The sequence below is a fragment of the Nostoc sp. EspVER01 genome (genome assembly GCF_034530635.1).
GTDB lineage: Bacteria > Cyanobacteriota > Cyanobacteriia > Cyanobacteriales > Nostocaceae > Nostoc.
In genome coordinates, this window is record NZ_JAVRCS010000020.1 from 1 (window position 1) to 57,671 (window position 57,671).

Annotated in this window: 49 protein-coding genes and 2 pseudogenes (1 of these 51 running past the window's edge); 22 read left to right on the plus strand and 29 right to left on the minus strand. The window is 42.2% G+C overall.

Annotation, left to right across the window (positions count from 1 at the left end; genetic code table 11):
• Positions 1-178: 178 nt before the first annotated feature.
• From aepX to RMX69_RS17515, 5 genes are all read right to left on the minus strand, one after another.
• The gene (gene aepX / locus RMX69_RS17495; RefSeq protein ID WP_322638221.1) at positions 179-1,834 is read right to left on the minus strand and encodes a phosphoenolpyruvate mutase; all 1,656 of its coding nucleotides are present in this window, start codon (positions 1,832-1,834) and stop codon (positions 179-181) included.
• A 224-nt stretch (positions 1,835-2,058) separates the two neighbouring features.
• Positions 2,059-2,814 (minus strand): phosphocholine cytidylyltransferase family protein, encoded by a 756-nt coding sequence (locus RMX69_RS17500; protein WP_322638222.1) that lies wholly within the window; start codon positions 2,812-2,814, stop codon positions 2,059-2,061.
• Positions 2,815-2,906: 92 nt separating this feature from the next.
• The gene (locus RMX69_RS17505) at positions 2,907-3,050 is read right to left on the minus strand and encodes a hypothetical protein (protein ID WP_322638223.1); all 144 of its coding nucleotides are present in this window, start codon (positions 3,048-3,050) and stop codon (positions 2,907-2,909) included.
• A 47-nt stretch (positions 3,051-3,097) separates the two neighbouring features.
• Positions 3,098-3,703 carry a CDP-alcohol phosphatidyltransferase family protein gene (locus tag RMX69_RS17510; RefSeq protein ID WP_322638224.1) on the minus strand — a complete coding sequence of 202 codons (606 nt, stop codon included), beginning with the start codon at positions 3,701-3,703 and terminating at the stop codon, positions 3,098-3,100.
• Positions 3,704-3,789: 86 nt separating this feature from the next.
• Entirely contained in the window at positions 3,790-5,445 is a 1,656-nt protein-coding gene (locus tag RMX69_RS17515) for a B12-binding domain-containing radical SAM protein (RefSeq protein WP_322638225.1), read from the minus strand.
• Positions 5,446-5,784: 339 nt separating this feature from the next.
• Here RMX69_RS17515 and RMX69_RS17520 point away from each other — a divergent pair, with 339 nt between their 5' ends.
• The 3 genes from RMX69_RS17520 to RMX69_RS17530 all read left to right on the plus strand — a co-directional run bounded on the left by RMX69_RS17520 (position 5,785) and on the right by RMX69_RS17530 (position 9,289).
• A complete protein-coding gene (locus tag RMX69_RS17520) occupies positions 5,785-7,404 on the plus strand; it encodes a cyclic peptide export ABC transporter (RefSeq protein ID WP_322638226.1) in 1,620 nt (539 codons plus the stop codon).
• Positions 7,405-7,463: 59 nt separating this feature from the next.
• Positions 7,464-7,694, plus strand: a complete 231-nt coding sequence (locus RMX69_RS17525; RefSeq protein WP_289798810.1) for a DUF6737 family protein — start codon at positions 7,464-7,466, stop codon at positions 7,692-7,694.
• 677 nt (positions 7,695-8,371) lie between these two features.
• Positions 8,372-9,289 carry a M23 family metallopeptidase gene (locus tag RMX69_RS17530; RefSeq protein WP_322638227.1) on the plus strand — a complete coding sequence of 306 codons (918 nt, stop codon included), beginning with the start codon at positions 8,372-8,374 and terminating at the stop codon, positions 9,287-9,289.
• Positions 9,290-9,561: 272 nt separating this feature from the next.
• Here the strand turns inward: RMX69_RS17530 and RMX69_RS17535 are convergent, their stop codons facing one another.
• Together RMX69_RS17535 and RMX69_RS17540 are read right to left on the minus strand one after the other, a co-directional pair.
• The gene (locus tag RMX69_RS17535) at positions 9,562-10,416 is read right to left on the minus strand and encodes a cyanophycinase (RefSeq protein WP_289798812.1); all 855 of its coding nucleotides are present in this window, start codon (positions 10,414-10,416) and stop codon (positions 9,562-9,564) included.
• Between the two features lie 414 nt (positions 10,417-10,830).
• Positions 10,831-11,034 carry a hypothetical protein gene (locus tag RMX69_RS17540; RefSeq protein WP_094348985.1) on the minus strand — a complete coding sequence of 68 codons (204 nt, stop codon included), beginning with the start codon at positions 11,032-11,034 and terminating at the stop codon, positions 10,831-10,833.
• A gap of 335 nt (positions 11,035-11,369) precedes the next feature.
• On the opposite strand from RMX69_RS17540, the gene RMX69_RS17545 reads away from it, so the two are divergent.
• Together RMX69_RS17545 and RMX69_RS17550 are read left to right on the plus strand one after the other, a co-directional pair.
• Positions 11,370-13,289 (plus strand): acetate--CoA ligase family protein, encoded by a 1,920-nt coding sequence (locus RMX69_RS17545; protein ID WP_322638228.1) that lies wholly within the window; start codon positions 11,370-11,372, stop codon positions 13,287-13,289.
• Positions 13,290-13,479: 190 nt separating this feature from the next.
• The gene (locus RMX69_RS17550; protein WP_289798814.1) at positions 13,480-14,070 is read left to right on the plus strand and encodes a thioredoxin family protein; all 591 of its coding nucleotides are present in this window, start codon (positions 13,480-13,482) and stop codon (positions 14,068-14,070) included.
• A gap of 57 nt (positions 14,071-14,127) precedes the next feature.
• On the opposite strand, the gene RMX69_RS17555 is transcribed toward RMX69_RS17550, so the two are convergent.
• A complete protein-coding gene (locus tag RMX69_RS17555) occupies positions 14,128-15,468 on the minus strand; it encodes a cytochrome P450 (protein WP_322638229.1) in 1,341 nt (446 codons plus the stop codon).
• A gap of 82 nt (positions 15,469-15,550) precedes the next feature.
• Here RMX69_RS17555 and RMX69_RS17560 point away from each other — a divergent pair, with 82 nt between their 5' ends.
• Positions 15,551-16,144 carry a TetR/AcrR family transcriptional regulator gene (locus tag RMX69_RS17560; RefSeq protein ID WP_289798816.1) on the plus strand — a complete coding sequence of 198 codons (594 nt, stop codon included), beginning with the start codon at positions 15,551-15,553 and terminating at the stop codon, positions 16,142-16,144.
• Between the two features lie 34 nt (positions 16,145-16,178).
• On the opposite strand, the gene RMX69_RS17565 is transcribed toward RMX69_RS17560, so the two are convergent.
• From RMX69_RS17565 to RMX69_RS17600, 8 genes are all read right to left on the minus strand, one after another.
• Positions 16,179-17,390 carry a sensor domain-containing diguanylate cyclase gene (locus tag RMX69_RS17565; RefSeq protein ID WP_322638230.1) on the minus strand — a complete coding sequence of 404 codons (1,212 nt, stop codon included), beginning with the start codon at positions 17,388-17,390 and terminating at the stop codon, positions 16,179-16,181.
• 630 nt (positions 17,391-18,020) lie between these two features.
• Positions 18,021-19,028, minus strand: coding sequence for a phycobilisome rod-core linker polypeptide (locus tag RMX69_RS17570; protein ID WP_322638231.1), 1,008 nt, complete (start codon positions 19,026-19,028; stop codon positions 18,021-18,023).
• Between the two features lie 608 nt (positions 19,029-19,636).
• Complete coding sequence (locus tag RMX69_RS17575; RefSeq protein WP_289798821.1) at positions 19,637-19,975, minus strand: CpeR family transcriptional regulator; 339 nt, start codon at positions 19,973-19,975, stop codon at positions 19,637-19,639.
• The gene (locus RMX69_RS17580; protein ID WP_289798822.1) at positions 19,969-20,598 is read right to left on the minus strand and encodes a chromophore lyase CpcT/CpeT; all 630 of its coding nucleotides are present in this window, start codon (positions 20,596-20,598) and stop codon (positions 19,969-19,971) included. The genes RMX69_RS17575 and RMX69_RS17580 overlap by 7 nt, the downstream gene beginning before the upstream one ends.
• Before the next feature lie 91 nt (positions 20,599-20,689).
• Positions 20,690-21,226, minus strand: coding sequence for a phycobiliprotein lyase (locus RMX69_RS17585; RefSeq protein WP_289798823.1), 537 nt, complete (start codon positions 21,224-21,226; stop codon positions 20,690-20,692).
• A 220-nt stretch (positions 21,227-21,446) separates the two neighbouring features.
• Entirely contained in the window at positions 21,447-22,205 is a 759-nt protein-coding gene (locus tag RMX69_RS17590; protein WP_289798824.1) for a phycobilisome rod-core linker polypeptide, read from the minus strand.
• A gap of 430 nt (positions 22,206-22,635) precedes the next feature.
• Entirely contained in the window at positions 22,636-23,499 is an 864-nt protein-coding gene (locus RMX69_RS17595) for a phycobilisome linker polypeptide (RefSeq protein ID WP_289798825.1), read from the minus strand.
• 446 nt (positions 23,500-23,945) lie between these two features.
• A complete protein-coding gene (locus tag RMX69_RS17600) occupies positions 23,946-24,527 on the minus strand; it encodes a phycobilisome protein (protein WP_289798826.1) in 582 nt (193 codons plus the stop codon).
• A 186-nt stretch (positions 24,528-24,713) separates the two neighbouring features.
• On the opposite strand from RMX69_RS17600, the gene RMX69_RS17605 reads away from it, so the two are divergent.
• Both RMX69_RS17605 and RMX69_RS17610 read left to right on the plus strand, forming a co-directional pair.
• Positions 24,714-25,376 carry a HEAT repeat domain-containing protein gene (locus RMX69_RS17605; protein WP_289798827.1) on the plus strand — a complete coding sequence of 221 codons (663 nt, stop codon included), beginning with the start codon at positions 24,714-24,716 and terminating at the stop codon, positions 25,374-25,376.
• Between the two features lie 151 nt (positions 25,377-25,527).
• Positions 25,528-25,728, plus strand: coding sequence for a hypothetical protein (locus RMX69_RS17610; protein ID WP_289798828.1), 201 nt, complete (start codon positions 25,528-25,530; stop codon positions 25,726-25,728).
• A gap of 141 nt (positions 25,729-25,869) precedes the next feature.
• Here the strand turns inward: RMX69_RS17610 and RMX69_RS17615 are convergent, their stop codons facing one another.
• On the minus strand, positions 25,870-26,694 hold the full coding sequence (locus RMX69_RS17615) for a pentapeptide repeat-containing protein (protein WP_289798829.1): 825 nt from the start codon (positions 26,692-26,694) through the stop codon (positions 25,870-25,872).
• A gap of 114 nt (positions 26,695-26,808) precedes the next feature.
• Between RMX69_RS17615 and RMX69_RS17620 the strand changes: the two genes are divergently transcribed.
• The 4 genes from RMX69_RS17620 to RMX69_RS17635 all read left to right on the plus strand — a co-directional run bounded on the left by RMX69_RS17620 (position 26,809) and on the right by RMX69_RS17635 (position 30,730).
• Positions 26,809-27,387, plus strand: a complete 579-nt coding sequence (locus tag RMX69_RS17620) for a phycobiliprotein lyase (protein ID WP_289798830.1) — start codon at positions 26,809-26,811, stop codon at positions 27,385-27,387.
• A 222-nt stretch (positions 27,388-27,609) separates the two neighbouring features.
• Positions 27,610-28,344 carry a 15,16-dihydrobiliverdin:ferredoxin oxidoreductase gene (locus RMX69_RS17625; protein WP_322638232.1) on the plus strand — a complete coding sequence of 245 codons (735 nt, stop codon included), beginning with the start codon at positions 27,610-27,612 and terminating at the stop codon, positions 28,342-28,344.
• 164 nt (positions 28,345-28,508) lie between these two features.
• Positions 28,509-29,255: a phycoerythrobilin:ferredoxin oxidoreductase gene (locus RMX69_RS17630; protein WP_322638233.1), complete on the plus strand. Its 747-nt coding sequence runs from the start codon at positions 28,509-28,511 to the stop codon at positions 29,253-29,255.
• A gap of 233 nt (positions 29,256-29,488) precedes the next feature.
• Complete coding sequence (locus RMX69_RS17635) at positions 29,489-30,730, plus strand: M20 family metallopeptidase (RefSeq protein ID WP_322638234.1); 1,242 nt, start codon at positions 29,489-29,491, stop codon at positions 30,728-30,730.
• Between the two features lie 95 nt (positions 30,731-30,825).
• Here the strand turns inward: RMX69_RS17635 and RMX69_RS17640 are convergent, their stop codons facing one another.
• The gene (locus RMX69_RS17640; protein ID WP_289798834.1) at positions 30,826-32,424 is read right to left on the minus strand and encodes a sensor histidine kinase; all 1,599 of its coding nucleotides are present in this window, start codon (positions 32,422-32,424) and stop codon (positions 30,826-30,828) included.
• Positions 32,425-32,666: 242 nt separating this feature from the next.
• Positions 32,667-32,870 (minus strand): annotated as a pseudogene (locus RMX69_RS17645) (ATP-binding protein); the annotation flags it as partial.
• 455 nt (positions 32,871-33,325) lie between these two features.
• Between RMX69_RS17645 and RMX69_RS17650 the strand changes: the two are divergent.
• From RMX69_RS17650 to RMX69_RS17660, 3 genes are all read left to right on the plus strand, one after another.
• Positions 33,326-34,144, plus strand: a complete 819-nt coding sequence (locus tag RMX69_RS17650; protein ID WP_322638235.1) for an SDR family oxidoreductase — start codon at positions 33,326-33,328, stop codon at positions 34,142-34,144.
• A 426-nt stretch (positions 34,145-34,570) separates the two neighbouring features.
• Positions 34,571-36,496: a molecular chaperone DnaK gene (dnaK, locus tag RMX69_RS17655; RefSeq protein ID WP_289798837.1), complete on the plus strand. Its 1,926-nt coding sequence runs from the start codon at positions 34,571-34,573 to the stop codon at positions 36,494-36,496.
• Between the two features lie 295 nt (positions 36,497-36,791).
• Positions 36,792-36,950, plus strand: a complete 159-nt coding sequence (locus tag RMX69_RS17660; protein ID WP_322638236.1) for a hypothetical protein — start codon at positions 36,792-36,794, stop codon at positions 36,948-36,950.
• Here RMX69_RS17660 and RMX69_RS17665 read toward each other — a convergent pair.
• Positions 36,947-38,827 carry an ABC transporter ATP-binding protein gene (locus RMX69_RS17665; RefSeq protein ID WP_322638237.1) on the minus strand — a complete coding sequence of 627 codons (1,881 nt, stop codon included), beginning with the start codon at positions 38,825-38,827 and terminating at the stop codon, positions 36,947-36,949. The genes RMX69_RS17660 and RMX69_RS17665 overlap by 4 nt on opposite strands.
• A gap of 275 nt (positions 38,828-39,102) precedes the next feature.
• On the opposite strand from RMX69_RS17665, the pseudogene RMX69_RS17670 reads away from it, so the two are divergent.
• The 3 genes and pseudogenes from RMX69_RS17670 to RMX69_RS17680 form a co-directional block, all read left to right on the plus strand.
• Positions 39,103-39,237: pseudogene (locus RMX69_RS17670) on the plus strand (ATP-binding protein); the annotation flags it as partial.
• 254 nt (positions 39,238-39,491) lie between these two features.
• Positions 39,492-40,514 (plus strand): tetratricopeptide repeat protein, encoded by a 1,023-nt coding sequence (locus tag RMX69_RS17675; protein WP_322638238.1) that lies wholly within the window; start codon positions 39,492-39,494, stop codon positions 40,512-40,514.
• A 244-nt stretch (positions 40,515-40,758) separates the two neighbouring features.
• Entirely contained in the window at positions 40,759-41,772 is a 1,014-nt protein-coding gene (locus RMX69_RS17680; RefSeq protein ID WP_322638239.1) for an NAD(P)-dependent alcohol dehydrogenase, read from the plus strand.
• Positions 41,773-41,843: 71 nt separating this feature from the next.
• On the opposite strand, the gene RMX69_RS17685 is transcribed toward RMX69_RS17680, so the two are convergent.
• The 3 genes from RMX69_RS17685 to RMX69_RS17695 all read right to left on the minus strand — a co-directional run bounded on the left by RMX69_RS17685 (position 41,844) and on the right by RMX69_RS17695 (position 45,167).
• Positions 41,844-42,515, minus strand: coding sequence for a glutathione S-transferase family protein (locus RMX69_RS17685; RefSeq protein ID WP_289798844.1), 672 nt, complete (start codon positions 42,513-42,515; stop codon positions 41,844-41,846).
• Between the two features lie 383 nt (positions 42,516-42,898).
• A complete protein-coding gene (locus RMX69_RS17690) occupies positions 42,899-44,026 on the minus strand; it encodes an aryl-sulfate sulfotransferase (protein ID WP_322638240.1) in 1,128 nt (375 codons plus the stop codon).
• 103 nt (positions 44,027-44,129) lie between these two features.
• Positions 44,130-45,167 carry an NADP(H)-dependent aldo-keto reductase gene (locus tag RMX69_RS17695; RefSeq protein WP_322638241.1) on the minus strand — a complete coding sequence of 346 codons (1,038 nt, stop codon included), beginning with the start codon at positions 45,165-45,167 and terminating at the stop codon, positions 44,130-44,132.
• Positions 45,168-45,959: 792 nt separating this feature from the next.
• Between RMX69_RS17695 and RMX69_RS17700 the strand changes: the two genes are divergently transcribed.
• On the plus strand, positions 45,960-46,550 hold the full coding sequence (locus RMX69_RS17700; RefSeq protein WP_289798848.1) for a peptidoglycan-binding protein: 591 nt from the start codon (positions 45,960-45,962) through the stop codon (positions 46,548-46,550).
• Positions 46,551-46,671: 121 nt separating this feature from the next.
• Here RMX69_RS17700 and wecB read toward each other — a convergent pair whose 3' ends face one another.
• Complete coding sequence (gene wecB / locus RMX69_RS17705) at positions 46,672-47,784, minus strand: non-hydrolyzing UDP-N-acetylglucosamine 2-epimerase (RefSeq protein ID WP_289798849.1); 1,113 nt, start codon at positions 47,782-47,784, stop codon at positions 46,672-46,674.
• Between the two features lie 259 nt (positions 47,785-48,043).
• Positions 48,044-48,415 (minus strand): hypothetical protein, encoded by a 372-nt coding sequence (locus tag RMX69_RS17710; RefSeq protein ID WP_289798850.1) that lies wholly within the window; start codon positions 48,413-48,415, stop codon positions 48,044-48,046.
• A 731-nt stretch (positions 48,416-49,146) separates the two neighbouring features.
• Between RMX69_RS17710 and RMX69_RS17715 the strand changes: the two genes are divergently transcribed.
• Together RMX69_RS17715 and RMX69_RS17720 are read left to right on the plus strand one after the other, a co-directional pair.
• A complete protein-coding gene (locus tag RMX69_RS17715) occupies positions 49,147-50,430 on the plus strand; it encodes a type IV pilus twitching motility protein PilT (protein ID WP_289798851.1) in 1,284 nt (427 codons plus the stop codon).
• A gap of 170 nt (positions 50,431-50,600) precedes the next feature.
• On the plus strand, positions 50,601-51,368 hold the full coding sequence (locus tag RMX69_RS17720; RefSeq protein ID WP_322638242.1) for a circadian clock KaiB family protein: 768 nt from the start codon (positions 50,601-50,603) through the stop codon (positions 51,366-51,368).
• A gap of 420 nt (positions 51,369-51,788) precedes the next feature.
• Here RMX69_RS17720 and RMX69_RS17725 read toward each other — a convergent pair whose 3' ends face one another.
• Positions 51,789-53,123: a hypothetical protein gene (locus RMX69_RS17725; protein WP_322638243.1), complete on the minus strand. Its 1,335-nt coding sequence runs from the start codon at positions 53,121-53,123 to the stop codon at positions 51,789-51,791.
• Positions 53,124-53,273: 150 nt separating this feature from the next.
• On the opposite strand from RMX69_RS17725, the gene RMX69_RS17730 reads away from it, so the two are divergent.
• Positions 53,274-53,405: a hypothetical protein gene (locus RMX69_RS17730; protein ID WP_289798854.1), complete on the plus strand. Its 132-nt coding sequence runs from the start codon at positions 53,274-53,276 to the stop codon at positions 53,403-53,405.
• Positions 53,406-53,603: 198 nt separating this feature from the next.
• Here RMX69_RS17730 and RMX69_RS17735 read toward each other — a convergent pair whose 3' ends face one another.
• From RMX69_RS17735 to hetZ, 3 genes are all read right to left on the minus strand, one after another.
• Positions 53,604-55,907, minus strand: coding sequence for a DUF3488 and DUF4129 domain-containing transglutaminase family protein (locus tag RMX69_RS17735; protein ID WP_322638244.1), 2,304 nt, complete (start codon positions 55,905-55,907; stop codon positions 53,604-53,606).
• 352 nt (positions 55,908-56,259) lie between these two features.
• A complete protein-coding gene (locus tag RMX69_RS17740) occupies positions 56,260-57,237 on the minus strand; it encodes a PatU (RefSeq protein ID WP_322638245.1) in 978 nt (325 codons plus the stop codon).
• Positions 57,230-57,671: the end of a heterocyst differentiation protein HetZ gene (gene hetZ, locus RMX69_RS17745; protein ID WP_094352496.1), read on the minus strand. The gene runs 764 nt beyond the window's last position; 442 of the gene's 1,206 nt are visible here — the last part of the coding sequence; its start codon lies beyond the right edge, outside the window; the stop codon is at positions 57,230-57,232. The genes RMX69_RS17740 and hetZ overlap by 8 nt, the downstream gene beginning before the upstream one ends.

Below are 57,671 nucleotides of genomic sequence, written 5' to 3' on the forward strand. Positions count from 1 at the left end.
TCCAACTAAAAAAATATCCCATCGCTGTCTAGGCAGGGGAGCAGGGGGCAGGGGGCAGGGGGAGAAAGAAAAATATTATCTGAGTAAATTGGATAATTTATTTTCTGGAAGTCCCTAAATTGAATCTTTCCCCTTTTCCCCTTACCCTTTTCCCTTTCCCTTTCCCCATGCCCCACTCCTATTGTTTTAATTGAAAAGCAAGGTCAAGATCGTCCAAAGAATTAACATCTAACCAGTTACCGCGAATATAAAGCACCTTGATCGGTTTGCCTTGCTCGATTAAATAATTGCATAATTCTGGTAAACCCAGACTGTTAAATTCCGGTCGTTTTTGCAATTCATTGAGTGCTTCACTCACCCACTCTCTACCTTGACTCCGCAAGCGCAACATCCCAATCCAGCGGCCGCTAGACTTTCCTAATTGCGTTTGTGTGGTTTTAGAAACGTTCAACAGGTTGACATCCTGTCCAAACAGAGAAAGATCGTCTGGAATTGAACAATAGGCGTAGTCAGGTGAACCGCTAACAGACTTGTTGTTGGCTACAGAATCAACCACAGCCACAATTTCTCCGGGACATTCTAATAAATCCCGCAGGATGTAGCTTCTAAATAGTAAATCGCCGTAAAGCACCAGCATTTCTTCGCCAAAACTGGCTTGAGCTACGGCTAAGGATGCTAATTCTCCCGTTGTTTCATAATCTGGGTTGCGGATGACTTTAGTCCCCGGAACATTGATAGTTTCTGCTTTGTAACCGGCGACAACGGTAATATCATTGATAGCAAGTTTCTTGAATTTGTCTACCAATAACCTGAGTAAAGGTTTACCGCCAAGGGGTAACATCACCTTTGGTTTATCTTGCGTCAACCCTGCTAATTCTTGTCCTCTGCTAGCAGCCAGAACGATCGCTTGGGTATTTTGTCGTCCGTTGTTAAAGTAGCGTTTTTCAGCTTCTATGAGTTCATCCGCCCCTTGTAGCCGGAAAATTTCTTTTACGGGTGCAATATCATCTTCAATGTTGATTAAAGTTTCGCTGGCTTTCACTTCGCGCGCGATCGCTTGCATACTAGCAACAGCAGCTCGAATCAGATGGTTTGCCCAGATGACCAAATTAACTTTAGCTTTGCGAAAAACATCAGTAGGTGTGCTGTAATATTTGGTCGGTATAAACACTAACGGAGAACGACCCCCCCATTCTTTAGCAAAGGCTAGCACTTGATCGGGGCGCGATGATTTACTGTGAATCAAGATCGCGGTTGCTCCAGCGGCGTGGTAAGCTTCAGCTCGGCGCAAAGCCTCCGAAAGATCCCAGCCGGCGATCAAAGCTTCGAGTCGGGCGACGATGCAAAAATCTGGATCTGTCTGACTATCCTTACCCGCCTTAATTTTGCCGCAGAATTCATCAATTTCAGCCAAAGGTTGGCGACTACCGTTGATAAAGCTATTGGTTTTGGGAAAAAGCTTATCTTCAATACAGACTCCAGCGATTCCTCGCTGTTCTAACTTCTTAACTAGGCGACGCATATTATTAAAGTTGCCATAGCCTGTATCGCCGTCTAATAAAATCGGGATGCTGGTGACATCAGACATGAACTCTAGCATTTCTACAACTTGAGTCCAACTGGCTTCATTATTATCTCGAACGCCATATTGAGCCGAAAGGGCTAATCCACTCGCCCAAATTCCTTTAAATCCAGCCTCTTCCACAATCCGGGCGCTAATCCCATTGTGAGCTTCCATAATGAAGTCGAGTTGAGGCGATTCTAGTAATAACCTTAATTGGGCACATTTATTTAATTTTGCAGAGGTATCATTGGGTGCAAATATTGGATGCATTTATTCTGCTTTTTTCAACCTATAGTAATAATGAAAGAAGAATTCAGAATCAATTAGTGGGAGATTCAAAATCGTCACTATATTTTGAACCACTAAATCAGATATTTAATGGGTATTTTCAACCCCTTGATTCACCCACTAGTAGCAAATATTCATACTGACTCCTGACTCACCTCGACTGCGCTCGGCGACCACCTGACTCCTGAATTCTTTAAAAGATATTTTCAGACATTTTCTGCGACTTCTATCTGAGGTAAAATATCATTTTGGGCACGTTGAATATCCTGGGGAAAATCTATTTCCAGCCAAGGTAATCCAGTAATGTCTTCGTAGCCAAATGTTTCTGGAGTTTCTAATAATAGATCCCGAATTACTTCTTCATAAGGTTCATTATCCCGTCCGTCTGCAACATATTGTTCTGTACGAGTAGCAAGACGGTGGGCAACAGCACTTCCAAAACGAAAGAATCCCACTGACTCACCGGCAAAATCATAAGCTAAATCAGGAGCTACTTGTTTACGAAACTCCACTAGATAATTATCTCTAACACAAAGCTTCACGGGTTCATCTCCCGGTTCAAAATCTCGATCTAATAAGAAGCTGTTGGGGATATTTGTCTTTATCAATCGTTCGATGATACGGCGATCGCACAATACATCTGCATCCATTAATAATATGTCATCGCCAGCAACTAAATGCTGACGTACAGTCCAAAGGCTGATTGTACTGCCTTTGGTGTAGTCAGGATTGTAAATTGTACTGACCCAACTTTCGGCTCCTAATGCTTTGATTTCATCCTGAATTCTTTGTGCTTGATAACCCACAGCAATCACTACTTCATCAATTTGGTAATGACGGAGATAGTGAAAATGCCGCTCTAGCAGAGATTTGCCGTTAAATTTCAGTAAGCATTTGGGTTGGATTTGCCCGTCTTTACCTAAGCGTCGTCCAACGCCAGCAGCTAAGATAATTGCCTTCATCGTCAAATCACCAACAGTAGCTTAGACACCAGGAAATCTGGAAATTTTCCCAGTATTTTATAATGACTGTTTTTTGCTCAAGACAATATTTGTTAATTAATTCTTAACATTGAAGAAACAGTAACTCTGTGGTAACGTTTGTCACCATCAACCACCAACAATTCATTCTGTGCTTGAAACTCAGCTTGAAGTTTTTGGTAATCAATGGCTTTATCAATTTCAGTTTGAAGCTCCATTCATGTCTATTGATAATTATTTATTTATTCTCTCACTGCTTCCTGATCTAGTTTGATTCAGATTGCGGGAGTGCCAGAAATTGCCAAATTACCCATATAGCAAAGGTTGGTGCCCCAATTGTCGCTGCCATTAATAAAGGCTCTAGTCCATTTAGCAAGGGAACTATGGGAAACAAATACAGCACGTCTTCAATGTCAAACCCGGCGAAATTTGGTTGACGGCTGGCGTCTTTACCTAAACGTTGTTCCATTTGGTTTCGCAAATGAAAGATGCAAGCAACAGACACGCCAGATACTATCCCCATCACCAACGCCCACCAACCAAATTTTCCCTCTCTAAGACCATATCCAATACACACAAACAATAGAATATGGATGATGGCGTCACTAACAAGGTCATATTGATGCCCCCATTTGCTGCTTTTCCCACTCAAACGGGCTAATTCACCGTCTGTATGATCGAGAAAGTTAGATAAAGCAAATAGCCATGCCCCAATGTTAACCCAAATGGTATTACCAACTGCGAGGGCAACAGCCGCCGCCAACCCTGTCAAAAGTCGCACTGTAGTAAGATGATTGGGGTTTACCCAACTGTCTTTTAGAGGTCGAACTAGCCAGTAAGCAAGTTGAGCATCCCAAGGCTTTGTGGTCATAGATGAACTTGAATTTGATATGGTCTTTGAATATTCATAGCACTGTAAATTACCACAGCCTCTCAAAACCTATTTTACTTGTGACGTTAACTACGAACTTTGGTGAGAATTTTTTGGGAATAAAACGAAGCTGATTCTTCATTTTTGGCACAATCTTGGGCAAACTTAATCAAATGATGTCCGACAAGTCCAACGTGAATTAAGTTTTCGATATTACCTGCTTTCAATGCTGGCTTGGCCATTTTCCAGAAAGTCTGACGATAGTTACTAAATACGCCTATCCGCAGCAAAATATTAGCTAAATAAGTTAAACCCTTGCGAATATTAGCCCCAGAAGTGCGAGATGGGCTGTTAGGAACTTCGATGCGATTTGGATAGGTGTGTTCTATGTTGTAGGCGAATCGCTGATATAAAAATTCTGGCTCATAAGCAGTTGTAATGCAGCGCCGCCACATCTCAACAACTTGCTCGTAGGGCATTAAAAACTCAACATTTGATTCGCGGCTTTCATCATAGACAAGTCGTCCTTCTGCTTCTAACCTCCGCCATAATGGAGTTCTCGGCAACGCATGAAGCAGGTTAATTGTCAACATAGGAATTTGCGATGCCCGCATAAATTCGATTATTCGGTCTGCTGTTTCTGGTGTATCTGTATCTAACCCGATAATGATTCCTGATACTACTTCCATGCCATAACTATTTAAAACCTGAATTGCTTTTAAAATCGGCATACTCAGATTTTGGTCTTTGGAAATCGCATGGAGAGCATTTGGTTCAGGTGTTTCGATGCCACAAAAGATTGTGCAAAAATAAGCTTCGCGCATCATTTCCAAAAGCTTTGGACTTTGAGCTAAGTTGAGCGTTGCTTCACAGGCAAACTGGATGGGATAACCATTGCGTTTTTGCCAGTCAATCAGGTGAGGAAGTAACTTCATGGCGGCGCGGCGATCGCCAACAAAGTTATCATCGACAAAATACACTGCCCCCAAATTGCCTGATTGTCGCATTGCGTCTAACTCCGCAACTACTTGCTCTGGTGTTTTCATCCGGGGACTGTTGCCATAGAGTTCGGGAATATCACAAAACTCGCAGTGATAAGGGCAACCACTAGAAAACTGGACATTTGCCAAGAAATAATCATTGATATTCAGCAAATGATAAGCTGGGGTGGGAAACTCTGTTAAGGGTAAACGTTCCTTGGTTTCAAAGCGAATTTGTTGTTGCGGACGTTGAGAGTTTTGGTCTAGATATTCGATCATGCGATCGCTAGCATCTCCCAATTCGCCCAAGTGTAAAATATCAAACTCAGGATAATATTCTGGACACCCAGATACCGAGGGGCCGCCTACAACGGTAATTTTCCCCGCTCGATGGGCAAGTTCGTTAATTTGATTAATCTGTGGTTTTTGGATATGCATTCCACTCACAATCACCACATCAGCCCATTGATAATCAGCCCTCGTTGCTGATTTGACATTCTCATCAATAAACCGCACTTCCCATTGTTTCGGTAAGTAGGCAGCCACAATTAAAATACCTTGGGGTGGCATAAAAGCCCGGACATTACCCATAAGTGGGTAAGCGTGATGAAAAGTACCAAAGGAGCGGCTGTACTTGGGAAAAATACACAGAATGCGTCGATGGTGCGAAGGAACGTAGCGGGTTCCTTGAGTCACAGAAGCGGTTTGAGAATTGTCGGCTACATTAATTTGGTTCTCTAAAGACTTTAAATTTACAGTCATCGCAAATTTCACCCTGGAAAACTGAGCAGGCAATTTGACAGTTTATTGACATAATTCGCTGTAATTCCAACTAGCTTACCAAAGAAAGGCAGAAGGCAGAAGAGATTATAAATGTATTTTTGCTCAAAACAAAGTCCTAAAGATTATAAATCGTCCAATGTTGCCTTCTGCCTGATTCATCATGATATTTGAAAGGGTATTTAACTGGTAAAATATAAAATCTACCCTGGCAATGCAAATTTAATTGGTTGGCAAACAACTATTATGGAAATCGCGCATGGGACATAAAAAGAGAGATTTTCATTTTTTGTTGTGTCCAAATGGGTATAGGCATTTGTCATGAATTTGATTTACTTTCTTTTGCGTTCTTCATGGGGGATGGTGGCGATCGCGATCGCTACCGGATTTTTGAGTGGTGGTAGTAGTGCTGGCTTGATTGCCTTAATTAGCCATGCTGCAAGTAGCGGTAGTTCTTCCCGCCTCACATCGATAATTTGGGGTTTTGCGGGGCTGGCTATAGTTGCACTAATTACCAGTATCGTTTCTCAAGTGATGCTGATTCGCCTTTCTCAGAATGCAGTTTTACAATTACGGATGCGTTTAAGTCGCCAGATTCTCGCTTCCGAGTTGAGTCATCTGGAACGCTTAGGGAATCCTCGATTATTGGCAACTTTAACAGAAGATATTCAGGCGGTTGCTAATGCTGTTTATCAGATGCCTTTCATCTTTATTAATTTAGCGATCGTCTTGGGTTGTATAACCTATATAACCTGGCTTTCTTGGTTAGTATTGCTGATGGTTTGTGGGATTTCAGTAGTTGCGATCGCTAGTTGTCAGTGGCTACTAAACAGAGGCGGGCAATTACTTACTTTAGCTCGTGAAGATGAAGATCATCTGTTTAAACATTTTCGCACGATTACCGAAGGAGTCAAGGAACTCAAACTCAACTACAAGCGGCGTGAAGACTTTTTAGAAGACAAACTACAATTAACTGCTAACGAGTTTCGTCATCACAACGTTAATGGTCTAAGCCTTTTTGCCATAACTTCAAGTTGGGGTCAACTCATATTCTTTTTTGCTCTCGGTTTTGTACTGTTTATACTGCCTAATCTGCTTACTATCAATCCCGAAACTCTCTCTGGCTACATTTTGACCTTCACTTACTTGGTGTTACCAATGGATAACATCATCAGTAAACTTCCTCTATTAAGCAAAGCCAGCATTGCTTTACAAAAAATTGAGTCACTGGGTTTATCTCTAGCTAGTCGAACGGAAATATCCACTGTTCCACCTGCTCTGAAATCTGACTGGTATAGGTTAAAATTTCAAAGTGTCACCCACACTTATTACACAGAGCAAGAAGACAATAGCTTTATTTTTGGCCCCATCGATTTGACACTTTATCCTCAAGAATTGGTCTTCATTGTCGGCGGTAATGGTAGCGGTAAATCTACATTAGCCAAACTAATTACTGGGCTTTATATCCCAGAAAACGGCGAAATCTGGTTTGATGACGAGTTAATTAGCGAACAGAATCGAGAATGGTATCGCCAACATTTTTCCGTGGTTTTTTCCGACTTCTATTTATTTGAAGAACTTCTAGGATTAAAAAATTCTCACTTGGATGCTCAAGCCAGAAAATATTTACAAAAACTGCAACTAGACCATAAAGTGAAAGTTGAAAATGGACAAATTTCTACCACTGCTCTTTCTCAAGGACAACGAAAACGGCTAGCTTTACTCACAGCCTACTTGGAAGATCGACCAATTTATCTATTTGATGAGTGGGCAGCCGATCAAGATCCAGTATTCAAAGAAATATTCTACACTCAACTTCTTCCAGAATTGCGATCGCGGGGTAAAACAGTGCTGGTGATTAGCCATGACGATCACTATTTTCATTTAGCAGACCGAATTATCAAACTTGACTATGGAAAAATAGAGTACGATAAAACTTAATCTGTTAAAACAATTCATAATTGTTAAAAGAATATTTGGAGTTTGACTAAATAAAACTAATGTCTGAACAAAAGCCCATAAATCCTTGGAACTATAAACCTTGGTGGTGTCAACCCTGGTCTATAGTTCTCACAACTGTAATACTGATTGGTGGTAGTTGGTTACTATTTAAAACTATCTGGCTAACAGTTCTCGTTTCCATCCCAATAGGAACATGGATGGTATTTTTTGTGTTTTTTTGGCCACAACTAATGATTCGCAGTGGAATTTTGGAGTCGTATAAAGAGTAGTTTGAGCTTAATGTAATGCGGGAAATTAGTCCAGGTAGAGAAAATTATTCCACTGTGTTCAGAATTTAGCATCTCAGCTCGTGGCCATCTATGCAGAAAGCTCAAAAAATCCTCCCATCTACTCCTCTATGGTCTTGATGATAAATCTTTAGCCGGACATTGTATCTATCATCTCTGCACGCCTATGCAGAGATGATAGATACAATGTCCGCTTTATTACTTACTAAATCCCAAGGGACTTCCAACTAAAAAAATATCCTATCGCTGTCTAGGCAGGCTACGGTGTATACACAAGTCCTAAAATCATTGCCTGGTAAGATACAAGCTTTGGTAGGCAAGGTTTTGAGTTAAGCGAACTGATTATCAATAGTGTCAGCTTATTGATAGAGTTCTAACGGAAAATCAAGGATTTAAAAAATAATTTTCCGTTGTTTTTCGTTGATTTGATTGCCAACTCGACTTGTGTATACACGGTAGCCCCGCAGGCGGGGAGGGGAGACAAAGCACAGCTTTGGCGGGGTGAGGTTCTTCGGGTTTAATAAGCAATCAAGCGGACATGATATAACAAGCTAAAAGGCTACAAACTCACTAAAGATTTCCTGATATTTTGCGAGTAAGCTTGAAACAACAAATAATCAGAAAGTGTCTGAATTATTGTTCTAATAGACTTGCAACTTATGAAAAAATCTATAGTTTATCGATACCGTACTTATGGACTAGTTTGGTTAATATCCTTAACCGCTGTATTAAGTACAGCGACATCTGCCTTAACACAATTGGCAAGCGATTCCCCAATTGGGCAAATTCCTATCCCTGCTTCTAACTTAATCTGGCCAACTAAAGGGTTTATTTCTCAAGGCTTCCGCAAATATCAACATGAAGGAATTGATATTGCAGGGGCATCTGGAACTCCTGTTGTTGCTGCGGCATCCGGTACAGTTGTTAAAGCAGGTTGGGATAATTGGGGATTAGGAAATGCCATAACTATTAAACATCTCGATGGCAGCATTACAGTTTATGGCCACAATCGCCGTTTGTTGGTGAGCAAAGGTCAACAGGTTCTTCAAGGTCAAATGATTGCCGAAATGGGATCTACAGGCAATAGTACAGCACCTCATCTGCACTTTGAAGTTCATTCAAATGGTCGAATAGCAGTTGACCCCCTTCGTTTGTTGACATCCGTAACTGCAAGTGTTGGCTCCGGTTCTAAAGTTCAGCCAGTGGATAACCCAAACCGCCCAGTCTCGCCACCCCCAGTAGCCAATCAAGTTTCCCCCTCACAGCAGCCAATTCCAATAGATATTGCACCTGTAAGCACTGATACTAAATGCAATGGAGTTAGTCTTATTGAAGGTGAGACTACAAGCTCTCGTGTAAAAGTCTGTGAAGAAAATGGTCAATTATTTTATATTGGGCAACTGAAGCAAGCCCTAAGCAAGCCTATAAAGATAGTAGCTTTGCATATTGGTAAAGACAGATATCGAGCAGATAATGGTAGTTTTTATTATTTAGTCACTCCACAAAGAGTTGAAGTTTGGCGAAATGGCAGTCAGATTCGTTCTGACAGTTTTTATAGTTTAACGAAATCGCCTTGATATTCTTCTTGATATCCCCCTGCCTACCAAAGGTTGAGGCAGGGGTGTTATAGCGATTAATTGAAGAAGAATGCAGAACTCAGAATTCAGAATCAAGACGCTTTCTACGCGCCGCGTTTCCCTTTGGGAAAAGAGAAGACTTTACGCTGCACTATCCGCCAGTCGTACAGAATACCCAACTGACTTCTGACTCACCTCGACTGCGCTCGGCGACCACCTGACTCCTGAATTCTGTTCAATAAAACTTCAGTTCAAACACACTTAACTAAAAGTTAAGTGTTAACTGAAGCAAGTGGTTGAGAACCATTTGGTACAGAGCCATTATTTAGGATAGGCTGACGAGTTTTCAGGTCAAACTTGAAGCCATGTGGCAAAATATGAAGCTTTGCTCCACAAATGGCCAAAGACTCATCCTTCAAAATTTCACCCATATTGTTATATGTAGCTTCCGATTCATCAACAATCGTAACCGCCCCTTCACCAATTACTTCAACTTGGTTATCTACCACTACCATAGCGGTATTTTCGTCAATCCCAAATCCTAAGACAGCAGGCTGTAGTATCAAAGCTGATATTAAACGTCCCAACCGTCCCCGTTGGGAAAAATGCTGGTCAATTACTACCCCTGGTAAAAATCCCATACCTGGGCCCATTTCAACAGTTTCAATCCGAGGATGTGTTTCTGAGTCGCCTTCCACAATCATTACGTCTGGCATCACAGCAGCCCCGGCACTTGTCCCTGCAATAACTACACCTTCAGAAAAGCGCTGGTGAATTGCCGCATCGATTTCGGTATCCTTGAGGATGCTGGTAATACGAGCTTGGTCTCCCCCTGTAAAAAAGACTCCAGTTGCTTTCTTAATAGCTTCCAATGCGGTAGATGAAGCTGCATCTTCACGGGTTTCTGTATCAATAATACGAACAGTTTCGGCTCCCAACCGCTCAAACACTCTGATGTAATTTTCTCCCACTTCTCTTGGTAGTTCTGTGGCTGCTGTCATAATTACAATATAAGCCTTTGTACCTCCAGCGCGTCGTACAAAGTCCCGTAAAATTACGGAATCACCCTCTTTATCTTCCGCTCCCCCAATAATTACTAATTGCTTTTTAATATTACTTTCCACCATGATGTCCCCTGGGATTTGAGTTAATAAATTTCACTAAAACATGACAATTCCATGTATCAAATCATCCCTTTGATAGATTCCTTGATAAAGTAGGGTTAACATTTGCGTAGACGCATACCCCTACGGGAATCTTGCTACGCGGAGCGTCTGTCTGCGACACGCTGCGCGTTCGCGTAAGCGTCCCGCAGGGAACGTAGAGAAGCGGCTTGTCGTTAGACATCGCAATTAGACCAAAATACTTTTCTGAAAAATTATCTAATCACTAAATAAAATCAACAATGTCAACTGCCTCTAGAAGTATTTTCTAGAGGCATTTTTGGCTATATTGCTAATTGTTGATTGGAGATTTATCGGGCGATGTGAGTAATTGGTATTGACCCTAACTAGATGCAAAGAGATATCTGATGGCAAGTCCTAATGAACTCGACTTCTGTAAAGCAAGTTAGTTAAGAAAAAACGTGCTTGTTCTAGTGGGAGATGCCTGGGTTTGCCTTGGTAGACAATTTGATACTCATTCATGTCTGCCCCATCTCCATGTCCAGAGATCAGTTTTTGGTGAAAAGCTTCGTCAGCTAGTTCTCGAATTTCATCTCTTAAAGCAGCTTGTGTGCTATTCATACTTTGCTGTCTTTTTATACTGTCTTTTTAATAACCCACATCTATTTATACGATTTTTGGATGAGTGTTGCACCTTTCAAAGGTTATATCTTTGATTATTCATGAGGATGAATTGACTGTTCTTGCTTCCTGGCAGAAGATTGGAGATTTAATTATGCCTTAAGATAGTTAAAAATGCTTACTAATAGGGTTAGCCTGGGTTCTGATTGGCTCAGTGGCAAAGCCATTACTCTCCAAAATTAACCTGAGTCATGAGTCAATCTACAATCAATAAGTCTGAGTAACTACAACTCAGCATTAAAATTTCAGGGTGTTTAGCCGAAGGTTCGCAATCAATGGTTCTACAAAAAAGCAGTGAATTAGTCCGCATTAATGCTAGAAGAACGGATGTCTTCGATATTTTCAACTTCAAGCATTACCTTGGCCCCAACCCTTATTTAGATGTAGGGGCGCTAGTATTTGATTTTGCTCTAATTGACTCTAGAGAGCCTTTGCCCATTGAAGATTATATTGCCAGCATTGGCGATCGCTATCCAAATCTTCGCGATCAAACCTACGAATCTTATGCCCATCTCTTTGCCCAAGTTGTGTCCGAAGCCGGAAAATTGGACATGGATTTACACCTGAACCGCTGGAGTGTGAAGCCATATCCAAATCTCACGCGGATTAGCATCCAATCACTACATGAACGCACAACTAGAGAGGTAGTTTACTTTGTTTGGGATTGGTTTGAAGCCATTACCCAAGACGAAGACTTTGCCTTTGATGAGCAGCTGGTGAGGCTGCAAGATAGATTTCGCGCATCTGTCTACGGAGGCCCCACGGTTTACGCCCTATTGCGAACAGCTTATGAGAAAGGTATTCCCGCCTTTTATTTGTGGGAAGAAGGCTTGATGCAATACGGTTTGGGAAAAAAACATGTCCGGGGAGTAGCAACAACATTTAACTGTGATAGCCATCTAGATTCAGAGTTTACTACCCGCAAAGATGATTGTAAGGCATTTTTGAAAACCTTGGGTTTCCCAGTCCCTGAAGGTAGTATTGTCTTTTCTGAAAAAGAAGCCTTGGCAGCAGCAAGAGAAATTGGCTACCCAGTGGCAGTTAAGCCAGTGGTAGGTCACAAAGGAATTGGCGTTACGGCTGATGTGCAAGACTCAAAAGAACTGGTATCTGCTTTTAATCGGTCAGTGGCAGCGATTCCCGAAAATCAGCAAACCCGAATAATTGTTGAGAAAAGCATCTCAGGATCGGATTTTCGTATGTTGTGTGTCAATGGTCGATTCGTCGCCGCCACAGAACGCCGTCCCGCATCAGTTGTGGGTGATGGGTATTTAACACTTGCAGAGTTAATTCGCCAAGAGAACCGCAAACCTGCACGTTTAGACACGCCAACTTCGCCGATGAGTAAAATTCAGATCGATGAAGCGATGGAACTTTACCTAGACGAACAGCGCTTATCATTAGACAGCGTGATTGAGAAAGAACGCACTGTTTACCTACGTAAAGTCGCCAATCTTTCCGCTGGAGGTATGAGCATCGATGCAACCCCGACAGTTCATGATGACAATATTATTTTGGCGCAAGATATTGCCCAACATTTTCAACTGACTTGTCTGGGGATTGATGTCATTACCAAAAGTCTTGCAGAATCTTGGAAATCTAGTAATTTTGCCATCCTGGAAATCAATGCTGCACCAGGCGTTTTAATGCATCTTAAACCTTCTGTTGGTGAAAGTGTTGATGTACCTTCTCATATTTTAGAAACCTTTTTTGAGTCGGGTACAGATGCCAGAATACCAATTATGACCTTTAACAAAATCTCAGTTGAAGAACTGCAAGCAACGATTGACCATATCCTTTTGCAAAATTCCAACTTGACTATAGGTGCTGTTTGTCGTGATGCCGTTTTTGTGAATCGCTCGAAAAAAGTATTAAGCAAAGATTACAACAGTAATGTTCAAACTTTGCTGCGTCATCCCAAACTGGATTTACTAATTGCCGAGTATCCTGAAGAAATCCTCGAAGAACAGGGTATATTTTACCAAAATAGTAATATCGTAGTTTTGGATAATCCTACCGAAACTGAGATGATTTTGGCGCGAGATGTTTTCGATGGTTCGACTGTGGTGATTAAAAAAGGCAACGATATTTCTATTCGCCGCAAAGGGTTGATTGAAGATTATACTTTGGGTGAAGATGAACCATTTACGCGGGTTTATTTGAAGGAAACTGGAGCGATTTTGGAAGTTAAGTAAATAGGCACTTTGGGATTGGGGAGTAGGGGGAGCAGGGGAGCAGGGGGGAAGTTGTAGTAAGTCTTTCCCGTCTGCCCCTCTGCCCTTCTGCCTCCTGCCTCCTGCCTCCTGCCTTGTTTCTTCGGAGAATGCCTGGAGTCAGCTAAACTAAAGAAGAAATTGCTTAAGAAGTTTTAATAATTCTGATGTTATGAGTACTGATTCACCTGTTAATTCTCCTGAAAAACCTGAATCTACATTCGGGAAGCGTCTGAGAAACTTCTTAATTGTAATGGTAGCGATCGCACTTAGCGTTTCCCTGGTCTTAGGATTGCGAACTGAAACAACCTCGGCAACTCTAGCCAAGTTAAGCGAGAATTCCACACCGTTAGAAGTAGCAATCAGCAATGGCAAACCATCTCTAGTAGAGTTTTATGCTGATTGGTGTACTGTCTGCCAAAAAATGGCCCCAGATATCACTCAACTAGAAATAGAGTATGCTGACAAGATGAATTTTGTCATGCTGAATGTAGATAATACCAAGTGGCTGCCGGAAATGCTGAGATTTCGGGTCGATGGAATTCCCCATTTTGTATTTTTGAGTCAGCAAGGGGAAACCATCGCCCAAGCCATCGGCGATCAACCCCGGACGATTATGGCTAGTAACTTAGAAGCTTTGGTTACTGCTTCGCCTCTCCCTTATGCTCAAGCTAGCGGCAAAGTTTCCAAATTTTCAGCCCCAGTAGCACCAACGACTAATCAAGATGACCCCCGCAGTCATGGCAGCCAGGTGGTAAATTAGCAAAAACAACAGTATCCTGAAGTTTAGGCTATAAGAACGAAATCCGCACAGGCAGACTTATACTAAATGCGATCGCCGACAAAATTTCACTTTTAAGCCATCACGAGGACGAGAGAACGGTAGTAAAACCCTCTCAAGATTTTGTCCAGGGAGCAGTTCCCACTGATAGTCACGGATTAACAAAGCTGCAAACAACTTCATTTCCAGTCTGGCAAACTCTTTACCTAAACATTCTCGGATACCACCACCGAAGGGTATGTGGCTAAAGATTTTTTTGTCCTCAGCCCGTTCAGGAGCAAAGCGCTGCGGGTCGAAACGTTCAGGCTCAGTATAAACATTCTGATCTTGATGAGTCTCCGGGATTTGGTAATGTACATTCCAGCCTTTGGGAATTAAGTATCCACCAAATTCGCACGCCTTAATCACCTCCCTAGATCCACTGCGAACCACTGGAGGTGTCAGCCGTAAAACTTCTTTGAGAACTTGCTCTAGGTAGGTCATTCGCTTGAGGTTTTCTTGAGTCAGCGGTTCTATCAACCCTAGCTGCTCTTGTTCTATACGGGCAGCTTTTAGCACTTCTGGATGCTGGGCTAGCAGCAAACAAAAGGAAGTCAGTGCTGAAGTCAAAGTTTCATGTCCAGCTACTAGCAATGCCAAAACGTTATCCTTCACTTCCTCTAAACTCAAACAATTTCCCTCCCCGTCTCGCGCTTGCAACAAAATTCCTAAGACATCTTGATTTAAGGAAGAATTTTGCTGGCGTTGGTAGATCAGATCATCAATCCTGGCAAGAAGTTGTTCACGAGCATGTACTGCGCGATCAAACTTACTCCCAGGTAATCGAATCGGAACTGATAACAATCCTTCTCCCCAAGTTTCATAGACTTTTTCTAAGTTCTCATCCGAGGCTGTATCAACTCCCACTAACAACTTACAGGCAACATCAAGGGTGTATTTTTTCAGTTCAGAATACCAAATCATTGTACCCAAGCGTTCCCATTTATGCAGATAGCTGCGGGTTATTTCCTCCATTATGGAGACATATCCCGCTAAAGCTCTGGGCTGGAAAGCTTGTGACAACTGCTTACGCAGATTTTGGTGAGAGATGCCAGTTTTCATCCCAATAGAACCTGCTCCCAATAACACCTCAAAACTTAAAGGGTTAGTCATGGCCAATATCTGACCCTCGTTAGTGAACAGAAAACGGCTGGCTTCTGCCCCAATCAGGACAATTGTCTTCTGACCCAATAAATGAGTTTTGAAGATTGTTCCATGTCTCTGCTGTCGCTGCTCAATAAAACGTCCTGGATCGCGCAAATAGCTAATTGTTTCGCCAATGATAGGTAAGCCCAAGTTACCAGGGGGTAATGGGAGGCGCTCTTTAGAGAAAGTTGTCATTTTTATTGTGGGAAAAAAGGTATTATTTTAGTTACGGAACAGTATCGTAAATTTAAAAGAGTATGTCAATCGGTAAGATTTCATGAGTGAATCTGTCAAAAACTCGCCCGGACGACCTCGGAGTGTCCTATCACATCAAGCCATCCTCAAAGCGGCCTTGGATTTGTTAGCGGAAGTTGGATATGAACGCATGAGTATTGAAGCGATCGCAGCGCGTGCTGGGGTAGGAAAACCTACCATCTATAGGCGTTATAGTTCTAAAGAAGAACTCGTAGCAGATGCTATTGAAAGTTTAAGAGAAGAAATATCAATACCGGATACTGGTAGTCTTTGGAGTGATCTCGATCTCATCATTGAGAGTGCCGCCAGAACCACCCTAACTCCCTTGGGTTGTCAGATTAAAGCCTTGATCCTCAGCACCGCTTCGAGTAGTCCACAGTTTAGCCAGGTCTATTGGGCAAAATACCTACAACCGCGACGCCAAGCCTTCCGAGTCGTGATCGAGCGTGCAAAAACAAGAAACGAAATCCAGACTGACACAGACAGCGATTTAATCTTCGACTTGATGAGTGGGGCAATGCTCTACGCTCAAATCTTCCCTCCCACCTCTGAGTCTTGGGAGGCATATATTCGCCGTGCTTTGGAGCTTTTCGTGAAAAGCAATTTACCTACCTAATTTCCAATCCCCAGTCCCCTGTACCCTTTCCCCTTCATATAAGAGATTGCCGCTTGAGCCGCTTTTGAGCATACATTAATTCATCAGACCTAGCGATTAGTTGTTCTAGTGACATATTGCTCTCTGGAGAATAACGCTCTATGCCAATACTCATCGAAAGTTTATAGCTACAGTTTTGCTGTTGATTAAAGTTGGCGATATTTGTTTGTAGACGCGCTTGGATACTATCAGCGTCCTTAAAGTAGCTAGAGATGAAAACAATGAACTCATCGCCACCCAAGCGGGCAACAATATCTGAGTTCCGAAAAGTTTGCTTAAGTAATCGACCAGCATCAATAATCAAGGCATCTCCCATGTCATGACCAAGGGTGTCGTTAATCTGTTTTAGCCCATCTAAATCAATGAACATCACCCAGCAAAACACTTTCATGCGGTGAGCAATTTTCAACTGTTGTGCAGCCATTAGGAAGAAAGCACGTCGGTTATGCAAACCTGTTAGTTCATCGGTCAGCAATAACTGTCTTCCTTCTATTTCTGCTTGTTTGCGGTTGCGAACTTCCTGAATGAGTTCTATTTGAGCGATCGCCTGACGACTTAAGCGGCGCAGTGCATCTAACTGCTGGTAAGTTAGGTGATGAGGAATGGTATCTAGAACACACAACGTCCCAATTGGAAGACCATCGGGCGTAAGTAGAGGAACACCAGCATAAAAACGAATTTTGGGATTGCCTTTGACTAAGGGATTGTTATTAAAGCGATCGTCTTTCATGGCGTTGGGAACCACTAATATATCTTCTGGTTGAAGAATGGCATGGGAGCAAAAAGACCCATCTCTGGGTGTTTCGCTATTTTTTAGTCCAACCTTAGATTTAAACCATTGGCGATCGCTATCAACTAAGCTAATTAAAGCAATTGGAGTCTTACAAATGTAGGCAGCAATAGCTGTTAGGTCATCAAAAGCTTGTTCGGGTAGGGTATCTAGAATATTGTAGTCCGCCAGGGCTTTGAGCCTTTCCGCTTCATTATCAGGTAGAGGAACAGCTTGAGTTTTCACCGATGAGTGTCTAAGCCTTAGCCAGGAAAGTTTGGGACACTGGAAATTTTGGAACAACCGCAGCATTACCTCTCCAGCAACAAGGCTGCCTGACATTAACATCTCTGCAACAAAAATCAACATTCGGTTGAATATACAGAAATATTTTATTACATGATGTGCTTCATGCCTTTGGTTTGCTCTGTTGTTCATGTCACCCTAACTTTCCCTGTGCAAATTCCCTAAGTATCTAGATACTTACAAGGTCTTTTGCCCAAAAGGAACTTAAAAAATATCAATATTCGCAAAAAATTATCAAAACTTATTATATTGTTAGAGTTCTTAATCATAAATTAATGTTTTTGATACCACTAATTTGTTTGTACGTATATAAGTTCCGAGGGTTAGAAACTGGTTAGGGGAACTTCTTCTCATAATTTGCTTGAGCGATCGCTTAACTTTGCAGCACAGCACAGTCTTATATCATGTCCGTATAATTAGTTATGATTCCCACAGTCGTTACACCCCACCCCCTCTCCCTTTCTGGGGCAGGTTTTTTTGATTAGACAAATTTTTGGGATTTTAAAACCAAAACCATTGTCTGAGAACTTAAAACTACGTTCAATAATTGAGAACATTCTCAACTATTTATCGAAAGCCTAAAAGCCTGCCCTTGAAAGGGAGGGGGTTGGGGGTGGGGTTATTTTATTATGGGTAATTTGACGGACATGATATTAGACCTTGAATTCACCAACGAGGTCTTGGTTTTATATCATGTCCACAGTAAAAAATGGGTGAGTTAAACTTGCCTAACCCACCCGATAAAACTAAACATTAGAGAAATTAACCATTAAAAACTCGACTGCGCCACTTATTCAATCGGGCTTCTCCAATTATGGCAGACCGTCGGGAATCAGCAATTTGCTCTTGCAAAGCTGCAATCTGTTTTTCTTGGGCGTCAGCTTGCTGTTGCAAAGATGTATATTCACCTGTGCTGGTGGGCGAACTAGAAGACTGCCAACTACTACTAAATTTTGTTGTGCCGATGCTGGCAAATGGTCTTAAGTCTGCTAATTGTTGTTGCAAAGTTGCAATCTGGCTTTCTTGCTCTTGAATCTTTTGCCGCAAGCTTTGTTCGGCTGCTGTAGGAGCTGCAATAAAGGTATTAACTGGAGCAGCAGTTTCTGGCTTGGGCTTGAATATTTCAGCCAGCAATGCATTAATATCCGTGAGTTTCTGTCTACCGTAAGGAACGTTGGTAATTAGCGATCGCACCAGTTGAGGTTCATTATTATTTGCTAAGTTCTTATCACTGCTAGAGTTGCTCCGCAGCAATTGTAACATATTGGTAAATTCCAATATCTTTTTGCCCGTTTGAGTTTTATAACCCCGGTAATATGGCACTATGTTCTCACCAAAGGCATCTAGATACTCGTCGCTATCAAGATAAGAATCAATATCTGCCTCAAAACCCTCCTCATCTAGAATGTTGCTGTGATGTTTAGTTTCGGAGTAATCATCGGGAGCGCGGCCGAGTAGGTGCTTAAAGTTCAGTTCAATTGCCCGATAGCGGTAAACGTTATCAAAAAATCTAGAGCGATACAACTCTGATTTGGCAACTTGACGCACAAACTCACGCACATCGATTATGCCTTGCTTGAGTTGAGATTCTGGAACAATAAGCCGCTCACTTTCCATGATGTAGGCATTACCCAACACTTGCCGATAAACTGCCCGAATGACAATTTCAATGTCATCAGCTGAAGCAGTAGTCCACAGTTCGATAGGTTCTGTTTGGGGAAATGCTTGATATTGGCGTCGTCTGGTTTCTTCGTCTAAGAAGGTCTGCATAGTTGGGTTAGTGTGGGTAAGAGTGACTAATTTACGCCTTATGTGAATTAAAAATGCCCAAGCTATAGCAAGGGTTTCAGGCTATAGTTTAGCTAAGATGTTTAGCCATGTTGACGTATTTACGCCTTTCCAGACTGCAACTCACATAAACCGTAATTTGCAAAGTAAAAATAAAATATTCTGTAGGGAGCTAGTGCTTTGCTTTGGTTTCTAAAGTTATAGCTACTGGTGAACCAGCGCACTCAAGAGGATATTGTGTTAGATGCATATTTCAAGATGATTTGTCACTAAAATACAAATCAAAGCATCTAACGCACCACTAGATAAAATGGTGGGTTAGGTTAAAGCCATAACACACCCTACTTAATATTTATTAATTACTAGTTATTGATATTAACTTATCAAGTTTCGGGTAGTTTTTTAGTTACATTTTCTAACAAACTTAGACGGCTAACTATTAATAACTAACAGCTAATCACGATCGGAAATTAGCAATTAGACATTAACAATTAGCCGTCAACCCCCTTGGGGAGTATTTAAAATTCAAAACTTAATTTTGAATTCAAGTATAAACACCTGTCAGAAGAATTTCTACAAGATAGTAACTTTCAAGCACGCTCATCAAATCTAGTGTAGAAACCACCGTATTTTATCCAGTATTGTTTCAAAGTATGATGAGGTGTATGTAAACTAGCTTTTGCCTGATATAAAATAACTTGGCGATGATCTCCCATCCAAATTTTATTAATGGGGTCAACGGATATTACTGTCCCTCCTAAAGAAGCAACGCATTCAGAGAATCTCTCAATCGTTGTATATTCTAATGTCTCGAATATAAAAAAATTACCCGAACAAATCAAATGGCGGCTGCGAATCCAGCAGCGCATCTTTTTTTCAGCCAGTGGAGGCAACATTTTGGTTTTAACAGATTCAAGCTGAATCAACATAATGCGCTCACCACAGGTAATTCATCAGCAAAACTTTGCCGTTTGTCAAATTGTAATGGGCCAGCGGTAGATCCCCATATTTGCTTGTGGGTTTCAATATCCATACCTTTATCTAGACTTATCCAAGTACGCTCGGTTATTTCTACTTCGCTGACAAGATATGTCTGGCATCCGTTGCGTTGAATCAGACATTGATTGCCCGGTTCCACACTGCCTCGAAACATTTCACCTTCTCGTTGGAAAACCATTGAACAGTGATAACGCCGTTCGATACTTTCTGGGGTGATGGTTTTGAGGATATCTAATTCACGAGCTGCACCTGCATAAAGCATAGGATCTTTCAAGCTGTAATTTTCGATATAAATGCGATCGCCCCAATCTACTACTCGATGTACTCCTTGACGATAGGGTGTCCATAAATCGTGGTCATAAGCTTGTTCAGAATAAAAACCGATACCAGAAAAAAATTCCAATGGTAAAGGACGAAAATAAATGTGAATGTGGGCGTAAAGTTGCGGATTTGCAAAAGATTGCTTGTAGTTGCTAAAATCTCCTGCCATCCAACAGGCTAAGGTGAGCAAATCGCTAGCGTTGGTGCTAGATTCGCTGGGCGCTATCGTCACGTCGCTTCGCTCCAAATTCAAAATTCACGCATTACAATCCCCCTAAATAAATTTAGGAGCCTGTATCCTTTTATGTTTTAACCTGATATTGCTAACTTTTTGCACTTGACAAAGAGCGAATTTCTGAAGAAAAGGAAGCTGTTGTCACGCCTTTACCATCACTGGTTTTAATCGTCGCTACCCGAAATCGGAGATTTGGGTTAGCAAACCAAATTCTTTCCTCAGCAGCAGCGAGTTCATACTCTGTTAGCAGGGTAAAAATACCATCGTCACTCAGATGATATTTAGCCACTGCTGGAATTGTTTCAGCGTACCCCTTGTCCCGCAGGAGTTTGCCTCTAGAAGGATTTTCGACATCGGGAATTGGTACTAGTACAGTACTGCCAGAAATTGGTTTATCGTCCCAGTCTGACTCACCTTCCCAAGTCATCCGAAAGGGATGAGTGATACTGGCGGGTTCAGTGTCATACAATTGACAGATTGCCACGACTGCTGGATCGGTGGTGGATAGAGACTCAATTTCAATGTTAGATAATACCTCTTCAAAGTGGGCAAATGCTAAATGATGAGCGCTACGCTGCGATCGCCATCGTCCAATTGAAAGTTCAAAAAATTCAGTAATTTCCATTAGAAAAGTGATCTTAAAAAAGTAGCTTAAAATCCAAGAAAAATCTTGGTTAAAGAGTTATTCTCCTAGTCTATATGTTAGCCTCCTTGACTACAACCGCATTTAGGAGTTAGGAGTAGAGACGCGATTAATCGCGTCTCTACAAGAGTTAGAGGTTAGAAAGTTTTCTTTTATCCCCTTGTCCCCATTCCCCAATCCTCACTCCCTTACTTAGACAAATCTAAGCAACTTCGGTGATACTGATAATTTTGCCGCCTGTCCGATGAATGTTTTGCACTTGTCCAGATAGTTGGTTGTAGTTAACTACATATTCCAGGTTGCCCAGACGAGTACGGAGATTACCTGCACCTTTAACAGCTTTAATCAAGAAGCGTTTGTCGGTGCTGTTGACACTAGAACCAGCTGCGGGAGCTTTGATGGATGTGGGTAAATTAGAACCAATATCGCCGATTAGTTTGGCTTTGCGATCGCTATCACTGCTAGCGAATCCTCTGACTAAACTAAAGGTGCGGTTAAAGGTAACATTCTTAATTCCGATTTGGGAGCTTGTGCTGCGAACATAAGGAACAATATTCTCGCCAAAATTTTGCTGATATTCGTTGCTATCGATATAGGAGTCGATCTCAGCATCATAGCCCTGTTCGTTGTAGATGCGGACGTGTTCGGAAATTTCTGCTTGATCGGCAGGAGGACGCCCTAGCAGGTGTTTGAAGTTCAGTTCAATGAACCGATACTGGGAAGAAGAGTTGAAAAACAGGGATTGATAAAGTTCTGATTTGGCAACGGTGTTGACGAATTCGCGGACGCTGATTTTGCGATCGCGCAATTGCGATTCAGCAGTGGCTAGTCGCTCACTTTCCAACAAGTGAGCATTACCCAAAACCTGTTTGTAAACTGCCCGAATCAGTGTTTGTAATTCACTTTCGCTGGTGTTCGGACGCAGCTCAACAGTAGGTGAATCAATAGCCCAAAGTGACATTGAAGTATCTCCTGAAAACGCTAATTAAATTAAATTTCCGATCATCCTACCCGTTGTATAGGTAGAATTTTCCATCAGTTGTCAGTTATTTTTGCTACTGACTAGCTTTTGTAAAACTTTAGTTTGTGAAAGTGGGTTAAATATTTTCGGATTTGACAACTGACAGCAGCGATCGCTTTAGCTAACTTTTGATCGATCAGGATTTACGCAAACTACAGCCGAAAAGAATAATTTTTAGGTCAGGGTAATGTATATAGGCGCATTGCCGAAGCGTCTAACAGAGAAGCAAACTTCCCGCATATTGCCTCTGAAGTGCCTGTAGTTTTGCGTAAATCCCAGAACGAGCGACACTGGGCATTGAAAGATTAGAGACTGAGTACAGCGGAATTATTTCCCAATCCCTAATCTCTAAATCCCCAATTTCTATTCTTTAATTGACAGGGGTAATACTGGCGATCGTACCGCCCTGCTTGTGAATCCGCTGATACTCTTGTGAAAGCTTATTGTATGGGACGAAAAAGACTTGGTTACTGCGGCGAAATTTGGAAATGTTATTTACCACATTTGCCTTGTAGCCAGTGACTTCAATCCGGTAGACCTTTCCATCATCACCAGAACCCACACCCTGACGAGTGCGAGGAGTAGATGTTGGGTTGCGGAATGTAGCGCCCTTGCTGGCTGGTGAAATTACAGGAGTAGGTGTGCTTTGAATTAGCAAACTGTTTAATTTTGGTTGTTTGCCAGCTAAGTCACCTTTCAGGCTGCTGCTAGAGGAACCACGTACCAGTTGAAACAAGTGGGTAAACTGAACCAAACTCTTGATAGCTTCGGTTTTGTAGCCCCGAATATAAGGGACAATGTTTTCCCCAAAAGTTTCTTGGTATTCGTCGCTGTCTAGATAAGAATCAATCTCACCTTCAAAGCCCTTTGTATCTAGAATAGTGCTGTGTGTACGCGTTTCTTCTAGATCCAATGGCGCACGACCAAGGAAATGTCTGAAATTTAATTCAATCGCCCGATAACGAGGGGCGCTATCAAAAAACCGCGAACGGTAAAGTTCCGACTTCCCGACTTGACGCACAAACCCGCGAACGCTAATTTCACCCCGTTTGAGTTGAGATTCAGCAACGGAAAGCCGCTCACTCTCCATTACATAAGCGTTGCCTAGAACTTGCTTGTAGACACTTCTAATTACGGTTTCAACATCCTCATTAGAGCGATTTGGCCACAGATCAATGGGATCGGTGTCTTCAAATAGAGCGACCCCTAATCGTGATGCTGGTCCAAAAGTCATTCAAACTATCTCCCAGTTAACAACTAAATTTTATGAGAAGGATATTCAGCAGATGTTAAAAAACTTTACATCATAGTGACAAAGTAGGGGACATAGAGACTTTAAATCCTTATTAGTCGTGATGATTTTAAGTTTTTGCATCGTTTGCCTTTACACATTGTGATACGATGCCGAAACCATATTTATTAAAATTTGTTAAGTTAAATAATACTTTAGAGAAAATTCAGCTTTTTTTTAGTATTTGATTTGCAATTGGGATGCAAGTGATGGTATTATCCCATTCCCTTGAGCCAGAGTATTAATAATGCTGATTCACCCAAGTTTATCTCAATAAGTGGGCATGAATAAATTCAACTATACTACGCAATGTAAAATTAATTAAGATTGTCTTTTAGCAGGAGCTTCAGCCCTGAATAGCAACCTTTAATTATTCATACCCACTTAACTTATCGAATTTGGAAAGTAGCCAATTGGCTGATTAAATGGTCAAAATAGGGAGCAAGAATTTGCTGCCGATCGGCTTGGCAGCGTTTCAAACTAGCAGCCTTGATGCTTTTTAAGCCTAAAACCATTGCATCCAACGGAACTTGTAATTCCTGATAGAGCAAGTTCATATAATGCAGTCCTGTGGTATTTGTATACTCAGTGTGGCCACCTGCTATGCCATAAGTAATACAGCGGAGAAAATGCCAAAAATCTCGCCAGCAAGCTTGGGCACGTTCAGGCGGATAAAGACCGCCTCCAGGCTGGATAATTTCGGGATAAGTCGCCAAAACTTGTTCTCTAGATTCATCAACGATTTCGGCTGCGCGATCGCGTAACAATTGAGCAACAGGAATCAACTCAGAATTATCGGGTGACAAGGTTTTAATCTGCAATAAATCTTCATCGCTCAGGTAGCGAAAAGCATCATCCGCAGCTTGAAATATGGCGATCGCTGCTTGTGGATGGGAATGTTCCCACTCAGCAAAGCTGACAATTCTAGCTTTGGCTATTAATTCTTTAACGGTTTCGCTTAATTGAGTCATTGATTTATGGGATAGGGCATGGGGCATTGGGGTGGGGGAGCGGGGGAGCGGGGGAGAGTTCTTCTACAAGTTCTTTCCCCTCTGCCTCTTGTACCCAATGCCCTTAGATTCAATCTTCTTAGAATGCGATCGCCATTTGGTGACATCTGTAAAATAAAGTAAAGAATAGCTGTACCAAATGCACTTATGGAAATCCATAAAATCCAAGCAGAACTAAAGAACCCAGATTTTCACTATCGTTTGAAGGCGATCGCTGCCCTCAATGATTATGAATCAGAAGTTGCAGTTCCTCTGCTCACCAGTAAACTTCACGACTCAGAATTTTTGGTGCGTTCTTTTGTGGCCAGGGGTTTGGGTAATCAACAATCAGCGGAATCTTTTGCAGCTTTGATGCAAATTATGAAATTTGATGATACTCCCAACGTGCGGGCGGAGGCGGCAAATTCTTTATCGCTATTTGGCAGAGTCGCAGTTTCTCATCTAGTTTTGGCATATTATCAGGATGACCACTGGCTAGTTAGACGGAGTATTTTGGCTGCGATCGCTGAAATGGATTGCCCTGAAGAACTATTTGATATCTGCATTCAGGGTTTAAAAGATGAAGATTTCACTGTTCGGGAATCTTCTGTTGATGCACTTGGCTTACTGGCTAATTCTAACCAACGTGCTGCGGCATTATCCCAAATACTAAAGTTGGTAAATGATGAATCTTGGCGGATGCGCGTGCGAGTTAGCTATGCTCTCAAACGATATGATGAGCCGGAAGCCAAAGCAGCCCTGAACCAACTTAGACAGGATAAAGATCACCGAGTTGTTGGAGCTGCTTTAGAAGACCTGTTGCCACAATAGCGGCCTGGGTTTGTCCGCAATGCAATATTGTGAAAAAACTTATTAAATAAGTAGTAAATATTTTATTTTACCTTAAATTTGACCAAAATATCCGGTTACTCTGCCAAAATCTGGAAGAAAAGATCAACTTTTTCTATATGAGGAGGCATTTGTGACTGATATACAAGCTGGTCAAATGACTTGGCGACTACCAGGTTCCTCAGAATGTGCCTTACATTTGCGGCATAATGCTTCGGAACCTTGGCGATCGTATAAAGAATTTCCACAATATGTTCTACCCGATCCGCCCGGTTTTTCCGAAGGATACGCGACATTTTTAGCACTCCTGAAAAAGAACTGGCAGCCGTTGTAAACTCGCTACAGAAAAACTGATCAAACAATTTTGGATTTTGGGTCGCACCTTGATTTAGTAGGCTTCCAGCGCAACTTGGATTTTGAATTTATTTCGCTCACAAGGAGCGCGGCTTGCATCTAAAATCTAAAATTGGCACGGTCAAGCACTCAAACTTTCACGAGTTGTTGTGCGGGTATAGGCGTTCCAAACGTCGAGTTCTGAATGTGGACGGCTAGAAAGCATCGCTTTAGTTGCTTCTGTGAGTCCTTGAGCAAGAGTAAAATCTGCCCCAGCGATACTTAGAAGATGCTCCATCTCTGCATCACTGAGATCGGTTGCTCGCAGGTCTGTATCCCGCAAATCGGCTCCAGTCAATCGAGCATTTCGTAAGCAAGCCCCTGTCAAATAAGCTTTTGTCAAATCAGCACCACTCAGAGAAGCACCTTGCAAATTGGCTCCTGTCAAGTCAGCGCCACTCAGGTAGGCTCCACGCAGATTAGCACCTTGTAAATCTGCATTTCGTAAAGAAGCTGTATTCAGAAAAGCACCATTGAGATTAGCACCTGGCCCTACCGCTCCCGAAGCTTTGTAGTTATATTCTTCGGGCCATTTCGTTTGTGAATCATAACGCGCTACTTGGAGTTTAGCTCCCTCCAAATTTGCACCACTGAGATTTGCTTGTTGGAGATCAGCACGGTTTAAATAGGCTCCCTGCAAATTAGCCCCACTCAAATCGGCTCCTCGCAGATTAGCGCCTCGCAAATCTGCTCCACTCAAATCGATATTACTTAATACCACCTCACTGAGATCGGCTCCCAATAGCTTGGCTTTACTCAAGTTAGCTTGTCGGAAATCGACTTCCTTTAGATTAAATTGGTACAACTCTACCGAATCTACAGGGATTCCGGCTTTCAGGGCTGTTAAAATTTCTGGAGTTGGACTGGGGCGAACGCTTGTAATAAGTTGAATTTCACTATTTGTCATCAGCTGATTAAAATATCACTTTTGGAGTTATTCTACACTTTAGTTAAATCGGGACTTCATCTCATCACTAGTATTAATAACGCCAAAATTTGATCAAACGAGGTTTCAAAACAGATGCATATAATACCGCCTTTGACAATGATCGACTTCTTCCGTAAAAGTGAGGGTACATGGTTTACGGAACGCGCCGTTCATCATTTTGACTCGGCGGCGGATGAGTCGGGGGAGTCGAATTTGATTATAAAAGTCATGGGAAATGACGATCCGAAAGTCCAAGAAGTTTGTAAAGCTCAAGGAATAGATCCTAGTAAAGCAACAGGCGGTGCTAGCTTTGCATGGCAAGCTAACCTAGATACCAGGCTACCGAATACCGATAATGCTGCGATTTTGGTTGATGTTCCCGACGAAACGAGGCGTTCTGGAAAACTGATTCGCAACCAAGGCTATGTTGAGAGCATTCCAGTTGTGAGCCGATATCAGTTTGCTGATGATGGAGTGCTGACGATTGATACTGACTACGACAATAATCAAGGTCAGGAACGTTGTTGGTTTGTGACGGATGATTTTCGTGTCAGAGTCAGTACAGTACGAATGATGAACGGAATCAACTTGATGACTTATTGTTCCGAGCGTCGCTGTGTTTCCCAAGAAGTCTTGGAGCAAATGATCGGTCGCAATCATGCTAGGCGTTAGAGGGGAGTGGGGGAGGCAGGGGGAGCAGGGGAAAAGGTTAAAGGGAAAAGGGAAAAGGAATAAATTTAATCTTTCCCCTTTTCCCCTTACCCCTTTCCCTTTCCCCATTCCCAATGCCCAATGCCCCATGCCCCATTAAGGAATGTTGCTTTGTTTCTCATAAATGAGACGTGCGCGATCGCCATAACTTATTTTCATGCAAGGGTTAACAAATCATGCTCCATGTATAAGCCTTTCCTGGAATTTTTAGAAAAAGAGCTATTTCAGCGGTTTGATTTACAAAGTAGGGTTATTCCCCCTGGTTTGGAATTCAAAGTTAGCGATCGCGGCAGAAACCCAGCAACTATTCGCAGTTGGTGTCACCAATGTCAAGAGTTGCGGAAAATTCGTTATACCTACATTGATGCTGGGGAAAGCGCTCAAATTTTTAACAGCGTGATTTATCCCAGTCATCACTACGATTTACCTCTGTTAGGGATTGATTTTTTATCCTTTGGGAAAGTCAAAAACCTGATTGTGCTTGATTTTCAGCCTTTATTTCAGGATGAAGACTATCAAAAAAAATATATATTTCCGCTAAAATCTCTCCACGATAAATACCCGGATTTGGCGCAAAACTTAGAAATGAAGTTTTACGATGCCAACCAGTATTTTTCTAAATACCTATTGTTTGCCAAAACCGACCCGGAAACAGTGGCAACACGAGTCTTTGAAGCTTTTCAGGATTATTTAAACTTGTATTGGCAAATGTTAGCAGATGCCAAACCGCTCCAAGACCCTGAAGATATCCAGCGGATTGTCAAAGCCCAAAAAGACTATGACCAATATAGTGCAGACCGCGATCCCGCATCTGGTTTGTTTAGCAGTTACTTTGGTCATGAATGGGCAGAGCGCTTTCTCCATGAATTCTTATTTGAAGATGCTGTTCCCCTAGCAGTTGGTGCCGGCAAAAGATGAGGGCAGAAGGCAGGAGGCAGATCGCTTTTAGCGTCTCCCCTTCTCCCAAAGGGAGAGGCTAGCGCCAAGGGAGAAGGCAGGAGGCAGTGTTTCGACTACGCTCAACAACCAGGTAGAAGTTCTTGAATTATTAATTTTGAATTTTGAATTCGGAGCGAAGCGACGTGACACTTTATCAGCCATTTCTAGATTATGCGATCGCCTATATGCGATCGCGTTTGGATTTACAGCCCTATCCTATCCCCACTGGGTTTGAGTCCAAAAGTGCTGTTGTGGGCAAGGGCAAAAATCAGGAAGAGGTTGTCACTACCAGTTATGCCTTTCAAACTTCAAAATTGCGGCAAATTCGGGCAGCTCACGTACAGGGTGGCAATTCGCTGCAAGTACTGAATTTTGTAATTTTTCCGCGCCTCAACTACGATTTACCCTTTTTTGGCGCAGATTTGGTGACATTGCCAGGAGGACATCTAATTGCTTTGGATATGCAGCCCCTATTTCGAGATGATCTAGCATACCAAGCGAAATATACTGAACCAATTCTGCCGATTTTCCACACTCATCAACAACATCTGTCTTGGGGAGGGGATTTTCCCGAAGAAGCACAGCCTTTTTTCTCTCCCGCTTTTCTGTGGACTCGCCCTCAAGAAACGGCTGTAGTAGAGACTAAGGTGTTTGCCGCTTTCAAAGACTATTTGAAAGCTTATCTCGATTTCGTAGAGCAGGCAGAAGCTGTAACAAATTCCCAAAATTTAGTAGCCATTGAGCAAGCCCAACTGCGATACCTGCGATATCGGGCTGAAAAAGACCCAGCGCGAGGGATGTTTAAACGCTTCTATGGTGCGGAATGGACTGAAGAGTATATCCACGGATTTTTATTTGACCTAGAGAGAAAATTAACAGCTATTAACTAAAGGCCCTTTGACTGCAATAGTGCTGAGTACCTCCTTACTGAAGACTCATCCAAGTCACGTTAAACTAGGAAAACAATCTAAGTTATACCAATTCAAAAAATGTTTGCGACACGATCGCTAACCCATACCTTTCCCGATGTCTTGGGAAGGATGCGGAAGAGGTCTTATCTGTAATGTATTGTATTCTTTTTTCAAATTGGTATTAGCTGTACTTAAACTAGTTTGTCTTCATAATGGTTTTCACCTTTCCCAATCCCGCTTCTGTTGATCTATCTCGCATCCGACTTTCGATCCGCTCATTGCAACCGCAATTAGTAGAGTGGCGGCGGCGATTGCATCAACAACCAGAGTTGGGTTTTCAAGAAAAACTGACTGCTGAGTTTGTATCACAAAAGCTGCAAGAATGGGGAATTGAGCATCAAACTGGCATTGCCCACACTGGCATTGTTGCCACCATCAAAGGTGATAAACTTTCTGACTCGCGACTTCCGACTCCCCAAGTTTTAGCGATTCGCGCGGATATGGATGCTTTGCCAATCCAAGAACTCAACGAAGTGCCGTACAAATCGCAGCATAATGGAGTGATGCACGCTTGTGGACATGATGGACATACAGCGATCGCTTTAGGTACAGCTTATTATCTCCAGCAACATCGCCAAGACTTCTCTGGTGTTGTAAAAATTATCTTTCAGCCAGCGGAAGAATCACCAGGAGGCGCAAAGCCGATGATTGAAGCTGGAGTTTTGAAAAATCCTGATGTTGAAGCGATTATTGGTTTGCACTTGTGGAATAATTTGCCTTTAGGAACAGTGGGTGTACGCGCTGGCGCATTGATGGCAGCTGTGGAATGCTTTAACTGCACAATTTTGGGTAAAGGTGGACATGGCGCACTACCCCATCAAACTGTTGACTCCGTTGTTGTTGCTGCCCAAATCGTCAATGCTTTGCAAACTATTGTCGCTCGGAATGTTAATCCCATTGATTCAGCAGTTGTGACAGTGGGAGAACTTCATGCTGGAACCAAACGCAATGTAATTGCTGATACAGCGAGAATGAGTGCTACCGTCAGGTATTTTAATCCTAGTTTAAAAGGCTTTTTTAACCAGCGTGTCGAGCAGATTATTGCTGGAATTTGTCAGAGTCATGGTGCCAATTATGACTTAGAATATTGGTCACTTTATCCACCAGTAATTAATGATATTAAAATAGCAGAATTAGTACGATCTGTCGCAGAAGAAGTGGTAGAAACTCCTGTGGGTATTGTGCCAGAATGCCAAACTATGGCTGCTGAAGATATGTCATTTTTCTTAGAAGAGGTTCCTGGTTGTTATTTCTTTCTGGGTTCTGCTAATCCCGCGAAAGACTTAGCATATCCTCATCATCATCCCCGGTTTGATTTTGACGAAACCGCCTTGGCAATGGGTGTGGAAATATTTATTAGATGCGTGGAAAAGTACTTTGTTTCATGTCATTAGTCATTAGTCCGTTGTAGTCACAAATGACAAAGGACAAATGACTAAAGACGACCATAACAAAAATTTTCACAATCTCATTTAGGATTGCTATATCTCTAATTCGTCACTATCGGTTTCTGTTTATTGCTAACTTCTAAAGGCAGGAAAATCGTCATCACTTCCCCATAGTGTGGACGCTGGCGCACAATTAGTTTGCCACCGATCGCCTGAAACAAATGCTTGGTTGCAGCGATATTCAAACTAATCGTACCTGTTTCTGGTTGAAACATCAGCAGTTGGCCTAGAGCCTTGCGAATTGGTGGTGTTGCAGGTATGGCGGCTTTATTTGAATCTTTGCACCGGAATTGCGGCGATAATTGTAACTTCAGTTGATCTCCAGCTGGGATAACTTGTACTTGAATATGGCTGCCAGCGGGTAAGCTGCGAGTAAAATTTTCCATCAAACCAGTGAGAACCTGATCCAACATGGTGGGATTGCTTACCACTGTCGGTAATTGCTGAGGTAAAATAACATTTAAAGTTAAATTTCGCCGATGCGCTGCTTGTTCCCAACGGGGAATGCTCTGCTGCAACACTTGATCTAAAGACATCGGCGTGAGTTGAGTTTTTGACGATTTTGCTGAGGCAGTAGTTTCTAGTTCTGCGGCCTTAAACAGCAATTCCATACGGTCAATTTGCTCGGTACACTCGTGATCGATAATTTTTAAGCGATTGATCGCACTAGCATCTAAGTCTCGCCGCTTCAACAGCAGACGAGTCATGGTGCGAATAGTTGTTAAAGGTGTGCGGACTTCGTGAGCGAAGGCTTGGAGCAATTCTACATCAGGATTTGGGGAAGGTGGGGCCCCCTCTGGGGATAAGGGGTAATGGACATTGGGCATTGAGCATTGAGGATTGGGGAAAACTCTTCTCCCCTGCTCCCCTGCTCCTCTGCTCCCTCGGTTACTGAGCGCAGTCGTTGGCGTAGCTTCTCGTAGAGAAGTATGCTCCCCTACTTCTTCCCCAGTCCCTAGTAAAGAATCTCTAGTCTCTTCTGGTTCTGTTAATTCTTGAAGCAATAACTGACTAAAGTGAATCATCATGCGGTAGTCTGGTGCTACCGGAGAATACTGTTCTACTAATGCGTCCAAGCGCGCGAAAAATTCTGGATTAGCCAGCATTACCCGTGCCCCTAGCGATCGCCAAGCCTGCTGCACTATCTCTGGCTCAAAAGAAAATGAAAAAGTTTTTTTACCGTTTTTGTGGGTTGCTAAAACCAGCACTAATCTAAATTTATCTGTAAAAACTAAGCAAAACTGTTCTGCACCCAGAGGATCGGCAGGTAGTAACGGAAGTACCGAATCATGGGGAGCAATGTCTTCATTTACAGATGCGTTGGCGTAGTCTGCCGCAGGTATCGCACCTGGCATCTGAAATGGCATCAGCGCCAAAGGGTTAAATGGTTTTGCTGTAAAAGTTACTGTTTGTAAACTTTGAGTCAATTTTGGTTGACTAAACAAGGGTGCTGGTGCGGCTAAAACTAATCCTTGGGTTGTGTCAACTGAAGGGTCTGCTAAAGTATTTAATAGCAAATGTTCTGTCGCTGCGAGGCTGATACGCCACTGCTGCTCTGCTTTAGCAGGTGAACATTCTGCCACACTTGATTGATTTTGGGCCAAGATTTCGCTCAGGCTTGGCAATATCCATTGGTACACAGGCTTTCACCCCTTAATTCAAGAGCGACTAACAGCGTCTAGGTTAGACATTTCACTACTATCTAAGAGGTTATAGCTATTTGTGTACTGGTGACAGTGGTAGAACCGAACAATTCAGGGGCAATTCCCCTCTAACTGCGATGTCTACGGTGTCACTGAGCGTAGCCGTTCGCGCAGCGTCTCGTAGAGAAGTGCGGGCTACGCTTACGCACTGAATAGCTGAAAAATATTGGCACTGACTTTTACCGATAGGCGTGGCGATCGCCGACTGATAATTGTGCTGGTTTCCCTACTCGAATTGGGATTGTAATTACAAACTCTGCACCTTGTCCCGGTGATGAAATACATTGCAAAGATCCACCATGCTTGTCAGTAATTATCTGGTAACTTATTGATAGACCCATGCCAGTCCCCTTCCCAACTGCTTTCGTGGTGAAAAAAGGGTCAATACTTGTGTAGCGATTGAACATGCTCTTGCAGATGGGCTAGCATCTGATCTTGCGATCGTATTTCGTGCTGACTACTGTGCTAATTCAGTTTTAGGGAGTTTGCCCTTTTCCTAAAATTCCCACTTAGGGATCTGCGGGTTAATAGTGTCGAAACTCAGTTTATTGGTACTTTATTTTCACGCAAGTCCCTTATCAGCCTGAAAGCTACAGAGTCAACAACCATTAGCCAAATCTTTAATCGACGTTCGCGGACTCACTCTAAACTTACTCCTCCAAAGAAGCAAGCTACGCGTAGCGTCTTGTAGAGAAGCCATGCGGTTCGCGTTCGTGTTAGCGTCTTTGACAGAAAAAGGAGAAGAGAAAGCTTTACGCTGCGCTATCGAGCGTCACAGCCTGGCGTAGACATCGTATTTTTTAGGTAGATTAGCAATAGACTATCTCAAGGGCACTTTATGACTTCTTTTGATTCAGCTAAAGATTTGGTACTAGTTGCTGGTGCTACAGGTGGAGTCGGGCAATTAGTGGTAGGCAAGTTACTCGAAAAGGGTTTAAAAGTTCGCGTTTTGACACGCAATGCTGCAAAAGCTGAAGAGATGTTTAACCAAAAAGTGGAAATTGCCGTTGGCGATATCCGCCAGCCAGCTACACTACCAGCTGCAATGCTAGGTGTTACCCACATCATAAATTGTGCTGGAACTACTGCCTTTCCCTCTGCGCGATGGGAGTTTGACGAAACCCCGAACTTGATTGAATGGGGAATTATTTTCCTTAATCCCAAATCTAGTGAAGCAAAAGCAAAGAATAGTCCGACAAAAATTGATGCTCAAGGTGTCAGCAATCTAGTAGCAGCAGCACCCCAGAATTTGAAGCGATTCGTTTTCGTCTCTTCTTGTGGAATTCTCCGTAAAAATCAGTTTCCTTTTAGTATTCTTAATGGTTTTGGCGTGTTGGATGCCAAACAAAAAGGCGAAGAGTCCATTATTAATTCAGGATTGCCCTACACCATTATCCGCCCAGGACGCCTCATTGACGGCCCCTATACCTCATACGACCTCAACACCCTCCTTAAGGCAAAAACTGGGGGTAAATACGGTGTAGTCATAAGCATTGGGGATACACTTTCGGGTGATGCCAGCCGGATTGATGTCGCCAACGCTTGTGTAGAATGCCTTTTTCAACCAAGTAGTTCTAGGAAAATTTTTGAAATAGTCAACCAAGGACAAAGACCACCTGTGATTGACTGGGAAACTCTTTTTTCTGGGATTGAGTAAGTACTGAGTGCTGAGTGATTATTCTCTCCCCATACCCCATACCCAATCCCTAATGCTCACTGCTTCTGTAGTTTATTGCCTCAAAAGACGGCAAACACCACTCGGACGTTACGGTTCACCCTAATTACTGAAAGTATTAATTCTTCTACATTAGACAGAGTGAAGACAAATTAATCCATGAACCAACTAAAAACACAATTTAGTTAGTTTAACCGTCCCAAGCAAGGTTCGGGAAACCACCCTTCATGGACTGGCTACCACTAAGCTTCAGTATATATATCAGCATAGTCTGGAGTTTTAACCCCAGGAAAGCCAAAACAAAGGTGTTCATGCTGAACTGGCTGATTTCTTGACCCTGTTGGTTCAAAATTTAGTGCTTTATATTCTCATTCATTCATTTGTAGTTATACGGAGCCAGCACCTAAAATGGCAAAAGTAGTTGGAATTGACTTAGGAACAACGAACTCCTGCGTGGCAGTGATGGAAGGTGGTAAACCCACAGTAATTGCTAATGCTGAAGGTTTTCGGACAACGCCATCAGTAGTCGCATTTGCGAAAAATGGCGACAACTTGGTTGGCCAAATCGCCAAACGCCAAGCGGTGATGAACCCCGAAAATACGTTTTACTCAGTCAAACGCTTTATCGGTCGCCGCTACGATGAAGTTAGTAACGAAGCTACGGAAGTTTCTTACAAAGTTCTCAGCAGCAACGGCAATGTCAAATTAGATTGTCCAATCGCTGGTAAACCGTTTGCTCCTGAAGAAATTTCTGCAAAAGTTCTTCGCAAACTAGTTGAAGATGCCAGCAAATACTTGGGTGAAACTGTAACCCAAGCTGTAATCACCGTTCCCGCATACTTCAACGACTCCCAGCGACAAGCAACAAAAGACGCTGGGAAAATTGCCGGGATTGAAGTTCTGCGGATTATCAACGAGCCTACCGCTGCTTCTCTGGCTTATGGATTTGACAAGAAGAGTAACGAAACCATCCTAGTATTTGACCTTGGTGGTGGTACTTTCGACGTATCCGTGCTGGAAGTAGGAGACGGAGTTTTTGAAGTACTAGCCACATCTGGTGATACCCACCTTGGTGGTGACGACTTTGACAAAAAAATAGTTGATTTCTTAGCTGAGAAGTTCAAGAAAGCCGAAGGTATTGACCTGCGGAAAGACAAGCAAGCTTTACAACGTCTGACTGAAGCCGCAGAAAAAGCCAAAATTGAGCTTTCTAGCGTTACCCAAGCAGAAATTAACCTACCATTTATCACCGCTACCCAGGACGGGCCTAAGCACCTGGATACAACCCTGACTCGCGCTCAATTTGAAGAACTTTGCTCTGACTTAATCGACCGTTGTCGTATTCCTGTGGAAAACGCCCTCCGGGATGCCAAGTTAACCAAAGGCGATATTGACGAAGTGGTGTTAGTTGGTGGTTCTACGCGGATTCCCGCAGTTCACCAGATTGTGAAGCAGGTATTGGGTAAAGACCCCAACCAAAGCGTTAACCCTGATGAAGTTGTAGCAGTTGGTGCTGCCATTCAAGCCGGCGTACTGGCTGGTGATGTAACTGGCATCTTGTTGTTAGACGTGACACCTCTATCTTTGGGTGTGGAAACATTGGGCGGCGTGATGACCAAAATTATCCCCCGCAACACCACAATTCCCACCAAGAAATCGGAAGTCTTCTCCACCGCTGTGGATGGACAAACTAACGTAGAAATTCACGTTCTGCAAGGTGAACGCGAATTCTCTAACGATAACAAGAGCTTGGGAACCTTCCGCCTCGATGGTATTCCTCCTGCACCACGTGGCGTCCCTCAAATTGAAGTAGTCTTTGATATTGACGCTAACGGTATCCTTAATGTCACCGCTAAGGACAAAGGAACTGGTAAAGAACAGTCCATCAGCATAACCGGCGCTTCCACCCTGGATAAAAATGATGTTGACCGGATGGTAAGAGAAGCTGAACAGAACGCTTCATCTGATAAAGAGCGGCGTGAAAAGATTGAACGCAAGAACCAAGCCGATTCTTTGGCATACCAAGCTGAAAAGCAGTTACAAGAATTGGGCGATAAAGTTCCCGATGCTGACAAGACTAAAGTCGAAGCTTTAGTGAAGGAAGTGCGGGAAGCAGTTGCTCAAGAAGACGATGAGCAAATCAAGAAGCTCACCCCAGAATTGCAACAAGCGTTATTCGCTGTGGGTAGCAACATCTATCAACAAGCGGGTGCTAGTGCTAGTGCTGGTTCCGGTGCAGGTGCTACATCTGGTGGTGAACCTCAAGATAGTAGTTCCTCTAGCTCTAGTAACGGCGACGATGTGATTGACGCTGATTTTACAGAGAGCAAATAATTTTTCTACTTCTTTTGGGAAGATTCTTTTGTTCGACCTAATATTACCCACTCAGGTAAATGCCTGGGTGGGGATTTTTTTAAGGAGTTAGGGGTTAGGGGTTAGGAGTTAGGAGTTAGGAGTTAGAGTAGAACTAATATTGGTAACTCTTGATCTTAATTCTTAACTTTATTCCTAACTCCTCACTCTCAACTCCTAACTCTCTTATGCCATATTTCCCCTTAACCGAAATGGATTCTTGAGAATTTATACCAATTCAATTAATGATTGCAACACATCCCTGGGTAGAGACGCAATGAATCGCGTCTCTACAAATGGTCTACTTGTCGCATTATTTTTTCAAATTGGTATTATTTTATGCGATCGCACTTTCAAGAACAGCATCATTTTAGGCAATGCCTGTGGCGAATGTAGCGATCGCTATTTTCCACCTTGGAATTATAAAATGTACTAACTTCCCAACATCTGCAAGTTATGTAAAGTGGCATAAAGCCCTCCTTGTTGCAGTAGTTGCTCGTGACTTCCCTGTTCGATTAATTCGCCCCGCTTGAGAACAAAAATCCGGTCTACATTGCGAATCGTAGACAAGCGGTGAGCAATAATAATAGCGGTACGTCTGAGCAAAAGCTGGTTTAATGCCTCTTGAACTGAAGCTTCTGTGCCAACATCTAAACTAGCGGTAGCCTCATCTAGTACCAAAATTTGCGGATTGCGAATGGCAGCGCGTGCAAAGGCTAAAAGTTGCTTTTGACCACTAGAAATATTTGTGCCCCGTTCTCGAAGTTGAGTATCATAGCCTTGGGGTAGTTCTTCTATAAACTGGGCAATGTTGGTTTCTTCCGCTGCTTGTTGAATCTGTTCAATGGTGTAGCCATCTCCTAAAGAAATGTTGCTTTTAACATCGCCAGCAAACAAAAAGCCTTCTTGTAAAATTACTGCCATGTAGCGCCGCAGTTCTGCTTGTGGTACTTCCCGAATGTCTACGCCATCTATGAGAATGCGTCCTTGGGTGGGTTCGTAAAGGCGGCACAAAAGCCGGATAATCGAAGTTTTACCCGCACCTGTAGGGCCGACTAATGCAATTTTTTCACCAGGATGAATGGTAAAATCTAAGTCTTTAATTACGTAATCATCATTTTTGTAAGCAAACCAGACATGATCGAAGCGAATCTCTCCCAGTTCTGGGGGGGAAGTGAGGTCTGGAGATTCTAGATTTGCTAGGATTTCGTCTATGTAGCCAAATTTTGCATCAAATATTGAGAAGCGGACATTGGCGCGATCGCGAATTTCTATCGGTTCATCTAATATATCGCTTACGCGTTCAATGGCAGTGAAACCAGCTTGAATTACTGTAAATTTTTCTGCAAAAGCCCTTAAAGGGTCAAATAATCGCTGGGCATACAATATAAATGTCGATAAAGTCCCGAAAGTCAAGTTTTTTTCCAACAGCAACCACCCACCCACGCACAAAACACCTGCGATCGCAATCAGTCCAATCCATTCTAAGGTTGCTGAAACAAATGAATCATAAAAGATGGTTTTATCCATTTGCTGAGTGTAGTGGCTGTTTGTCGCACGAAACAATTCGGCATTAAATTTTTCTCTACGAAACAACTGCACGACGTTAATACCAAGCACATTTTCTTGTAGCTGTGAATTCAGGATCGAAAGTTCTTCTCGCCCTTTGTAATTGGCTTTGCGGTACTGTTTTTGAATGTAAACAATTACCCAGCTAGTTGGTAACAGCATCAATACCAGCAAGCAAGAAAGTTGCCACTGGATGGAAAACATTAAACCCAAAGTCACCAGCATTAAAAACAAATCGGATATAATGCCAACCGCCCCAGTCGAAAAGACATCGCCTAACACTTCTACATCGCTGGTAATTCTGGTAATTAATTTACCTACGGGTGTGCGGTCAAAAAAGCGCACTGCTAGAGATGTTACATGCTGAAATAAGTCTTGGCGAATTGCTGCGGTGATTTGTTGCCCTAGCTTTTGGACTATATAACCTTGAAAACCTGTCAACATCAATTGGATGGCGATCGCAATTACCAGTAATCCCTCTAGGATATTCAGCCCTTGCGAGAAGGGACGATTCCTAAAAAATTCGTAAGTGCTTGGTTCATTACGAATCAGAGAGATTACTTGCCCAATCAAGAAAGGTTGTACGGCATTAGCTAGTGCGATCGGTACGAGTAGGCACATCGACAGCGCCAATAGCCGTCCGTTACGACGGGCATAAGGCACCAAACGCAAAAATAACCGCCAGTCATTTTCACGCCGACGATCTGGTGTATAAGATTTTTTCAGAGATTGGTAGATGCTCATAGTAAGAGCATTATATTAATGTTTGGAAAAAAACACGCTTGTTTAAAGTAGCGTTTATCTTCCTACTCTGATACCATGCCTGAGATAGAAACTGCAAGAATACTACTAAGACCCGATATTCCTCACGATTTGGATAATTTCCTTTACATTTTGCAATCTTGAAACTATCAGTCCTCTACCCAGAAATGTTGCCACTGTTTAATTTGATTTGGCGGATCAAAACGATTCACAACCGCAGCCTACAGAATCATTGGCGAACCAACTGCTAAACATAAGGACTTTCCAGAAGTGGAAGTCTTCAGGGTGCGCTAACTGGGTTACAGCACAAAGGCTTGATTTATCATGCCGAGCCAGGTTATCAACTGGCATTGCCTTTACTGCCCTTGTGGTTGCGACAACGGTTGAGTTGAAAATAGCGATGTAACAACAAGATTCCCGACTTTTGAAATAAATCGGAAATCCGAGGGCGCACAGAAGTGCGTCCCTACAGTATTTGTATTAATTGCTTCATAAATATTCCTGTAAGTATGAAAAAATAGCATACTTATCTGTTTACGTCTTATATCTAAAGATAGAAGATCGAGGTTAAAATTTGGGAAACCTAAGAGGGGTTCATTCCCAAGAGATGTTCTACCTACTTATCGCAGAATGCAACTGAGGTCAGATGACGCAACCTTTAAATCAAGTCAAAGAATGGGAACAACGTCGTGACGAAGCAAACCGCTACTACCAACGAGGGAAATTTCAAGAGTCTCTCGATCTTGCAACCAAAAATTTACACTTGGCTAGAGCAATTCCAGATCGAGCCAGAGAAGGTTATACATTAAATGACCTCGGTTTAGCTCACCTCAGTTGCTGGCAACCTCAAAAAGCATTAGAGCGCTTTCATCAGGCGCTTTCGGTTGCTGTTGAAATTGGCAACACGCCAGCAGAGGCCACTGCACTTAGCAATCTGGGTTCTACCTACAGCCGTCTTGGACGCTTTTCGCAAGCGTTGGAATATTTTGACAAAGCACTGCTAATCTTTAGGCGATCGCAAGATACTCAAAGCGAAGTTTCTACTCTTAATGATGTCGCACTAATTTATACGCGGTTAGGAGAACCAAAACGGGCGCTGTTGCTACAACACCAAATTTTGAGGATGCGCCGATTGTTAGGTGACTTTTCTGGCGAGGCAACAACGCTCAATGGTATTGGATTTGCCTACAATGTCTTAGGCAAGTTTGAGCAAGCGCTAGAATTTTTTCAAGCAGCACTGCCAATTCAACGAGCTGCCAAGAATTTGCTTGGAGAAGCAACCACCTTGAACAATATTGCTTCTGTCTATCATGATTTAGGACAACCGAAACAAGCGCTATTGCTTTACTATCAAGTTCTTTTAACACGTCGAGCAATTAGCGATCGCGCAGGTGTTGCAACAACCCTTCACAACATTGGTTTTACATACAGCACCCTGGCAGAACATCGCCAAGCAATGAAGTTCTACAAGCAAGCCATTGTGATTTATCAAGAACTCGGCGATAATCTCGGAGAAATTTCAACTTTGCTAAATATGGGAAGCGTTTACGCCACCACGAAACGCAAAAAAATGGCGCGATCGTGCTACAAAAATGCCCAAGAGTTAGCAGAGCAAATCGAATATCAACCACTTTTAGAAAAAGTACAGCAGTTCATAGATTCTCTGTAGCTTTTAGTAGTTCGCTTTCGTCAACTTGGCGGGGTAAAGGGAAAGGGTAAAGGGGAAAGGATGTATTCAAAACCTTTCCCCTTTCCCCTTTACCCTTTAACCGAACCGTATTGAGGGCAAACCTACTAGTGAAATTAAATATGCGTTATGCAGAACCCTTGTAGAGACGTAGCACTTGCTACGTCTCTAGATTCTTTTTTACCCTAGCTACAATACCAAAGTTGTAGCTAGAACAAGGACATCTATGAAAGCTTACGAAATTCAAAGCAACGCCGGAATTGATGCCCTGGCATTAGTCGATCGCCCCCAAGCAAAACCCGCAGCTGGACAAGTTCTGATTCAAGTGAAGGCAGCATCTTTAAATTACCGCGATTTGCTTGTCATTGAAGGAGCTTACGGTGCTGGACAGAAATATCCGTTAATTCCCATGTCTGACGGTGCGGGAGAAGTTGTGGCAGTGGGGGAAGGTGTGACACGGGTAAAAATAGGCGATCGCGTCGCTGGTATTTTCTTCCAAGACTGGATTTATGGCTCTTTAACCAAAGAGAAAATGAAATCCGATCTCGGAGGCGGTATCGATGGAATGCTAGCTGAGTATGTCGTATTACACCAAGATGGTTTAGTAATATTACCTGATTACCTATCCTACATTGAAGGTGCAACTTTACCCTGTGCAGCAGTTACAGCTTGGCATGGACTGATTACAAAAGGCAATATTGGTGCAGGTGATAGTGTTTTATTACTCGGTACTGGAGGAGTTTCAATTTTTGCTCTCCAGTTTGCCAAGATACATGGTGCTAGAGCGATTATTACTTCCAGCAGTGATGAGAAATTGGCACGAGCTAAACAGCTTGGTGCTGACGAGACAATCAACTACAAAGCAACACCAGATTGGGAAAAGCAAGTTTATCAATTAACCAATCGCACGGGTGTAGATCATGTAGTTGAGGTAGGCGGTGCAGGTACGCTGTCAAAATCGCTACAAGCAGTCCGCATTGGGGGACGTATTAGTTTGATTGGCGTATTATCAGGTAGAGGAAATGAAATTGACCCCATGCCAATACTTTTTAAGAGCTTAACAGTTCAGGGAATTTATGTTGGCAGTCGAGAAATGTTTGAGGCGATGAATCAGGCGATGCAACAGCATCAAATCAAACCAATTATTGATCGAGTTTTCCCATTTACTGAAGCACGAAAGGCTTATCATTACCTCAAAAGTGCGGCTCACTTCGGTAAAGTCGTAATTCGTAATTCGTAATTTTAAAGAGTTTAATTCTATGTTTCAAGTGGGGTTTGAATTCCCACTTGAAACATAGTTATGAATTACATTTAAACAGCAGCGAGAGTAGGCGCAGCAAATTTAGCATATCGCTCAATGTAGAATTCCTTAGAGTGAGCGATCGCTTTCACAGATTCACGCTCTTTCAAAGCATGTTTCCACTGGCGTAGACGGGTAAATTGCTCTGGTATTCCAAAACCACGATATTGCTTCAGTGCAGCCCAGCGCTCAAACCAAGGGAAATAGGTGAAATCCACCAAACTGATAAATTCACCAAACCAGTAAGGGCCTTCTCCAGAAAGCTTTGCTAAACCTTCGTTTTCAATGAATTCCAGATGTTTATATAGTTCCTGTTTAGCTTCTTCTTGTTTTTCGGGATCTGAACTCCGCAGCAGTGTAGAAAAAGCGGGAACGAATCTGGTGTTAGCAAAATCTATCCAGATACGAGCTTGTGCCCTATCAATGGGGTTGCTAGGTAACAGTGGTGGATTGGGAAATACCTCATCAAGATATTCGTTAATTACCGCTGACTCCCAAACTCGGTTATCGCCATGAGTTAGTGCAGGAACTTTACCATAGGGGGAAACTTTGGTAAACCCTTCAGGCTTATTCTGCAAATCAATCTCAATCAAATCGAAGTCGATGCCTTTCTCTTGGAGTACCAAGCGGGTACGGTGAGCATAAGGACAAACAACTGCACTGTATACTTTAATTTCAGCCATGTTTAAGTACCTTGGTAAATAAGACTTGTTAATCGGCATTGGGAATTGAATTTTCATCCAAAATCCCAAATCTTAAATTGTTAGTGTCGCAAACTCTTGTTGAAGCGAATGTAGCGTGAAAAATTATCGACACTAACCAAACTTTGAAACTGGAATAATACTCAAATAATCCAAAATTGTTGGTAAGGATAGGGGGTAGAGAATAGGGAATAGGGATTAATTAACGTGAGTTCGATGAACCTCTCCCTCTCCGAAACGGAAAGAGCAACGAAAAATTCAGCTTTTTGCTCCCCTCTCCGTGTCGGAGAGGGGTTGGGGGAGAGGTCAAATAAGACTTGTCGAACTCACGTTAATTATTTCCCCCTCTGCTCCCCTGCCTTCCCCTACAGCCAGGGCACTTCTTCAGGTGCATAACGGAAGGCGCGGAAGACTGTATTTTGCTCTCCAAGAGTTACCGGCGACTTCTCACCTGGAATATTCCTAACTGCAAAGTGGGGATTGATGTATTCCCAAACAATTTCCCCTGTAACTGTCACCTCAAATATTCGACCATAAGCACCTTCTGTAATTAAGGTATTGCCATTGGCCAAACGTTGCGCCCCTGATATATAAGAACTGAAGAAATTTTGGGGCGGATTGTCGGTGTATTCCCAAACTATTTCTTTGGTTTGACGGTTCACCTCAATCACACGAGAAAAATTGAGAGCAATGTTACGGCGATGTGCGCCATTGTCGAAAATCAGGATATTACCGTTAGCTAATTCGTTCGGGAAGTGCTGCTGTGCTAGCACGTCATCGCCCAACGTCCAGATGATTTCTCCAGTTTTGCGATCGACGATGACAACTGTGGAGATATTGCGAAAGCTGACTATAATGTTGCCATCAGCGAGTTCACCCACAGTATTCCCATGAGTCCATTCGTGTCGATGATCCTGGGGTGTAATCGTAAATATATCTGGATCGAGGTGTTCGTGGGCGTGCCAAGTCCAAACGATTTCACCTGTTGGAGTCACCTCATAAAGCACATCCGCATAGATATCACCATCTGGTTCTGTACCTGATACGCCACCTTTGATCCGGGGAACCAAAGACTGAGGTATCTTTTCAATGGCGAGTATAATTGTGTTGCCATTAGCTAGTCTGCGTCCATCATGATGATGATCTGGATGCTTATATTCCCAGATAATATTTCCCTTGGGATCTGCTTCTAAAACAACGCCACTTTTGAATGCAGCCCATAAAGCAAAACGTAGTGGTTCTTCTGGCGGAGTCTTACCGTTATAAAAAAGATTGCCATTGGGCAAAAGATAACCGTATAACCCTGGTGGATAAGGCAGATTCCACTGGTGTACTACTTCTCCTTCCAAGTTCAGAAGATAGACTTCACCTTGACCTGTCAAAGGTGTGAAAAGTGTATACCCTTTAAAGGCTTTTTCAGGATTGTAAGCTGTTAAACCAGTACCCCGACGACGAATAGTATTCTGGTCAATTAATGTTGCTGTAAAAGTCATATTTTACCTACTAAATATCTATTTGTGAATCTAATAATTAAGACAGAATACATTGCTTACCTCTACTCGTTTCTGAACAATTCGGACTCACTACTCAGCACTCTTATGGTGCTGGATTTGGCGACTGAGCATGAACTATATCCAACTCTTCCAAAATGTCTTTGTCGAGAACTACATTCACACTTTCTAAATTCTCTTTAAGTTGTTTCAGTGTAGTCGCACCAATAATTGTGCTAGGCACAAACCAACGACTCCGCACAAATGCTAAGGCTAGATGCGCTGGACTTAGTTGATGGCGCTTGGCAATTTCTACATAAGCTGATACGGCTTGACTGACTTTCGGTTTCAGATAGCGCTGACCGAAATTTTCAAATAAAGTGACTCTGGCTTTCTCTGGTTTGCCGTTTAGATATTTGCCAGTTAAGAAGCCAAATGCTAAAGGACTATAAGCTAGTAACCCAATTTCTTCGTGATAAACTGCTTCCGCTAAGGCTCCATCAAATACTCTATTCAACAAGTTGTAAGCATTTTGAATGGAAACAACTTTAGGTAATCCTAATTGTTTAGCAGCGTTACTAAATTGAGCAACTCCCCAAGGGGTTTCGTTACTCAAACCGATATAGCGAATTTTCCCCGCTTTAATTACATCGTCAAAAACTGCTAGCTGTTCAGCAATGGGAACCGTTTCTCCCACCTGAGTCGGATCGAACACCGTTTGCCCAAACCTTGGCACGTAGCGATCTGGCCAGTGGATCTGATACAGATCGATATAGTCTGTCTGTAATCTTTTTAAACTATCATCTACAGCTTGTTTGATATTATCACGATCGATTGCTTTGGCTCCTCCACGTACCCATTTAAAGCCTCGACCAGGGCCAGCAATTTTAGTAGCTAAAATAACTCGATCTCTTTGTTGACGTTTTAACCATTCCCCAATGTAAGTTTCTGTTAATCCATAAGTTTCGGCACTTGTTGGCACAGGGTACATCTCTGCTGCATCAATAAAGTTGACTCCTTGGGCAATAGCATAATCTAGTTGTTCATGGGCTTCTTCAATAGTATTTTGCTGTCCATAAGTCATAGTACCCAGACAAATTTCAGAAACTTTTAAGTCACTCGTGCCAAGTTGGTTATACTTCATATTTATGCGTTGTTATTCAGTAAATTTAACAGTGATATTTTTGTTTAAAATTTCGTATTTTGTCAAGGGCATTATTATTTTTTAAGGAAATTAGCTTCAACCAATATTGGATTTAGCACTAAGCCAATATAAATTTTTCAACTAATCATTGGCTTACGTATTACTTTAAGTCGATAGACAAAGTGTATTTAGTAAGCACAATTGTTTATTGTTGCATAGATTAACCAGATAATTAAGTTAGCTTTGGGTAATAAACATTTTAAATATGTAGTAGAAAATACTTGTTTTTATTGAGTATTTGTGACATGTCCTTTTTTAGGCTGAGTGTATAATACAATAAGTCGGTAGGTTTAGCGTAGTATATCAGAAATCTTAAGATTATTCTAGAATTAAGTCTTAATAAATATTCATATTCATATGCTTGGTTCTAAGTAGCTTATCTTTGCGATAATCAAAATACACCAAGACTAGTTGGGAGAAGTAACAACATTTGGTAGCCATGAAAAGGGTTTAGGTTTTTAATGACTTGTATAACTAGGAATTTTTTGCTGCGATCGCTTCCAACCATGCTAGCAATTTTATTTATTTTCAAAATGCGATGTCTACACGAGCTAACCCGTTGTAGACATCGTATTTTTTCAGAAATCTTTTGACTAATTTTATTTTTTATTAATTTCGCTATCAATAAAAAACTTTGAAATCACAGTGATATAAAATATACTAAGAATAAATACAGAGAACCACCAAGTAATTCTCTGCGAGTACTCATTTTTTCATATTAAGGAGTGCATTATGGAATATCTTGCTTATTCCCAGATGTTTATTGCTCAAGAAGAGGCATCTGGAAACACTAAGTACAATCTTCCTCAACCTCAATTCAATTGGAAAAAACTGCTTAAATCTTCGGCTTGGTTAGCTTTAGCTGGTGTTGGTGTATTGTTTGCTGCTGTAACCCAAATTCAAATGAGTTCGGCTGCCTATGTCAAGACTAACGGCAGTTGTTTACGTGTCCGTACCGGCCCAAGCAGCAGCTACTCGTATGTGGACTGTGTACCAAATGGCGCAACACTTCCAGCCATTGAAAGATATGAAAATGGTTTTGCCAGACTTTCTACAGGTAGATACGTTTTTGCGCGATGGATTGGTGATAGACCTAATAATCGTCCTGTGACTAGACCTGGTGGTGTTGGCGGTTCAGTGATTCTTACCCCTGGTTCTAAAGGTCAGCTCGTCAGAGACTTGCAAACAGCTTTAGGTAATCTTAGAATTGATGGAATTTACGGTCAAGAAACTGTTAGCCGAGTCCGAAGCTTTCAGCAAAGCAAAGGTCTACTTGTAGATGGTGTTGTAGGCCCCGAAACTCGAGCAGCTCTGGGTATTTAACCAGAAGCCACCCTTAAAAAACCTCGTGGTTTGGTAAATATTGTCAAACTAGTTTTGAGGGTTTGTAGTAAGCACTTTAGTGCTTGAGAAATAAGGACTAAAGTCCTTACTACGAACTTTTTTACCCATAAATGTAATTTTGGACAATCTGCAAAATGCGCTCTGCTGCATGACCATCCCCAAAAGGATTGATTGCGTTTGCCATCGCTTCATAAGCATCTGAGTCACTGAGTAACTCAGTAGCGGCTGCAACAATGTTCTCAGTCGTAGTGCCAACAAGTTTGGCTGTACCAGCTACCACAGCCTCCGGTCTTTCGGTAGTGTCTCTCAAAACTAGTACTGGTTTTCCCAAGCTGGGGGCTTCTTCTTGCAAGCCACCAGAGTCAGTGAGCAAAAGATGCGATCGCCTAATTGCTCCCACCAAATCTCCATAATCTAGAGGATCTGTCAAGAAAATTCGGGGATGATTCCCTAAAAGTTCCTGCAACGGGACTCGCACTGTCGGATTGCGGTGCAATGGTAAGAGCAAAGCTGTATCAGGAAACTTGTCTAAGATTTGTAAAAAGCCTTGAGCGATCGCTAATAGAGGTTCTCCCCAATTCTCCCGACGATGAACTGTTGCTAACAAAACCCGATATGATTCCCAGTCTAAGCCTGGGACATCGCAAACTACTTGGGTTGCAGCGACATTTAACAATGCATCAATTACAGTGTTACCTGTCATGTGAATTTCACCCAAAACACCAGAACGATGCAAATTTTCCACAGCCCAAGGAGTCGGTGCAAAGTGCAACTGAGTAATTTGAGAAATCAATCGGCGATTAGCTTCTTCTGGGTAAGGATTGAAGATATCATCAGTTCTTAACCCTGCTTCTACATGACCTATAGGAATTTTTTGATAAAAAGCTGCTAAAGCAGCGGCAAAAGCAGTGGTAGTATCTCCCTGCACAATTACGAAATCTGGCTTTTCTGCCTTAAATAATGCTTCTAACCCTTGTAAACTTCGGCAAGTAATATCATTTAGAGATTGCTGAACCTGCATAATTTCCAAGTTATAATCTGCCTTGATATTAAATAGTTGCATAACTTGCTCAACCATCTCACGATGCTGTCCAGTTAGAATTACTTGCAACTGAAATTCTGAAGACTTCTGGAAAACCTGAATCACTGGAGCGAGTTTAATCGCTTCCGGGCGAGTACCTAAGATAATGCAAACGCGTTTTTGATTAGTCATTAGTCATCTGTAATTTGCCATCTATAGTCAATGGTCTATAGTCAATGGTCTATAGTCAATCGTCGGTGGTTAATCCTTACATAAACCATAAATATTAATGGATAAATCACACAAGATATAAAAAACCGGCTTAACCGGGCAAATGTATTGTTTGTCTAATTAACCTGTAATAACTATTTAAAAGTTCAAATTATAAAAACCATGAAAAAACCCGGCTTAACCGGGCAGACGCACTGTTTGTCTAATTAACCTGTAATAACTATTTAATCTCACAAGTTAGAGGGCAAGCAGCGTAAACAGTAGCCTGCATTTGGTCTGCCTCTCCATGCAGCCAGCTTAACCACTTAACTTCGCTAGGATGAACTCCCTTAACAGTTAGCACACCCGCAGCCAATACAACTGCCATAACATTAAACATTATTAGAGCGCCTGCTACAAGCAAAACCGCACTAACAGGCATCACAGATTGCAAGATAATCGACAACAGACATCCGACCGTAGCCATTAAGACAACTAGTGGAAAACCCACAACCAACAAACATACTGCTAATGTAAAAGTCCATATTAAAAAGCTTTTAATCATCAACAAGGAGTAGGTCTTTCCTTGATTAGAGCTTTCAGCAGAAACCATGACTTTTCCTCCCAAAATACACAACAGATTTTAATTTCAGTCATATCTCGCTTTTTGCGAGTAAACTGAATTGTTCTTCAGTGAAATTCAGTATATAAAAACTAATTGGGAAAATGAGCATTTGTTTACTAAAGTTTACAGTTAATTTTTCGTAATTATGGATATAAAGTCAATTTTCTATCTATTAGAAAAACTTGTTTACTGCATCTACCTTCAGGTATAGAACCTAGAATGTATGAGCTTTGAACCTTGATCCCCACGATATCATTCCTATTCAACTTAACATTTCTTATAAAAATTAGTAGTCTTTCTCATAATTCCTAGACAGCCTGAATAAATGATCTGCTAGTATTTGTGCTGTTAATTGCTGGCAATTCGTGCCCATACCTGGGATAAATTTCTCATCTAAGTCATGAGAATATTTACTTTAAATTAAAAGCATTAAAAGTAACTTTTAATTCCATGTGTATTTACTGAGGTCTTTTAAGTCCTTACATGTGTTAAACCAGTTTAGATAGGTTAAATAATCTATCTAAATATTCTGAGTAATGAAATTTTAGGAAATAAAAGATACCAACTGAGGTGGATGAAATAGATTGACCGTGGTTCTAGAGTTTCAATCGCCTTCTATCACCGCTAAGGCTTGCAGACAAGCATTCTCCAAAAGTCATCAAAGCAAGTGACTTTACTTCTCGTTAATTCAACTTTTTAACTGCCAAATGTGAAGATATATGACAGAATCACAGTCTCCATTAAATTCTAACTCTGCTGCCGGACGTAATTTGCCACCAATGCCGCCGCCACCACCGCCAACTCCAACCTTTAGTACCCAGCGGCAGATGACACAAACATTGGATATGTCAATGGATAGGGGCACAAATCCGCCTGTTGCAGGTCATCGTCCGGGTAGTCCACCGCCAATACCTAATTCAGTTCGCCCTCAAAACAGCAGTCCAGAACTCACTTTAGAGAAGTTAATCAGAGAAGCTTACGATCAGGGATATTCTGACTTGCACTTGGGTGTAGGTGAACCACCCCGCTTTCGCAGCCGAGGAGAAATTCAATCAGGAGATTATCCAGAAACAGATAAAGAAACTTTTATGAGTTGGTTGCGGGAGGTGATGAGTGAGGGAGAAATTCAGCGCTTTGAAGAATCCTTAGAATTTGACGGAGCAACTCAATACGAATTTGCTCGCGTGCGGATTAATGTTTTTGGCTCCCTGAAAGGGCCTGCAATGGTGTTGCGGTTGATTCCGCTAAAAATCTTAACTATGGAACAGTTGAGATTACCTCCAATTTTTCGGGATATTTGTCATCACCATAAAGGTTTAATTCTAGTAACAGGGCCCACTGGTTCTGGTAAGTCCACCACAATGGCAGCGATGATTGACTACATCAATAAGGAGATGGCCAAACATATCATCACTATTGAAGACCCGATAGAATTTGTCCATCAAAGCCGCAAGTCCTTAGTCAAACAGCGGGAAGTGGGAATGCATACCCGGAAATTTGACAACGCTTTGAAAGCAGCTTTGCGGGAAGACCCAGATTTGATTCTGGTAGGGGAAATGCGGGACAAGGAAACGGTTAACACCGCCCTAAAAGCTGCTCAGACTGGTCACTTAGTCATGGGAACCCTGCACACCAATAGTGCGGTCAAAACCATTGAGCGGATTCTCAACCTCTATTCTGGTGATGAACAGGATGCAATGCGGGTGGCGATTTCTGAGTCTTTAGTAGCAGTAATTGCTCAAGGTTTGTGTCGCACAACTGACGGTAAGCGGGCTGCTTTCCACGATGTGCTGATCAATACTGAGGCGATTAAGGAATGGATCAAAGACGGTAAGTATGATGAAATTGGTGAGTTGATGAAACAAGCTGGCTTTGATGGCATGATTACGATGAATCAGTCATTGCTCAATCTCTATCAAGACGGACGCATCACTGAAGAAACTGCTTTGGAAATGTCACCAACTCCTAACGAAATGGCACAGTTTCTCCGAGGTCGAGTTTAGGATTGGGGACTGGGGAAGAGGCAGAGGAGCAGGGTGCGGGGGGCAGAGAAGAAAACTCTTCTCCCTGCTCTCCCAGTACCCAATTCCAAATATCTTTGCGATCCTGGTTGAGGTTATAGCTAAGGTAAAAGGTAAAAGAGAGAATTTTTACTTTTAGTTCCCTAACCTCTGTGAATAACTTGACGACAAATAAACTATCTACACCCCAGCTGTTTAAAGGCATTGCGCTATTTACGCCTGGAGGAGATTTAATTTACTGCATCGACCCTAGCAAGCAAGGTCGATGGCATTTGCATTTGTGCTCGGCTTTGCAAGAAATCCTAGATTTACCAGAGCCACCGCACTTTTTAGTGCCTTGTTATACTGCAACTATTGATAATTGGTTAGATCCGCGCACTCAACAAGTGCGAACTTTTGCTGAAGCTTATCCAGCTGTAATTAGACATCAAGCTTTGCTTAATGCTGTTTTTGGCACGGGAGAATTAGTATGGCAAGCAGCTCCTTGGCAAGAAGGATTGTGCGATCGCATGGTGTTAACAACCTATCGTTCGTCTTTTGAGCAGCTTTGGGAGGATCACGATTTAATTGTCCGTCTAGACCTTTCTGAACCTGTACCAAAATACCACCAACCAGTAATAATACAAAAAAAAGAAGCCATCACCCAAGGCTATGTTCTCCGCTTGTTTGTTGCCGGACATAGCAGTTCTACTGAACGCATTCTGCAAAATTTACACGAATTGTTAGAGCGATCGCTCGGACACCCTTATACTCTGAAGGTGATTGATGTTTTAAGTCATCCAGAACAAGCAGAACTAAATCAGGTTTCTGCAACTCCTACCCTTGTCAAGGTTTGGCCTCACCCAATTCGGCGAATCGTTGGAGAGTTGGATCATGTAGAAAAGATTTTACACATGTTAGCTGCTAAGGAAAAAATTTAAGTAATCAGACTAGTTTTTTTGCTAAGTGCGCGAATGGGTAGGTGTTGGTGAAGGGGGAACTACAAAAATGGTTAGATTGTGGTAGCTGCAAGGATTTGAGACTTTAGCATCTTTAAACCATCCGCGCACCTTATATAATCCATTTGTGCAAAACCTCTCTCACTGTCTGTGCAGTCCAATTTAAATGATCCGCGATTTTTTCCACCTACCAGCCATGTGCGTTTAATCTGATATCGATGAGATTGTTCACCTGTTATCTACCGATTTAGATATAACTAGCCAGCCTCGATCTCGTTTTTGATACTGATGTCACGAAATACTTTGTGGGAGCGCACAGCTAGCTATACACTCCTAAAAACTACTTTAAAAAAGGAAAACATATAACCCTAAGTAAGTAGGATTATATATTGGATATATTTACTAACCTCGTTGAAAACCCTTTGCTGGCTTTTGTTGCCCCTTACCCTTGGGCTTAGATTTGTTAACTTCTCCTAAAGCTTCCTGAAATAAGTTATGCAAATGTATGGGTACACTGGCTATGTCTGGCAACTCTGGCTCAATAGGTTTGTGGAATTCTTGCAAAAGTGTATCCAAGTCACTTTCAAGCTTAAACTCTGGACGTTGCAAAAATGATTGCAACACATTTTCTAATTGAGTTGGATACTGTTGCCCTAATCGATGCCAAATAAAAGCATTAATACTTTTATCTTCGAGGTAATAGCGAACTAGTTTTTCCGCTCCTTGAACACTTTGCCAGTCCTCTGCCGATAAGATTGCTTGTACCTTACTATAAGTTGGTAAAAACATTTGTCCCCAACGGGGATGAGAAAGAGCCGTTACCTGTTCTGCTTTCTTGAGTTCAGAAGGCAAATCAACCTTTGGCATCACCATTTTGCTCTTGGTGCTTTTGCTGTTAAACATTTCAGAGACTACGTTGGAATCAGCACCAAATTCTTGTGCTGCGGCTTTTATTTCCTCGTCTCCAATGCCAGCCGCTTCTACCACTTCAGCCAGAGATTTAGAAGTATCAATTCCTGCGGCTGCAAAAGTTTTTTCAGTAATTACTTCTTGAAATTCCGCGATTTTTTTATTAAGCTGGTATCCAGATAGGGTGATTTCATCAGTACCAAAAAAGTCCACAAACTGCTGATGATATTGTTCTACTGACTGCCAAGCTTCTTCTAGCAAGTCTGGAGCATCGCTGTAAAGATTACTTTTATAGTTTTCTTTGAAATTACCAATTGCTACGGCAAGTTTTGGTTTACCTAATTTACCCATTATTGTGTAGGGGCCAGAAAACATCCAGTAGCTATCGGTAACGGGAGAAATGCGAGTTAGCAAGATTTCTCCGACTTTCAACCGAGATATTGCCTGTAATGTTTGAGTATTGTTTGGCTTGACAATGTAGCGTTTATCTGTAAGCCAGTTCGTCAATTCAAAGCCATCAGGCAAAATATTAGTGATGGCAAATAAGCCAATAAAAGTATGATGCCAACTGTTAATCAGGCTGCGATCGCTTTCTGTTAAATCTGGATGGCTTTCGATAAACAACTCTAATGGAGATTTATCACCGACTTTCCCGGCTGTCAAAAAGCTATCGATGGTTAAGTCTTGCTGCGTATTATCTCCACTTCCACGACGCAACTGTTCTGCGGCATAAGTTTCCAGTGCTTGTGCCAGTTCGCCTTCAGCATCAAGGACAAAATCAACTAAGGCTTGTTTTAATTCGTGCGATCGTTCTAATATGACATCCACAAGTAAATCTCTCGGTGCAACAGATGTAGATTATAGCCTTTGAGAGAATTTCAGCATCTAGCTATTGCTAGATTTATAGAAATGCACACTTAGCAAAATAGGTTTGATCGTGCAGGCATACTACAGCTAACATCTGTCACAGCCAGATTATTGGGATTAAACCCTTGGCGAAATCGGCGGTGTGGTGTTTGGACAGCGATCGCAGTTATGGTATTTTATTTGAGTTACCAGCGATCGCCACCTGTAGGATCTAGACTCAGACCGCAAGGTGTACTGTGGTGATATCAAAATCGCTATTGGTTGGTTTTAAAGAACAAGCTTACTTCTCCTATTTTTTAGGTAATCAATATGAATAATCTCTCTAGACTTCTCCAGAGATTAAAAATAACCCAGTTATATACATAAATAAGCCATCAATTACTTGCCTTAATTTCTTTGTAAAGGGTATTTAAGTCAACTAAGTGATTTAGCATTGATGAGTTACTTAGCAGCTTTTTTCAAACCTTGCCATCTCTCTCGCAATCGTTGCAAGTTAGGTGTATGACCGCCATAACGCCAGCCAACATAAGCTTGACAAATTTCATCTATGACCTCAGCAGTTGCTAGAGCATGATGCTGGTATGAAATTCTGGCATACTCTAAAGGTGTTTGTGCTGGATGTTTGCCTAAACCTTTTTGGGTTGTCCATTGCAGCATTTGTTGATAAAGGCTCTCCATCGCTGGCAATTTCTTTAACCATCGGCGGTTGCGCCACTCTCGCCACTGACCCCAACCCAGCCAAGCGAAGAAAGCCGTTGTAGTCCCCACAATTAAGCCAGTTAATACACCAAACCAACCTTGAGAAAATAAAGCTAAAAACCAAGCGATCGCTTTAATCACCCATTTAAATATTGTCTCAAATACATTATTCAACAAACCTGTCAGCGGAGAAGGTAGCCAGCCAGCAACCCAATGCCACAATTGGCGCAACACACTAAAAGTCTGAGTGTCTTCTATTGAAGGTGGTATCAGAGGATGATTGGGAATAGGGTCAAAGGCAAACCAACCATATTTAGGAAAATACACTTCCGTCATCGCATAAGCGTCAGTATTACGGACAACATACAGCCCTGTAAATGGATTAAATTCTCCTGCGCTAAACCCTGCTACTAACCGCGCTGGAATACCAATGGAACGCAACATCACCGTGAGAACTGTAGAGAAGTGATCTGGATATCCTCCCTTTTGCTTAAACAAAAAAGTTTCTACCAAGTCTTCTTTTTCACTTAAATAAGGTAGTTCTAAGGGATTTTGGGGAACAGAGTAGCGTTGCTTTAAATATTGAGCTAAGTAGAGAGCTTTTTCGTAGGGTGAATCTAAGCTTTTAGCAGACTTTGCGACTTTTTCTTGATTGTAGTTAGCGAGGATTTCTTCGGTACGTTGCCGCACTTTTTCGGCAATTTCGGGAGGAATTTGCAGATAATGCTTTTTAATGTGTTCTGGATATTTAGTAGAAGCTTTACCTAACAAAGTGCGATCGCGGTATGGTACTTCAGAAATTACTGTGTAGGTGAAGCCTTCTGATAATTCTACAGGCGATCGCAATCCGTCTTCTTTATCAACAGCGATCACTGGTGCTGGAAAGTAAACTTCTTTGGGATAAGTCATCGCTGGAATCAGGTTAGGCAAATCTGACACCACTGTATAAGTTTGCACTACTTCTTGGGTTTTACCAGTGAGTACAGATGGGGAAAGAAAAATTTGGTAAGACCAAGGCGCTCGCCTAACAGTCGTAACATTTTCATTGCGAGAAACTTCCCATCCCTTACCTGTATAGCGATCGAATCCTAATACTCGCCAAAAACCCTCAGCTTGCGATCGCACCCGCATGACAACCTTGGGTTTCATCTCGCCCCGCAGGTTTTGATTCATTTGGCTATTAAAACCGTAATAAAAATTATTATCTACTTTACCTGGTTGACCAGTTTTATTTTGTCCCGTACCACCGCTACCACTCCCTTGATTCTCACCTTTCCCTTGGCGGACATAACCGGGATTAATGATACTACGACCTGTGAAATTATTTTTTACTTGAATAGCAGAACTTACAGGAAAATTGCGTAATTGATAGCCGGGAAATCTGGGTAAAACAGCAAAAATTGCCAACCCCAGACCGACAATTAGTAAAAAAGTTAGAATTAAAAATTTAAAATTAAGACTTGAGGAATTCTTCTGATTGAATTTTTCCTTTTGAGTTTTTAATGGCTGCAAACCCAAGCGTGAGCGGTAGTCTAATACTAAAGTTGGCAGAGCGATCGCTAAAAATAACAGCAACACAGGTGCAAATGCTAAAGTCTGACTTAGGGTTGCTGCTACACCCAATAAAATCAGTCCGATAACAATCGAATAGCCCAAATTTTTCCGGCGGGGTGTATCAAAGCTATGTAACACCTGGAGTTGAATTAATAACTCTGCCAAACCCAACCGCGTATCATTCAACTCTCCGACTAATCGCCCAAAGAAAGCACCTAGTGCTACTAACATACCGATGGCGATGCAGAATTTAATTGCAACATTGCGATCGCGGCGACGATAATAACTCCAAATTGCACCCACAACACTCAGGGGTAACGCCCAAAAACTGAATGAAGTCTCAGCGGCAATATCCGTCGCCACAATTCCCAAAATAACCAACGCTAGCACCAGCACCCGCAAAAAAATTGAATCTTCCACTTCAATCAAAGGCGACCCCTGCGGATTTTGCCGCCAGAAATTACCTACAGGGAGACGCCAAAACCGATTCATCCTGGATAAGTTAAACATTTGAGTCTAGTAGAAGCAATGATGTAGATGCAACAAACACAATACAGGGGACGTAATTTGCTACCCTAGCACTGTGTTAAAAAAATGATATCTAAGGGGTAAAGATGGAAATATACGAGAAATGGGTAACGCAGTGAATCGAGAAATAATCAAATACTTTCTCAATATCCCCATGTCCCCATATTCCCGTGTCCCTGTGTCTTTGTAATAACTGCTTCTCGTAGACACCCTAATGACCGTTTATTGAAAAATAGGATAAGCTTCAAAACCAGGAAAATCCTCTTAATATATATCGGCGTTGATTGAGATAGTGTGCTAGCGGTGGAAATTTAACCTAAATCGAGGGATTAATCACAAACAACAACGACTGTTCGTCTATTTCTGGAAATTCAACTTCCAGGGTATAAGTTGGGTTAAGTTGCTCGCAGCCTAACTCTACATTTAAGTATCCCGAAGTTGAAGATGTTGTCATTGCTAAAGTGCCACTTCCCCGCAGGGTCAAAGTTCCTTTAACAGGTAACTCAGCTTGAACAAGCAACTTCGTAAGTTTGCCTAGAGACTGGTATTCTACTCTGATGTTCAAAGCACCAACACTGGTTAGCCATTGTCTTTCTACCACCGGACTGGTTGCTGAAACTGGTAGAGTCAGATTTTCCAGCAGTTGTTTAGCTGCTAGCAACGACAAAGCCATCTGTTGACGCGGTTGTAAATCTGAGTAATCGCTCTGAATAGCGGGCATTGTCTCCAAAGTACTTGCAGACCGATAGGTGCTTCTTAGCACCAATCCAGCTATATCATTTAGTGCTTGAGACTCATTGGGAAAAAAGTTCTCCACCACTTGAACTAATTTTGCCCCCAATGGCACTGAAGATGTCACTAAAGCCTGACATTGTTCTAGCAATTGCTGGAAAACTCTTTCCGGTAAGCGGGTTGGCAAGGTCAACTTTGACTGTTGTACCATCCATCCCCAGCTAGGAACGAGTGTCATGGAAGGCTCATCAACAAAATCAGGATATTCGATTAATTGCGTTTCCCAAGGAAACAACGGTGGGTGTTCTTGGGCTTGGATTTGTAACCGATTCTTAAGGACAGCTTGAAAACGATCTTGCACAGTAGGAATTTCTCCCAGTTGAAAGGTCTGGGGCGTTCCTCCCAATTTTGGCTCACTGCTTTTTGAAGCAGTGGCTTCCTTGAGGAGGTTTTTTACCCCGTCATTTTCCTCACATTCTACCGATTGCTCGTTATTTTTGACATTATCTGTCAACAACCAATCGAGACACCGGTGTTGTAAGGATTCTGAGTCACTATTCATGAGTAGATGCACCTGATCCGGAAACTAATGAGTTACGAATTTCCCAAGCTTGCTCAAGAATCTTAAACCATCGTTTTTGCAGTTGTGCCATTGATAGCCCCAAAGTTTTTGCTATTTTTTCATCAGCTTGTCCTTGTTGCTTCAACTCTAATAAAGACCGTTGCTTATTGTCCAGCTGTGCTGTGTATACTTGCCATTGCTGGGGAGTTAAGCCCAAGTTTGTGTGCAAAGAAGCTTCCAGCCACTCGTGAACTAATTCCCAACGGTGCAACAGGGCGAATCGAATCAAATGATACTTAAAGCGCTGCTGCAAATAATCTCTCTGACGAGGAGTTAAACCTAAAACCGATTCAATTTCCTGTGCTGATAAATCTTGGAGGCGGAGAGAAAAATAATCAGCGCAGTCAGATTGTTGTCGTTGTTCGAGATAATTC

Bases quoted from the DNA above. Each gene is read 5' to 3' on its own strand.
- aepX (WP_322638221.1), bottom strand. From the start codon at position 1,834: ATGCATCCAATATTTGCACCCAATGATACCTCTGCAAAATTAAATAAA.
- RMX69_RS17500 (WP_322638222.1), bottom strand. From the start codon at position 2,814: ATGAAGGCAATTATCTTAGCTGCTGGCGTTGGACGACGCTTAGGTAAA.
- RMX69_RS17505 (WP_322638223.1), bottom strand. From the start codon at position 3,050: ATGGAGCTTCAAACTGAAATTGATAAAGCCATTGATTACCAAAAACTT.
- RMX69_RS17510 (WP_322638224.1), bottom strand. From the start codon at position 3,703: ATGACCACAAAGCCTTGGGATGCTCAACTTGCTTACTGGCTAGTTCGA.
- RMX69_RS17515 (WP_322638225.1), bottom strand. From the start codon at position 5,445: ATGACTGTAAATTTAAAGTCTTTAGAGAACCAAATTAATGTAGCCGAC.
- RMX69_RS17520 (WP_322638226.1), top strand. From the start codon at position 5,785: ATGAATTTGATTTACTTTCTTTTGCGTTCTTCATGGGGGATGGTGGCG.
- RMX69_RS17525 (WP_289798810.1), top strand. From the start codon at position 7,464: ATGTCTGAACAAAAGCCCATAAATCCTTGGAACTATAAACCTTGGTGG.
- RMX69_RS17530 (WP_322638227.1), top strand. From the start codon at position 8,372: ATGAAAAAATCTATAGTTTATCGATACCGTACTTATGGACTAGTTTGG.
- RMX69_RS17535 (WP_289798812.1), bottom strand. From the start codon at position 10,416: ATGGTGGAAAGTAATATTAAAAAGCAATTAGTAATTATTGGGGGAGCG.
- RMX69_RS17540 (WP_094348985.1), bottom strand. From the start codon at position 11,034: ATGAATAGCACACAAGCTGCTTTAAGAGATGAAATTCGAGAACTAGCT.
- RMX69_RS17545 (WP_322638228.1), top strand. From the start codon at position 11,370: ATGGTTCTACAAAAAAGCAGTGAATTAGTCCGCATTAATGCTAGAAGA.
- RMX69_RS17550 (WP_289798814.1), top strand. From the start codon at position 13,480: ATGAGTACTGATTCACCTGTTAATTCTCCTGAAAAACCTGAATCTACA.
- RMX69_RS17555 (WP_322638229.1), bottom strand. From the start codon at position 15,468: ATGACAACTTTCTCTAAAGAGCGCCTCCCATTACCCCCTGGTAACTTG.
- RMX69_RS17560 (WP_289798816.1), top strand. From the start codon at position 15,551: ATGAGTGAATCTGTCAAAAACTCGCCCGGACGACCTCGGAGTGTCCTA.
- RMX69_RS17565 (WP_322638230.1), bottom strand. From the start codon at position 17,390: ATGAACAACAGAGCAAACCAAAGGCATGAAGCACATCATGTAATAAAA.
- RMX69_RS17570 (WP_322638231.1), bottom strand. From the start codon at position 19,028: ATGCAGACCTTCTTAGACGAAGAAACCAGACGACGCCAATATCAAGCA.
- RMX69_RS17575 (WP_289798821.1), bottom strand. From the start codon at position 19,975: ATGTTGATTCAGCTTGAATCTGTTAAAACCAAAATGTTGCCTCCACTG.
- RMX69_RS17585 (WP_289798823.1), bottom strand. From the start codon at position 21,226: ATGGAAATTACTGAATTTTTTGAACTTTCAATTGGACGATGGCGATCG.
- RMX69_RS17590 (WP_289798824.1), bottom strand. From the start codon at position 22,205: ATGTCACTTTGGGCTATTGATTCACCTACTGTTGAGCTGCGTCCGAAC.
- RMX69_RS17595 (WP_289798825.1), bottom strand. From the start codon at position 23,499: ATGACTTTTGGACCAGCATCACGATTAGGGGTCGCTCTATTTGAAGAC.
- RMX69_RS17600 (WP_289798826.1), bottom strand. From the start codon at position 24,527: ATGACTCAATTAAGCGAAACCGTTAAAGAATTAATAGCCAAAGCTAGA.
- RMX69_RS17605 (WP_289798827.1), top strand. From the start codon at position 24,714: ATGGAAATCCATAAAATCCAAGCAGAACTAAAGAACCCAGATTTTCAC.
- RMX69_RS17615 (WP_289798829.1), bottom strand. From the start codon at position 26,694: ATGACAAATAGTGAAATTCAACTTATTACAAGCGTTCGCCCCAGTCCA.
- RMX69_RS17620 (WP_289798830.1), top strand. From the start codon at position 26,809: ATGCATATAATACCGCCTTTGACAATGATCGACTTCTTCCGTAAAAGT.
- RMX69_RS17625 (WP_322638232.1), top strand. From the start codon at position 27,610: ATGTATAAGCCTTTCCTGGAATTTTTAGAAAAAGAGCTATTTCAGCGG.
- RMX69_RS17635 (WP_322638234.1), top strand. From the start codon at position 29,489: ATGGTTTTCACCTTTCCCAATCCCGCTTCTGTTGATCTATCTCGCATC.
- RMX69_RS17650 (WP_322638235.1), top strand. From the start codon at position 33,326: ATGACTTCTTTTGATTCAGCTAAAGATTTGGTACTAGTTGCTGGTGCT.
- dnaK (WP_289798837.1), top strand. From the start codon at position 34,571: ATGGCAAAAGTAGTTGGAATTGACTTAGGAACAACGAACTCCTGCGTG.
- RMX69_RS17660 (WP_322638236.1), top strand. From the start codon at position 36,792: ATGAATCGCGTCTCTACAAATGGTCTACTTGTCGCATTATTTTTTCAA.
- RMX69_RS17665 (WP_322638237.1), bottom strand. From the start codon at position 38,827: ATGAGCATCTACCAATCTCTGAAAAAATCTTATACACCAGATCGTCGG.
- RMX69_RS17675 (WP_322638238.1), top strand. From the start codon at position 39,492: ATGACGCAACCTTTAAATCAAGTCAAAGAATGGGAACAACGTCGTGAC.
- RMX69_RS17680 (WP_322638239.1), top strand. From the start codon at position 40,759: ATGAAAGCTTACGAAATTCAAAGCAACGCCGGAATTGATGCCCTGGCA.
- RMX69_RS17685 (WP_289798844.1), bottom strand. From the start codon at position 42,515: ATGGCTGAAATTAAAGTATACAGTGCAGTTGTTTGTCCTTATGCTCAC.
- RMX69_RS17690 (WP_322638240.1), bottom strand. From the start codon at position 44,026: ATGACTTTTACAGCAACATTAATTGACCAGAATACTATTCGTCGTCGG.
- RMX69_RS17695 (WP_322638241.1), bottom strand. From the start codon at position 45,167: ATGAAGTATAACCAACTTGGCACGAGTGACTTAAAAGTTTCTGAAATT.
- RMX69_RS17700 (WP_289798848.1), top strand. From the start codon at position 45,960: ATGGAATATCTTGCTTATTCCCAGATGTTTATTGCTCAAGAAGAGGCA.
- wecB (WP_289798849.1), bottom strand. From the start codon at position 47,784: ATGACTAATCAAAAACGCGTTTGCATTATCTTAGGTACTCGCCCGGAA.
- RMX69_RS17710 (WP_289798850.1), bottom strand. From the start codon at position 48,415: ATGGTTTCTGCTGAAAGCTCTAATCAAGGAAAGACCTACTCCTTGTTG.
- RMX69_RS17715 (WP_289798851.1), top strand. From the start codon at position 49,147: ATGACAGAATCACAGTCTCCATTAAATTCTAACTCTGCTGCCGGACGT.
- RMX69_RS17735 (WP_322638244.1), bottom strand. From the start codon at position 55,907: ATGAATCGGTTTTGGCGTCTCCCTGTAGGTAATTTCTGGCGGCAAAAT.
- RMX69_RS17740 (WP_322638245.1), bottom strand. From the start codon at position 57,237: ATGAATAGTGACTCAGAATCCTTACAACACCGGTGTCTCGATTGGTTG.